Origin of the sequence: Bradyrhizobium sp. I1.14.4, from assembly GCF_050435825.1 — a bacterium.
GTDB lineage: Bacteria > Pseudomonadota > Alphaproteobacteria > Rhizobiales > Xanthobacteraceae > Bradyrhizobium.
The window spans coordinates 1-57,671 of the sequence record NZ_JBNDLA010000023.1 but is presented as its reverse complement, the minus strand read 5'-3'; the positions used below and the strand labels follow the sequence as shown (position 1 = coordinate 57,671).

Genomic DNA, 57,671 nt, shown 5'->3' with positions numbered 1-57,671 from the left:
TGCGGATACTCAGCGCACATTGCCCATTTCACCAACACACCGATCCTGCTCAGTTTTCGTCACCTTGCGAAGCGCGCGATGAGCGGTAACAAGGAGTTCCGTGTCCGTCCAGGCCGCATCCGTTCGACGCGCGGGCCCCGGACAAAACCGTTTCTGGGCCAAGCACTCAGAGCCGCACAGAAGGCCGGCGGTCTTTCGCGCGGCGGCCGCGGTTACGGCTCCAGGTTCGGACGCGGTCGCGCGGCGAGCCTTGCCGCGACGCGGCTCTTCAACAACCGCGCACGAAGCGCCATGGTCAAGGCGCGGGTCGTGCGCCGGATGCGTTCGCCGGGCGCGCTGCGAGCGCATATCGGTTATCTCCAGCGCGACGGTGTCACCCGCGATGGGACGCCGGGCAAGCTCTTTGACCCGGCGGGCAATGATGCCGACGGCCGCGCGTTCGCCGAGCGCTGCGAGGGCGACCGGCATCACTTCCGGTTCATCGTCTCGCCCGATGATGCTGGCGAACTGGCTAACTTGCGCACCTTTACTCGCGAGCTGATGGATCAGGCCGCCCGCGACCTTGGCACCCGGCTCGATTGGGTCGCCGTGGATCATTGGAACACCGAGCACCCGCATGTCCACATCCTCGTGCGCGGTCGCGCCGACGACGGAACAGACCTCGTCATCAGTCGTGACTATATCTCGACGGGCTTGCGCGCCCGGGCCGGCGATCTCGTCACGCGCGAGCTCGGTCCGCGGTCAGAGCTCCAGATCCGCCAAACCCTTGAAGCGGAAGTGGCGGCCGAACGCTTCACGAGGCTCGACCGGGCGCTTGGCCGGGAAGCGGGCGCGGCGGACGGGGTGATCGATCTGAGGTCCGACCGCGATGCCGGGCGCGATCCGTTACGGGAGATCCGGATAGGGCGGATGCGGACGCTCGAGCGGCTCGGCTTGGCCGAGCCCGCCGGTCCTGCGCGCTGGGTGCTGGCCGCCGACGCCGAGCCGCGGCTGCGTGCGCTCGGTGAGCGCGGCGACATCATCAAGCGGTTACACAACACAATTGCGAAGGAGGGCACGTCACGTGCACCCTCGTCCTGGGCACTCGAAGGCGAACGCCATGGTGAACCGGTCATCGGTCGTCTCGTTGCGCGCGGGCTCGATGACGAACTCAAGGGTACGGCCTTTGCCATTGTCGACGGGGTTGATGGGCGCGTGCATCATCTCAAAATTCCCGATATCGAGGCGGCCGGCGATGGCCCGATCGGTGGAATCGTGGAGCTCCGGCGCTTCGAGGATGCGCGCGGCCGAACACGGATCGCGCTTGCGGTCCGCTCGGACCTGGCGCTCGAGCAGCAGGTCTCGGCGGAAGGGGCGACCTGGCTCGACCGACGGCTCGTGGCACGCGAGCCTACCGATCTCTCACGCGCCGGCTTTGGCGCCGAGGTGCGCGCCGCGCTCGAGCGGCGGATCGACGTCCTGGCAGAGCAGGGACTTGCCCGCCGCAATGGCGACAAGATCACGCTCGGCCGCAACCTGACCGAGACCCTGCGCCGTCGCGAGCTCGACGCAGTCGGACGAGGGCTTGCCGATAAAACGGGGCTTGCGCATTTGTCCGCTGAGGCAGGTGAGCAGATTTCGGGGATCTATCGCCAGCGGCTGTCACTGGCCTCGGGGCGCTTCGCCATGATCGACAATGGTCTCGGTTTCCAGCTCGTGCCTTGGGCGCCCTCGCTCGAGCGCGAATTGGGCAAACAGGTGGGCGGCATCGCCGGTCCCGGCAGCGTCGAGTGGAGCTTTGGGCGCAAACGCGGGCTGTCGCTCTGACCCGCCGATCTCTCCGCTCGGACGCGCGCGACTGCGATCCGCGAGGGCTGTGGTTGTGCTCGCACGTGGATGGTGTCCACATCTCAAACCCATGTCCGCGACAAAAATCATCTGGCATCAGATCATCCTGGTCTGTCTCGTCGCGCTCGCTTTCCTGTGGGCGGCGACCGAATGGACCGCCTGGCGGCTTGCCTTCCAGCCGCAGCTTGGACCCGCCTGGTTCAGCCTCGGGCGGTGGCCGGTTTACCAGCCGGCTGCCTTCTTCGCCTGGTGGTTCAAATTCGATGCTTACGCGCCTGTGATCTTCCTTGAGGGCGGCGCCATCGCCGCAAGCGGCGGAATTGCGGCAATCGCGCTGGCAATGATGCTCTCGGTGTTCCGGGCCCATGAGGCGAGGGACGTCACCACCTACGGCTCAGCGCGTTGGGCCGATTCGCGCGAGGTCAGGCGCGCGGGGCTCTTGGGGCCTGATGGCGTCGTGCTCGGACGTTTTGAGGGGCGTTATCTACGGCATGACGGACCGGAGCATGTGCTCTGCTTTGCTCCGACGCGCTCGGGCAAGGGCGTGGGCCTCGTCATACCGACCCTTCTGACCTGGCCGGCCTCCACGATCATTCATGATATCAAGGGCGAGAACTTCCAGTTGACCTCCGGCTGGCGCGCCCGATTTGGGCCAGTGCTCATATTCGATCCGACCAATCCGGCCAGCGCCGCCTATAACCCGCTTCTCGAGATCCGTCGTGGTGATTGCGAGGTGCGAGATGCCCAAAACATCGCCGACATACTTGTCGACCCGGAAGGGGCACTCGAACGCCGCAACCACTGGGAAAAGACCAGCCACTCTCTCCTTGTCGGCGCAATCCTGCATGTCCTGTACGCCGAAGCCGACAAGACCCTCGCCGGCGTCGCCAATTTCCTGTCTGATCCCTCCCGCCCGATCGACGCTACGCTCAACGCAATGCTCGCAACCCCGCATCTTGGAGGTAGCGTTCATCCCGTTGTCGCTTCGGCCGCGCGCGAGCTTCTCAACAAGAGCGAGAACGAGCGCTCCGGCGTGCTCTCAACCGCGATGAGCTTCCTGGGGCTCTACCGCGATCCGGTCGTTGCCAAGATCACCGCGCGAAGCGATTGGCGCATCCGCGATCTCGTCAACGGCGCGGAGCCCGTCTCACTCTATCTCGTGGTGCCTCCATCCGACATCGTTCGCACCAAACCCTTGATGCGACTCATTCTCAACCAGATCGGGCGGCGATTGACCGAAAGCCTCGATGCAAACCGGCGCCGGCAAAAACTTCTTCTGATGCTCGATGAGTTTGCAGCGCTCGGCCGGCTCGATTTCTTCGAGAGCCAGCTCGCCTTTATGGCGGGCTACGGCATCCGCAGCTTTCTGATCACCCAGAGCCTCAATCAGCTCGAACGCGCCTATGGGCCGAACCATGCCATCCTCGACAATTGTCACGTGCGGATCGCCTTCTCGACCAATGATGAGCGTACGGCCAGGCGCGTATCCGACGCACTCGGAACTGCGACCGAGTTACGCGCCATGAAGAACTATGCCGGGCACCGATTGAGCCCCTGGCTTGGACATCTCATGGTGAGCCGTCAGGAGACCTCGCGGCCGCTGCTGACGCCAGGCGAGGTCATGCAACTCTCGCCTAAAGACGCAATCGTGATGATTTCCGGGGTGCACCCGGTGCGTGCCACGAAAGTCCGCTACTATGAGGATCCGCAGTTTCAGCGACGTGTGTTGAAGCCGCCCCGCTTCGAGCCGCGCACCTTGTCCGCAGGACCGGATGACTGGTCGGCCGGCGCTCCAATTCCACCATCAGTCGAGCTACTGACCAGACGCAAGCGCAGGAGCGACGGGGCGAACGGTGGTTTGCGTCGCGAGCCGGAATTGCCAGAACATGAGGAGATCGAGATCAAGGCACCGCTCGGCGAACACGAATTCGACGCGGACCTCGACGAGGGTGATGCCGATGCCGTCCAGGCACGAGCTCTGAGCCGCTCGATGCAGGGCGTCGCGCGGACCGTCAGCCTCGACGCGGACGATGGGATGGATCTGTGATGGAGGCAGCGTGAAAAAGATCCAGCTCAGTATCTATCTCGATCCGGAAACCTTCAAAACCCTCGAGGCCTTTGCGAAACGCCGGGGGCAGCCCAAGTCGCTGGTCGCCGAGGCCGCGATAGCCGCGTTCCTTTCCCCCGATGATTCCGATCGGCGCGAGGCGGCGATCGCCAAGCGGCTGGACCGGATCGCACGCGTGCTCGAACGCCAGGAGCGCAATGATGGCATCACGCTTGAGACCATCGCGCTCTTCATCCGTTTCTGGTTGATCTCGACGCCGGCGCTCCCCGAACATTCGACTCCCGCCGCGCGCGCCAAGGGCGCAGAACGTTACGATCGCTTTGTGGAGGCGCTCGGACGGCGGCTTGCAAGCGGATCCACCGTCCTGAAAGAGGTGAGTATCGATATGCACGCCTCTGAGAAGCACGAGTAATCAGTACGCGCGCCCCAAATGCGCCTTGGCAGCTCCTGGCAATAGATGCGGCGCTTGGTCAGATAAGCCGACCCGCAGATCGGCAGCACGCCACGAAGCACGCAAGGCATGGGCGTGTCACTCAAGGTTCCGGGGCCGCCGTAACAGGCCGTTAGCTTCCCGCGAACGATATAGGCTGACAAATCCGTCTCTTCTTGAGACCGCCTTGTCTTTCTTTGGCTACGCCAGACTACGACGCAGATGTCGGTGCGGTTGAAGCGAGGTTCGGATTGGCCCTTCTCTCAAGTCCATCATCGCTGGGGGCAATTCAGCCGTTTCGATCGGAACGCCGCGCGTGCCCCGGTGCGCGGGCAGGTCGCGGTCGAACATTGGGGAGTGAACAAGCAATGCAAGTCGATGGAGAGCTTGGAGGCCAGCCCAGCTCGATTGTGAATCAAGCCGACAGCGATGCGCAGTCGAGCCCGAACGAAGGACCGCGAACCAAGAAGGTCACCGTTCAGCTCTCCGAGAGCATGTTTCAGCGGCTTGAAGTTGCCACCGAGCGCCCGGGCCTCGGCAAAAGCATGGTCGTCGAGATGGCCCTTGAACGATTCCTGAATCCTGCACCGCCCATCGAGGGGCTCGTTCATGAGGCTCTGGACCGGACAAGTGGCCAGATCGCCAGGCTCGAGCGCGAGATCGCGATCGTTGCCGAGACGGTGGCCCTGCATGCGCGCTATCACCTCACCGTGACGCCGCCCATGCCGCCATCGGGGCAACGGGAGGCGTGCCTGCTCGGCCAGCAGCGTTTCAAGGTATTGGCGGAACAGGTCGAACGGCGGGTACGGCTCGGTCAGCCATTGATCCGGGAGACGATCGATCGGCTGGGCAGGGGCAGTCGACCTGCCGGTGAAGCCCATGGCGGCGCGTCACAGAGCGCGGCAGAAGAACAGTCGAGTCAGGAAGGTCTGTCCGCAGTCGCGGCGGATGGAAACTCCGAGCCGAGCGCTGCCGCCGAGGAGGGCGGCAGCAATCTGAACTTTCGAAACCTGCCTAACTCCTTTTTTTGAGGCGACTGAGCGGGCCGGCAGAAGCGCGCCGAAGCAAGTTAGGGCGCAATCATCGCCCGCAAAGCGCGTTGAGCCCTGTAATGTGTGGCGGCTCGTCGCGTGCGTGTTTCTTCCCTTCGCGGCCGGGTACTACCTTTCGTACCTGTTCCGGACGATCAATACGCTCATTGCTGGACGCCTCGCCTCTGATCTCGGGCTTGGCGCTGCCGATGTCGGGCTGCTCACGTCAATCTATTTTCTGGTCGTTATGGCGGCCCAGATTCCGATCGGCATGTTACTTGATCGCTTTGGGCCGCGCCGGGTCCAGAGCGTGCTCTTGGCTGTTGCTGCAGGAGGTGCCGCGCTCTTTGGACTATCGACGGGCTTCCTGTCGCTTCTTCTTGCTCGCGCGATGGTCGGACTTGGGAGTGCAGCAGCCCTGATGTCCGGGCTAAAAATCATCGTCCTCTGGTTTCCAAGAGAACGTATGGCGCTCATCAATGGCTGCATGATCATGCTGGGCTCATTGGGCGCCGTCACTGCAACAGCACCTGCCGAGGCGCTCCTGGACTGGATCGGATGGCGGGGTCTATTCGGCGTGCTGGCCGCCGCAAGCGCGGCTGCTGCCATTTTGATCTATCTCGTGGTTCCCGAACGAACCACTCGGCCACAGGGCAGCAGGACGCCCGCCACTCTGAAAACAGTCTATTCCGATGCCCGGTTCTGGAGAATTGCGCCCTTATCGGCGACCTGCGTCGGGTCCGCTTGGGCACTGCAATCCTTATGGGCGGCGCCCTGGCTTTCCGATGTGGAGCGGCTGGATCGAACGAGACTGGTCAACGAATTGTTCGTGATGGCGGTCGCTCTGAGTCTCGGGGCTCTGGTCCTGGGCGTCCTTGCCAACTGGGTGCGCCGCCGGGCTAAGAAGACCGAGGCTCTGTCTGGTTTGGTCGCGGCGATGTTGATTGTGGCGGAGCTTGTGCTGATCCTGCATTCGCCCTGGCCATCACTCCTGCCGTGGTGCGTGGTGTCGTTGGCCGGATCAGCCACTGCTCTGACCTACGCCATCATAGCGGATTATTGCCCGGCCGAGCTGGTTGCGCGCGCCAATGGGGGTCTGAACGTCCTGCAATGTGGCTGGGCGTTCGTCGTGCAGTACGGGATGGGACTGATTCTGGAGCAATGGCCTCTAGAGGCTGGGCATTATCCTTTGACGGCCTATCAGACCGCGTTCGGTGTGAACGTTTTTCTGCAGCTGGCAGCGCTGGTCTGGTTCGCCGTCCCGTGGCTCGAGCGCCGGAAACGGACGGCTGGCGTTTCGGTCACACATCAACCGGCGAGCGGCTGGAACTCGGTTGAGGCCGTTATTCCACCAGCCGAGCTCGCCATCCTGGAGGCGGACGACCATGCTGAGTGGTGAAGCCAGCCTGTCGCCGGGCTGATGTCCGGGGTCATGATTTTCGGCGCGTCCAAAGCGTTCGTCCCGAATCTTTCTTCTTCTACGCCAGACTACGATCAATTTGGTCCCATTGTTGCTAAAGCGCAGGTTCTGCTTTTTCTAGTTGTCCTCACGTGGGGCCGGTGAACGCTAGCTGCCTCAGTTAACTGGGGGCAGTCGTGGCGATCCATTCATTTCATTCGGAAGCCGAGTTGCGGGGTGCGCGCATGCTGCGCACGGCGCTGGGGCCTGCCATCGCAGGCTTTCTGGAAGATCCGTCGATCGTTGAGGTTATGCTGAACCCTGATGGCCGGCTGTGGATCGATCGGCTGTCGAGCGGCCTTACCGATACCGGCGACGGTCTATCGGCTGCCGACGGCGAGCGAATTGTCCGGCTGGTCGCGCACTATGTGGGCACTGAGGTTCATGCCGGCTCGCCCCGCATCTCGGCTGAGCTGCCGGAAACGGGAGAACGTTTTGAAGGCCTGTTGCCGCCGGTCGTCGCCGCGCCGGCCTTCGCAATCCGTAAACCCGCGGTCGCTGTCTTCGGCCTGGACGACTATGTCGCTGCCGGCATCCTGAACTCGGCGCAGGCGAACGCGCTGCGTGATGCGGTTGTCGCGCGCAAGAACATCCTGGTCGCCGGCGGCACCTCGACAGGTAAGACGACGCTGACGAATGCGCTTCTGGCGGAAGTGGCCAAAGGTTCGGATCGCGTCGTTCTGATTGAAGATACGCGGGAGCTTCAGTGCGCAGCGCCGAACCTTGTGGCGCTGCGGACCAAGGATGGCGTGGTCTCGCTGTCCGATCTTGTGCGCTCGTCGCTTCGTCTGCGCCCTGATCGTATCCCGATTGGCGAGGTGCGCGGGGCCGAGGCTCTCGATCTGCTCAAAGCCTGGGGCACCGGGCATCCCGGTGGAATCGGCACGATCCACGCCGGCACCGCGCTTGGCGCGCTACGCCGGCTCGAGCAGCTGATCCAGGAGGCCGTCGTCACGGTCCCGCGCGCACTGATCGCAGAGACCATCAACGTCATCGCCGTGCTCTCTGGCCGTGGTGCCGAACGGCGTTTGAGCGAGCTCGCTTGCGTCACTGGGCTCGGGACATCAGGCGACTACAGCCTTTCAAAAATCGGAGATCAGTCATGAACGCACGATCGTCTCTCGGACGAGGTTTCACGTCAGTTGCGGCATTCGCTTGTCTGTACCTGGCTAGCCTACCGGCCTGGGCCGCCGGCTCCAACATGCCCTGGGAGCAGCCCCTCAACCAGATCCTGCAATCGGTCGAAGGGCCGGTCGCCAAGATCATCGCGGTCATCATCATCATCGTGACCGGTCTCTCGCTCGCGTTCGGCGACACGTCGGGTGGCTTCCGGCGGCTGATCCAGATCGTGTTTGGTCTGTCGATCGCATTTGCCGCCTCGAGCTTCTTCCTGTCGTTCTTCTCGTTTGGCGGCGGGGTGATGATCTGATGGATGAGCCAGTCCCGGGTTTTGTCGCCCCTGTCCACCGTGCGCTGACCGAGCCGATCCTGCTGGGCGGGGCACCACGTCCGGTCGCCATCCTCAATGGCACATTGGCCGCCGCACTCAGCCTCGGCCTGCGCTTGTGGCTAGCCGGCCTTCTGCTGGCACTCATCGGCCACATGGCCGCGGTCTGGGCCGCAAAACGCGATCCGGAATTCGTGGAAGTCGTGCGCCGGCATGTTCGCGTTCCCGGTCACCTCAGCACTTGAGAATAGTCCCATGATGAATCTTGCCGAATACCGCCGTTCAAATACGCGCCTTGCCGACTTCCTGCCCTGGGCCGCACTCGTCGACGAGGGAATTGTATTGAACAAGGACGGCTCGGTTCAGCGGACGGCGCGGTTTAGAGGGCCGGATCTCGACAGTTCCGTGCCGGCCGAGCTCGTTGCGGTCGCAAGCCGGCTGAACAACGCGCTCCGGCGTCTCGGATCGGGGTGGGCCGTCTTCGTCGAGGCGCAACGGCATTCGGCAGGGCGTTATCCGCCCGACACATTCCCGGATGTCGCATCCGCCCTGGTGGATGCGGAGCGCAAAGCGCAATTCGAGGAGGCCGGCAGCCATTATGAATCGAGCTACTACCTGACCTTCCTTTATCTGCCGCCAGCAGAGAGTGCAGCTGTGGCCGAGCGTCTCCTGTACGAGGGCAGCCATCGCGGCGCGGGAGCTGATGCGCGCGAGGTGCTGAGTGGCTTCGTCGACCGGACCAACCGCGTGCTGCAGCTCGTTGAGGGCTTTATGCCGGAATGCGGCTGGCTCGATGACGAGGCAACGCTCACCTACCTGCACTCGACGGTCTCGACCAAGCGGCATCGCGTTCGGGTGCCGGAAATCCCGATGTATCTCGATGCGCTCCTTGCCGATCAGCCGCTGACAGGCGGGCTTGAGCCGGTGCTGGGTGAGGCGCATGTGCGCGTTCTGACCGCCGTGGGATTTCCGAGCGCGACCACGCCCGGAATTCTCGACGATCTGAACCGGCTGGCGTTCCCGTACCGCTGGTCGACGCGCGCGATCATGCTCGACAAGACGGATGCAACCAAACTCCTGACCAAGATCAGGCGGCAATGGTTTGCCAAGCGCAAGTCGATTGCCGCGATTCTGAAGGAGGTGATGACCAACGAGGCGTCCGCGCTTCTGGATACCGATGCCCACAACAAGGCGATGGATGCAGATAGTGCGCTCCAGGAGCTGGGCTCGGATCAGATCGGTGAAGCCTTCGTGACGGCAACCGTCACGGTCTGGGACAGGGATCCGCACGCGGCGGACGAAAAGCTCCGCTTGGTCGAAAAGGTGATCCAGGGCCGGGACTTTACCTCCATGACCGAGACAGTGAATGCCGTTGAGGCCTGGCTCGGCAGCCTGCCGGGACAGGTCTATGCAAATGTCCGCCAGCCGCCGGTCTCGACGTTGAACCTCGCCCACATGATCCCGCTCTCCGCAGTCTGGGCCGGAGAGGTGAGGGACGCTCACTTCAAAGCGCCTCCGCTCTTCTTCGCCAAGACGGAAGGGTCGACCCCTTTCCGCTTCTCGCTCCATGTCGGGGATGTCGGACACACCTTGGTGATCGGACCGACCGGTGCCGGGAAATCGGTGCTGCTCGCGCTGATGGCCCTGCAGTTCCGGCGCTATCCGGAAGCGCAGATCTTTGCCTTCGATTTCGGTGGGTCGATCCGTGCGTCGGCGATCGCCATGGGTGGCGACTGGCATGATCTCGGCGGCGCGGTTGGTGGAGACTCGGCAGAATTCGTGGCGCTTCAGCCGCTTGCGCGGATCGAGGATATTGGTGAGCGCGGCTGGGCAGCCGATTGGATCGTATCGATCCTTGCGCGCGAGCGTATCGAGGTCACGCCCGAGACCAAGGATCATGTCTGGTCGGCATTGACCTCGCTCGCCTCGGCGCCTGTTGGAGAGCGGACGCTGACTGGCTTGTCCGTTCTTCTGCAATCCAATGCGCTGAAGCGCGCGCTGCAGCCCTATTGCCTCGGCGGGCCGTTTGAGCGGTTGCTGGATGCGGAAGGTGAGCGGCTCGGAGAGGGCTCGGTCCAGGTGTTCGAGACCGATGGCTTGATCGGGACCGGTGTCGCGCCGGTGGTTCTCTCCTATTTGTTCCACCGGATTGAGGATCGCTTGGATGGTCGTCCAACGCTTCTCATCATCGATGAGGGCTGGCTTGCGCTCGACGATGCCGATTTTGCCGGCAAGCTCCGCGAATGGCTGAAGACGCTGCGCAAGAAGAACGCCTCCGTCGTGTTTGCGACCCAATCGCTGGCCGATATCGATGGTTCGGCAATTGCGCCGGCCATCATCGAGAGCTGCCCGACCCGGATCCTTCTTCCCAACGACCGCGCCATCGAGCCGCAGATCACGGCGATCTACCGGCGGTTTGGGCTGAACGACCGTCAGATCGAGATCCTCGCTCGTGCGACGCCAAAGCGCGACTACTATTGCCAGTCGCGCCGGGGCAACCGGCTGTTCGAGCTCGGCCTTGGCGAAATCGCGCTGGCTTTTGCGGCCGCGTCTTCCAAAACCGACCAGGCTCTCGTCGAGCCGGTGCTCGAGGAGCACGGAAGGGATGACTTCGTCACCGGTTGGCTCAAGGCGCGAGACCTCGCCTGGGCCTGCAATCTCATTCCGCAGCTTGCCAAGGAAGGAGGCTTGTCATGAGCCGTCTCCGTCCGCTTCTGGCAGCAAGTGTCATCGCAATTAGCCTGGCCCAGGTGCCCCGGGAAGGAAAGGCACAGTGGATCGTGTTCGATCCCAACAACTACGTGCAGAATGTGATGACGGCCGCGCGCGAGCTGCAGCAGATCAACAACCAGATCACCTCGTTGCAAAACGAAGCGCAGATGTTGATCAATCAGGCGAAGAACCTCGCCAGCCTGCCATATTCGTCGTTGCAGCAGCTCGAGCAATCGATTCAGCGCACCCAGCAGCTGCTCTCCCAGGCGCAGCGGATCGCTTACGACGTCCAGCAGATCGATCGTGCGTACTCCACCACTTACGCGCCCACATCCGCGAGCATGTCCAATGAGCTCCTCGTCGCCAACGCCCAGACACGCTGGCAGAATGCGGTTGCCGGCCTGCAGGACGCCATGCGGATGCAGGCAACCGTCGTCGGCAATCTCGACACCAACCGCACCCAGATGTCGGCTTTGGTCACTGCGAGCCAGGGCGCCTCAGGTGCACTCCAGGCGAACCAGGCCGGCAACCAGCTGCTTGCGCTTCAAGCCCAGCAGCTTGCTGATCTCACCGCGACCGTGGCCGCGCAGGGGCGCGCACAAACGCTCGAAGCCGCGCAAAGAGCAAGTGCCCAGGATCAGGGGAGGGAGCAGCTTCGGCGCTTTCTGACCCGGGGTCAGGGCTACCAACCGACAACCGTACAGATGTTCCACTGATGATGAAGAATAGATTTGAACGGCTGCCGACGGCGGTGGCAGTTAGCCTTGCTGTCCTGGTCGTCGCCGCCTGCGCCATCCGCCTGCGCGAGGACGAGAGCGCGACCCAATCGTCCGCTTCGTTTGCTGCAAAGCCCGATCCGACGGCGGCAAAGCTCGAGCAATGCCGCACCGTCACCTACGAGCAGAGAGAGGTTCTTCTCGAATGCCAAAAGATCTGGGCGGAACAGCGCAGGCGGTTCTTGGGGAAAAGCGGCTCGGTAGACGGTTTGAATAGCGGGGCGGGCACGGCGCCATTTTCCTCCCCGCTGCCGCGTAAGGACGAAAGCCGCGTCCCGTCCCTCCCACCCTCCATTCGAAGCCAAAGCGAGTGAGCAATGAGCGGCACCTCCGTCATCGACCAGTTCCTGGAAACCTTCACCCGCTATATCGATTCCGGATTCGGCCTGGTCGGGGGCGAAGTCGGCTATCTCGCGACCACCTTGGCCGCAATCGACCTCACACTCGCGGGGCTGTTCTGGTCCTGGGGGACTGATGAAGATATTGTTGCCCGCCTCGTCAAGAAGACTTTGTTTGTCGGCGTCTTTGCCTACCTTATCGGGAATTGGAATAGCCTTGCCCGCATCGTCTTCGAGAGCTTTGCAGGACTTGGCCTCAAGGCCTCGGGCACGAGCCTGTCATCGGCAGATTTCTTGCGGCCAGGTCGGATCGCGCAAGTGGGGCTCGATGCCGGCCGTCCGATCCTGGACTCGATCTCGGGGCTGTTGGGGTATGTCAGCTTCTTCGAGAATTTCGTTCAGATCGCTGTCCTCCTGTTCGCCTGGATCGTGGTGCTTCTGGCCTTCTTTATTCTCGCTATCCAGCTCTTCGTCACGCTGATCGAGTTCAAGCTGACGACGCTCGCAGGTTTCGCGCTGATCCCCTTCGGTCTGTTCGGCAAGACCGCCTTTGCGGCCGAACGGGTGCTGGGCAACGTCATCTCCTCCGGCGTCAAGGTTTTGGTCCTTGCCGTCATTGTCGGCATCGGATCGACCTTGTTCTCGCAGTTCACGGCAGGCTTCGGCGGCAATCAGCCGACCATCGAGAACGCGATGGCGCTTGTCCTGGGCGCTCTCGCCTTGTTGGGCCTCGGCATTTTCGGACCCGGCATTGCCAACGGCATCGTCTCCGGAGGCCCGCAGCTCGGCGCGGGTAGCGTCGTTGGGACGGGACTTGCCGCCGGTGGAGTCGTCGCGGCTGGCGCTGGCCTTGCGGCCGGCGCTGCCGGTCTCGCCGGCGGCGCGATTGCAGGCGCCGTAAGAGGTGGAAGCGCGATTGCAAGCGGCACCATGAGCGTGTTTCGGGCGGGGAGTCAGTCCGGCTCCGAGGCGAGCGCTTCGCCTGCTGCAAGTCCATTGCGCTCGGTCGCAGCTGGTCGTGGCGGACCGGCGAGCAATGCCGGTAAGGGGGGAGGGGGCCCCTCGAGAGCGTCCGACAGTGTGCCCGCCTGGGTTCGGCGCATGAAGCGAGCGCAGACGATCAGCCATGGCACATCAGCGGCAACCCACGCGATCCGTTCGGGTGATCACGGAGGCGGCGGCGGATCTGTCGACCTCTCGCAGGATCACTGACGACTCCTTTCTTTCGAATTCGGTTCCCTACCATCTCTTGAGGTCAAGCAATGTTCAAACGATCGGCTGTTCACTATGGCCGCACGCCAGAAGCCGTCACTCCCTATCAACGCGCCGCCCAGGTCTGGGATGACCGCATTGGGTCTGCGCGCGTGCAGGCCAAGAACTGGCGCCTGATGGCCTTTGGCTCCCTCTTCTTATCCGCTGGTTTCGCCGGCGCCCTGGTCTGGCAATCGGCGCACGGGACGATCACGCCTTGGGTGGTCGAGGTCGATCAACTGGGCGAAGCGAAAGCCGTTGCTCCGGCAAATGCCAGCTATCAACCGACCGATCCTCAAGTAGCCTTTCATCTGGCCCGCTTCATCGAGCATGTGCGTGGCCTGCCGATGGACGCCATCGTCCTTCGCGAAAACTGGCTGCGTGCCTACGACTTCACGACCGACCGCGGCGCCGCCGCGCTCAATGATTACGCCCGCAATAACGATCCATTCGCCAAGCTCGGCAAGATGCAAATTGCGATCGAGGTCTCGAGCGTCATCCGGGCATCCGCTGAGAGCTTTCGCTTGGCCTGGATCGAGCGGCGCTACGACAACGGTCAGCTTGCCGCAACCGAGCGGTGGAGCGCCATCCTCACCATCGTCGTAGAAATGCCCCGCGATCTGGATCGGCTGCGGAAGAATCCACTTGGCATCTACGTCAACGCCATCAACTGGTCGAAGGAGCTGGGCTAGTCATGCCGTCAGGTCTCGTTATTGCGTCACAGAGGGTCCGCCCGAGCCTGGCTCTGGCTCTCGTTATTGGTGTGTCCACCCTTGGCGGGTGCACCACGTTCAAGCCGCCGAAGATCAGTTACGATAGCGATGTCCCGCCAGCTCCAGATCTGCCGGCGCTTGCCGACGATCGGCCGCGCCCGCTGCATGTGCCACCGGCCTGGAAGGCGGCGCGCGGCGGCAAGAACGCGGAAGCCAAAGAGCCCGTCGAGCGGATTGAGACCGCGAATGACGCGGCACGCGTGCAGCCTCGGAAAGCCGGCTACTTCAATGCGGTGCAGGTATTTTCGTATAGTCCGGGCGCTCTCTATCAGATCTATGCCGCGCCGGGGCAGATCACCGACATCGCCTTGGAGCCCGGCGAGCAGCTGATCGGGTCGGGACCAGTTGCCGCGGGTGATACCGTGCGTTGGGTGGTCGGCGACACCGAGAGCGGCAGCGGCGAAACGCGCCGCGTACATATCATGGTCAAGCCAACCCGGCCCTCGATCGAGACCAATCTGGTCATCAACACGGATCGGCGCACCTACCTGATCGAGCTGCGCTCCCGCGAAAAGCCCTACATGCCACAGGTCTCGTGGTTCTATCCGGAGGATCGGACCGCGCGTGGTCGAACTCTGCCGCCCACACCGGTCATCCCGGATCAGGCGCAGCGCCGTTACCTCTACGCCATCGAGGGAGACAGCCCACCCTGGCGTCCTGTCAATGCCTATGACGATGGGCGCAAGGTCTACATCGAGTTTTCGCCCGGCATCGGCCAAGGCGAGATGCCGCCGCTCTTCGTGATCGGGCCTGATGGCAAGACCGAGCTCGTCAACTACCGCACTTACGGCAATGTGCTGATCGTCGACCGGCTGTTCGCGGCTGCGGAACTGAGGCTGGGCGAGGATCACCAGCAGAAGGTCAGGATCGTCCGAGCCGACGGGAGGTCCTTGTGACCGATTCCGATCAGGTAAATGGCGGACCCCATGATGCTCCTCGGCCGCAGCAGTCGGGAGAGATCGTCGAAACCCTGCGACTGCGGCCGGAGCGGCCGGAAGTTGCGCGCCTGTCGCGCAAGGTCCTTGCGGGCGGCAGCGCCGTTGTACTGGTACTCATCTCTGGCGCGGTGTTCTGGGCTCTGCAGGAGAAGCGATCGGCACGGCCTGCCCCCGAGGAGCTTTACGCGACCGACCACCACAATGTCGCCGATCAGCTTGCGACCTTACCGAAGGATTACACCGAGATCCCGAAGGATGTGCCGCGCTTGGGACCGCCTTTGCCGGGCGATCTTGGCCGTCCGATCGTTGCAGCACAGGGCGCTTCGACGGCAAGTCCACTTGGGGTTGATGCTGAACAGCAGCGCGTCAACCAAGAGGGCGAGGCGGCACGTACCAGCAAGCTGTTTGCGAGCACCAACGTCCGGCCACAGGCCCCTGCCAGCTCGTCGAGCGAAGCCCGTTCAAACACAGCGCCATCATCCGACGAAGCGTTTGCCCAGAATGGCCAGGACCGAAAGCTTGCGTTCGTCAATGAAACCGTCGATCGCCGGACGACCAGTCCCGATCGCCTGGTGAGGCCGGCTTCGCCTTTTGTAGTCCAGGCCGGAACGGTCATTCCGGCCGCTCTCATCACAGGAATCCGCTCCGACGTGCCTGGCCAGATCACGGCGCAAGTAACAGAGGCGGTATACGATTCTCCTACCGGGCGAGCACGCCTTATCCCCCAGGGAGCAAGGCTGATTGGGACCTACGATAGCCAGGTCGCATTTGGGCAGTCGCGCGTGCTCCTGGTCTGGACGCGCCTTATCATGCCGAATGGGAGGTCGATCGTTTTGGAGCGGCAGCCCGGTGCAGATGCGGCAGGCTACTCTGGTCTTGAGGACGAGGTCGACAATCATTGGAAAGAGTTGTTAGCGGCAGCCGCGCTTTCGACGCTGCTCGCCGTCGGCACAGAGGTGAATTCGGGGGCAGATACGGGTAACACCAATAGCGACATCATTCAGGCGCTACGCCGTGGGGCGGGGGATTCCCTCAATCAAACCGGCCAGCAGGTGGTCCGCCGCAATCTCAACATCCAGCCGACGTTGACGATCCGCCCGGGATTTCCGGTGCGGGTGATCGTCAATCGCGACCTGGTGCTCGAACCGTACAGAGGGTGAGGTACGATGGCAAAGCTTAAACTTGGAGCGATCGAAGACGATAAGCCGATCAAGATTACGCATGAACTCCCGGCGAGCGTGCACAGGGATCTCGTGGCATATGCGGAAATCCTTGCACAAGAGAGCGGACAGCCGATCGGGGAGGCGGCCAAGCTTATCGCTCCCATGTTGGCGCGGTTCATGGCAGCGGATAGAAATTTCCGGAAGGCTCGACGGGCGCGTCAGCGTCCGAGCGGAGATGAGGGATAGCGCTCTGAGAGCAACTTCGGGAAGCCAGCCAGGACAGGGTTTTCGTTGTCGTCTCGCCAGTATGCCGAAAAGTCGAATCGGCTCGGACCGGCTCCGTCGCGCAATTCGCGGTAGACGAGGCCTGCATAGTTGATGCCCATGTCGGATTCCAGCACCAGGCTGATTCCTGTGTTCATCCTGATCAGGCTCTTGATGATACCGCGGCTGACGTCGTGGCGCTCGAGTTTAGGATGGTCCTCAGGCGACACGAGCTTGGAAATCAGAAGATCTTCAAACTCCTTTCCCGGATCGTAATGGCTCAGCAGGACCGTCTCGCCGCGTAGGTCAGTCCAGTAGACTTTGTCGCGCGCGGTGATGGGATGATCATGGGGTAAGGCGACAACACGTTCGCTCCACAGCGGCATCACTCTGTTGTCGAGTAACGGCAGGTTCCCTGTGACGATCAGGATATCGAGAACGCCGTTGCGAAGTGCCGTCGCCAGGCGTGTTCGTGATTTCTCGATCGTCACAAGCTCGATTTGAGGGAATCGCTGCTTGAAATCCAGCAAGGACGTCTGCAGGTTGCCAATGGAAAGTGGGGTGCAGAGCCCGACACTCAGCCGGCCAGCCTCGCTGTTCCGAACGGCCCTCGCGGTCGCGATGAGAGCATCGAACTCCGCAAGAATTGTCCTTGCCACGCGAAGAACACTGCGGCCTGCCTGCGTCGGGCGCACACCACCGCTGAAGCGCTCAAAAATCGCAATTCCCCAGGTGATATTCGATCTCGCTGATTCTTCGGCTGAGACTCGATTGTTGGGTTCTCAGCAATTCCGCCGCTTGACGGAGGGCGAGGAGCGGCAGCGCACCACAGTATGTTCGTCGAGATCGAGATCGGCGAGCGGGATAGCGTTGCCTATGGCGAATTCCCGGCAAAGCTCAATCGGAGAAAATTCCAGGCTGCCGAGTACAAGTGGGTCGGAAAGGGCGGGAAAGAAGTCTGGATCCAGGCGTCGTACAATCCGGTGCTCGATGTCCGAGGCAAGTCCGTTAAAGGTCATCAAATTCGCTACCGATGTATCGGCCCGAAAAATCATGGGCATGGAGAATGAAGGACAGCTTGTTGCAATAGGGCGATCGCAGGCCGTCATTGCGTTCGGTGTGAACTGCACCATCCTCGATGCGAATGAGAACTTTCTCAGGATGGTAGGTTATTCTCTCTCGGAAAATTCAAGGCAAGCACGACAGTATGTTCGTTGCACCGGGCGAACGCGACAGCGACGGCTGGAGCAGGTTGAGCCGAGGGGAATTTCAGTCGAGCGAATACAAGCGTATCGGAAGGGACGGCAGAGAGATCTGGTTCCTGGCGTCCTACAACCCGATCCTCGGTGCCGGCGGGATCAAGCGCGACGTACAGCGGTCGAAGATGCCGACGGATACGCTCGGCCAGGCCGTCCACCGCCTGCCAATGCAAAGCCAGTTTTCTCACCGGCTTCACGCTCATGCGCAGTGCCGTGGCTTGCAGCGTATCGCGGGGCATGATCTTGTAGGCGCGCTGGCATACATCGCCGAACGGCGTGAGATCGGGCACGCTGTCGTCGATGTAAAGCGACAGCAGGCGACCGACCTGTGGCGTGTCTTGCTGACGGCGCACCTGCTCCGCGACATCGAATGGTTTTGTGTTCATTGAGCCAGCCAATCAACTCGGTGGCGACGAATCCTTGCGTCACGTCGCGCCGAACGATTTGCGCGGCTTGCTGCGCGAGCTGCGGCAGGAAGTCGGCCGCCCACGGCCGGTAGCAGAACAGCGCAGCGATTCGCTCGCGCTGGGTGCAGTGTTCGTGCTTGGTGATCAGCTTGCGCTCGAACGCATCGCCGTGGAAATAGCGACTGAGCACGAAGGCGCAATCCTCCTCGACCTCGTTCTAGTCAAAGCGAAAGAAGGTATGCTTGGCTTTTGAAGTAGCCGGTCTGCAAGATGCAATAAACCCGAGCGGTGAGGCTGGGACGGCTGCTGGCAAGCGCCAGTTCGGTTTCGGTCAAGGCCAGGTATTCCACCCGCTGGGTGTCGTCGAAATCCGGCAGGCCGTACAGGCTTCCTGCTCGGCGTCCGATAGGACGGTCAAGCGTTCGCTCTTGGTCGTCATCGCGATGACGCTCCGCGGGAGCCCATCCAACCGACCCGTGTCAGGCTCTCGATCAGCGTGGTTCGCTTGACGCAGAAGTTGCGACATACCGCCGCTTTGGACATGCCGCCGTCCAGCGCGGCGATGATGGCGTCCAGCTTCTCGCCGGTGATCGCCTGCGGCCGGCCGCCGATCCGGCCGCGTTTGCGTGCGGCGGCCAGGCCGGCGACGACACGCTCCTGGATCAAAGCGCGCTCATACTGCGCGAGCGCGCCGAACAGCACCTGGAACAGGAATTCGCCCGAGGGCGTCGTGGTGTCCAGATTCTCGGTCAGCGAGCGGAACGCCACCCGATTGTCCTTCAGCGAGGTCACGATGACGCGCCGGTGCGACAGCGAGCGGCCGAGCCGGTCGAGTTTCCACACGACCAGCACGTCGCCGGGCCGGACGAATTCGAGCGCCCGCGCCAAGCCGGTGCGGTCATCCTTCGCGCCCGAGGCATGATCCTCGAACAGGTGACGCGGATCAACGCCGGCGGCGAGCAGTGCATCGCGCTGCAAGTCCGTGCTCCGGCGCTCGGAGTCCGACGACATGCGCACGTAGCCAACCAACATAGGCGGATACCCATCGGAAATAGGTTTCCGTATGGCAGCGCGTGGCGACAGAGTTTTCCGCATATTTTTTGCGCCACCAGAGGCGTTTAGCTTAGGGGGCTACTACAAGATTCGGTAGTTGGCTAAAGCCAACTTGAGGCTCTAGGGTCCGGCCGCCTTCCCCGCCGGTCATCATCGACGAACAGAAGTGAACGCAAGCGCACGTGAAGCCGCTGCCCGCAGTGCCTGCCGGTCACCTTCCGCCCTTCCATCGCTTAAAGAGTGAAGTGCCACCATGTCCGAACAACCCTTGCCGACGCTGCCGATGTGGCGCGTCGATCACATCGAGCCCTCGCCCGAGATGTTGGCGCTACGCGCCAACGGTCCGATCCACCGCGTGCGCTTCCCGTCCGGGCACGAAGGCTGGTGGGTGACAGGCTACGACGAGGCCAAGGCGGTGCTGTCCGACGCGGCGTTCCGGCCCGCGGGAATGCCGCCGGCGGCATTCACCCCGGATTCGGTGATTCTCGGTTCGCCGGGGTGGCTGGTCTCGCACGAGGGGGGCGAGCATGCCCGGTTACGCACGATCGTGGCGCTGGCCTTCAGCGACCGCAGGGTGAAGCTGCTCGCGCAGCAGGTCGAGGCGATCGCCGCGAAGTTGTTCGAGACGCTGGCGGCCCAGCCCCAGCCCGCCGACCTGCGGCGCCACCTCTCCTTTCCGCTTCCGGCCATGGTCATCAGCGCGCTGATGGGCGTGCTCTACGAGGATCACGCATTTTTCGCCGGGCTGTCCGACGAGGTGATGACGCACCAGCATGAAAGCGGCCCGCGCAGCGCGTCGCGCCTGGCCTGGGAAGAACTGCGCGCCTACATTCGCGGCAAGATGTGGGACAAGCGCCAGGATCCGGGCGATAACCTGCTGGCGGATCTGCTCGCGGCGGTCGACCAGGGCAACGCGACCGAGGAAGAGGCGATCGGCCTGGCGGCGGGCATGTTGGTGGCGGGGCACGAGAGCACCGTCGCGCAGATCGAATTCGGCCTGCTGGCCATGTTCCGCCATCCGCAACAGCGCGAACGCGTGGTCGGCGATCCGTCCCTGGTGGACAAGGCGGTGGAGGAAACCCTGCGCATGTACCCGCCGGGCGCGGGCTGGGACGGCATCATGCGCTATCCGAGGACCGACGTGACCATCGCGGGCGTGCATATTCCCGCGGAGAGCAAGGTGCTGGTCGGCCTGCCGGCGACGTCGTTCGATCCGCGCCATTTCGACGACCCGGAAAGCTTCGACATCGGACGCGACGAAAATCCGCACCTGGCGTTCTCCTACGGACCGCACTACTGCATCGGCGTGGCGCTGGCCAGGCTGGAGCTCAAGGTGGTGTTCGGTTCGATCTTCCAGCGCTTTCCCGCGCTGCGCCTGGCCGTGGCGCCCGAAGAACTGAAGTTGCGCAAGGAGATCATCACTGGCGGGTTCGAGGAGTTCCCGGTGCTCTGGTGATGCGCGGACGCCGCCGGGAATCGCGATCTTCTCCGCAATTTGCCGGCGCGCCTGGCGCGCGCCGGTCAAACCAGCCAGCCAACAGTTAACCAAGATGGACGTGCAAGAAACCACGGCAGCATGCCGGGACGCCTTCGCCGAACTGGCGTCGCCAGCGTGCATCCACGACCCGTATCCGTTCATGCGGTGGTTGCGTGAGCACGATCCGGTGCATCGCGCGGCGTCGGGCCTCTTTCTGTTGAGCCGCCACGCCGACATCTACTGGGCGCTCAAGGCCACGGGCGATGCGTTTCGAGGACCGGCGCCGGGCGAACTGGCGCGCTATTTCCCGCGTGCGGAGACCAGCCTGTCGCTCAATCTGCTGGCGTCCACGCTAGCGATGAAGGAACCACCGACGCATACGCGTCTGCGCCGGCTGATCTCGCGCGATTTCACCATGCGCCAGATCGACAACCTGCGGCCGAGCATCGCGCGCATCGTCGCAGCGCGCCTGGACGGCATGGCGCCCGCGCTGGAGCGGGGGGAGGCGGTGGACCTGCATCGGGAATTCGCGCTGGCCTTGCCCATGCTGGTCTTCGCCGAACTGTTCGGCATGCCCCAGGACGACATGTTCGGGCTCGCCGCCGGCACCGGCGCCATTCTGGAAGGCCTGAGCCCGCACGCCAGCGATCCCCAACTCGCCGCGGCGGACGCGGCCAGCGCCAGGGTGCAGGCCTACTTCGGCGACCTCATACAGCGCAAGCGCACCGATCCCCGCCACGACATCGTGTCGATGCTGGTCGGCGCACACGAGGACGATGCTGACACGCTGTCGGATGCGGAGTTGATCAGCATGCTGTGGGGCATGCTGCTGGGCGGCTTCGCCACCACTGCTGCGACCATCGACCATGCGGTCCTGGCGATGCTGGCGTATCCCGAACGGCGGCACTGGCTGCAGGGAGACGCCGTGGGGGTGAAGGCATTCGTCGAAGAAGTCCTGCGTTGCGACGCGCCCGCCATGTTCAGCTCCATTCCGCGTATCGCCCAGCGCGACATCGAACTGGGCGGTGTGGTGATCCCGAAGAACGCGGACGTGCGCGTGCTGATCGCGGCCGGCAATCGCGACCCCGACGCCTTCGCCGATCCCGACCGCTTCGATCCCGCGCGGTTCTACGGCACCAGTCCTGGCATGTCGACCGACGGGAAGATCATGCTGAGCTTCGGCCACGGCATCCACTTCTGCCTCGGTGCGCAACTGGCCCGGGTGCAGTTGGCCGAGAGCCTGCCGCGGATCCAGGCGCGCTTCCCCACGCTGGCATTGGCCGAGCAGCCGACCCGGGAGCCCTCCGCGTTCCTTAGGACGTTCCGCGCGCTGCCGGTGCGGCTGCAGGCGCAGGGGGCTGAGATGCGCGTCGTGGTCGACCAGGATCTGTGCGGAACCACCGGGCAATGCGTGTTGACGCTGCCGGGCACCTTTCGCCAGCGCGAACCGGACGGCGTGGCCGAAGTGTGCGTGGCGACGGTCCCGCAGGCGCTGCACGCCGCCGTGCGGCTCGCGGCCAGCCAGTGTCCGGTCGCCGCCATTCGGATCATCGAAAGCGACGCTGGCGATGACGAGCGTGCCAGCGCCGACCCTGCGCCTTCTCCGGCGGAGGCCGAGCGCCATGCCGCGAAAGACCAACGCAATCCAGGAGGACACGATGGGACGGTTTGAAGGCAAGGTGGCCGTGGTGACCGGCGCCGGCGCCGGCATCGGCAAGGCATGCGCCCTCGCCATCGCGCGCGAGGGCGGCAGAGTGGTGGTGGCCGACATTGATGGCTCGGCGGCCATCGCCTGCACCGCGCAGATCGCGGCCGAAGCGGGCCACGCGCTGGCCCTGGCCATGGACATCGCCGATGCGCAGGAAGTGGCAGCGCTGTTCGAGACGGCGGAGCGGCACTTCGGTGGGGTCGACCTGCTGGTGAACAACGCGAGCGCCATGCATCTGACCCCGTGCGACCGCGCGATCCTCGACCTGGACCTGGCGGTCTGGGATCAGACCATGGCGACCAATCTGCGCGGCACGCTGCTCTGCTGCCGGCAGGCCATCCCACGGATGATCGCCCGCGGCGGTGGCGCGATCGTCAACATGTCGTCGTGCCAGGGGCTCAGCGGTGACACCGCGCAGACATCCTACGCCGCGTCGAAGGCGGCGATGAACATGCTGTCGGCCTCGCTCGCCACCCAGTACGGTCATGCGCAGATCCGCTGCAACGCGGTTGCGCCGGGTCTCATCATGACCGAGCGGCTCCTCGCCAAGCTGGACGAGTGCATGCAACGGCATCTGCGCCGGCACCAGCTCCTGCCGCGCGTCGGGCGCCCCGAGGACGTGGCCGCGCTGGCGGCGTTCCTGCTCTCCGACGATGCTGCGTTCATCACCGGCCAGGTCGTGTGCATCGACGGCGGCATGCTGGCGCATGTGCCGACGTACGCCGACGGTGGCAACAGCCGCGCCGCGCGGCGTGCCGGCGACACTGCCGAAGCGGCCGCGGCGCGGCGCTGCTGATGGACATGCTGCTCAACCCGCTGGAGCGTCGGCACCGGCTGCGGTGCGACATCCCGATCGTGCCCGGCGCTTTCCCCCTGGTCGGGCATCTCCCCGCCATCGTCTGCAACCTGCCGCGCCTGCTGCGGCGCGCGGAACGAACGCTGGGCAGCCACTTCTGGCTGGATTTCGGCCCTGCCGGACACCTGATGACCTGCGTGGATCCGGATGCGTTCGCACTGCTCCGGCACAAGGACGTGTCCTCGGCGCTGATCGAAGAGATCGCGCCCGAATTGCTTGGCGGAACGTTGGTCGCCCAGGACGGCGGCGCGCACCGGCAGGCGCGCGATGCGATCAAGGCGGCGTTCCTGCCCAAGGGGCTGACCCAGGCCGGCATTGGCGACCTGTTCGCTCCCGTCATCCGGGCGCGGGTGCAGGCGTGGCGCGACCGCGGCGACGTAACCATCCTGCGCGAAACCGGCGACCTGATGCTCAAGCTCATCTTCAGCTTCATGGGAATCCCCGCGCAGGACCTGCCGGGATGGCATCGCAAGTACCGGCAACTGCTGCAGTTGATCGTCGCGCCCCCGGTCGAGCTGCCCGGACTGCCCTTGCGGCGCGGCCGCGCCGCCCGCGACTGGATCGACGCGCAGTTGCGCCAGTTCGTCCGCGACGCGCGCGCGCATGCCGCGCGCACCGGGTTGATCAACGACATGGTGAGCGCCTTCGATCGCAGCGACGATGCGCTCTCCGATGATGTCCTGGTCGCCAATATCCGCTTGCTGCTGCTTGGCGGTCACGACACCACCGCCTCGACGATGGCCTGGATGGTGATCGAGCTGGCGCGGCAGCCTGTGCTGTGGGACGCCCTGGTCGAGGAGGCGCAACGCGTGGGCGCGGTGCCGACTCGGCACGCGGACCTGGCGCAGTGTCCGATCGCCGAGGCGCTGTTCCGCGAGACGCTGCGCGTGCATCCGCCGACCACGCTCCTGCCGCGTCGCGCGCTGCAGGAATTGCAACTCGGCCAACGGCGCATTCCCGCGGGCACCGATCTGTGCATCCCGCTGCTGCATTTCTCGACCTCGGCGCTGCTGCACGAGGCGCCTGATCAGTTCCGCCTGGCGCGGTGGCTGCAACGCACGGAGCCGATCCGGCCGGTGGACATGCTGCAGTTCGGTACCGGCCCACACGTCTGCATCGGCTACCACCTGGTATGGCTAGAACTGGTGCAGTTCTGCATCGCCTTGGCGCTGACCATGCACAAGGCCGGGGTTCGGCCGCGGTTGCTGAGCGGCGTCGAAAAAGGCCGGCGCTATTACCCGACCGCACATCCGTCCATGACAATCCGCATCGGATTCTCATGAGCTGGCATCGCACGCCCCGTGTGGCGAGGCAGCGGCGCCGGCGACGCGCGGCATTGCTGCACTCGGCGCGCGCGCTCGGTGCTACGCCGGCAACACCGCGGCGGCTCGCCGCTCGCCGTGGCCGTCTCCTGTCAGGTACAAGGACATGAACAACATGCAGACCGGTTCCACGCTACACGACGACCGAAGTGGCGTTTCCGCGCTCGGCGGATTGGGCGCGCAGGCGCGCGACGCATCCGGCAGGCTGCTGCCGGAGATCTGGATGCAGGACGGCGCAAAGCGGGTCGAACAGGCGCTGGCGCGTCTTCTCTGCGCCGAAGACGACGGTGAGACCGAGCTGATGGCGGCGATGCGCTACGCCACCTTGCATGGCGGGAAGCGCACCCGCGCCTTGCTCTGTCTGGCTGCCGGCGCACTGGCCGACACGCCGGCGCACATGCTCGACGACGTCGGCGCCGCCATCGAGATGATGCACGCCTGTACCCTGGTCCACGATGACCTGCCCGCGATGGACGACGACGTGCTTCGCCGCGGCCTTCCGACCGTGCACGTCAAGTTCGGCGAAGCCACTGCGATCCTGGTCGGCGATGCGCTGCAGGCGCACGCCTTCCTGACCCTGGCGAACCTGGATGCGCCGGGCGACAACCGTATCGCGCTCGTGCGCGAACTGGCGCAGGCGGTGTCCGCCGAGGGTGCCGCAGGCGGGCAGGCCATGGATCTGTCGCTGGTTGGAAAGCACGTCGAGCTGGACAGGATCGTGGCGATGCACCGGATGAAGAGCGGAGCGCTAGTGCGCGCGTCCGTTCGCATGGGCGCGCTATGCACCATCGCGGAGGATGCCGCGCACGCTGCGCTGTACTGTGCGCTCGATCGCTACAGCGCCTGTTTCGGCCTGGCGTTGCAGGTGGTCGACGACATTCTCGACGTGACAGCGGATACCGCGACGCTGGGCAAGACCCCCGGCAAGGACGCGGCGGCGCAGAAGCCGACCTGCGCGTCGATCATGGGGCTGCAGGCAGCGCGCCAGTTCGCGCCGGATCTGTTGCGCGACGCCGGGGAGGCCATCGCCCCGCTGGGGCCGCGTGCGGAAGGGTTGGCGCAGATGCTGCAGCGGGCCAACGCGTATCTGTTCAAGCACGCGCCATGCGCATGAGCGCGCCCGTCCGCATGGAGTCGCCCCTGTGCCGCTGCGATCGGCCGGCGGCAGCGGTGCATGCTGCACTGTGTCCGAGTCCGCGGCGCCGATCGCAGCGGTTGCCCAGCACGGCCGCGGCGCACGCGGCGCGCTGCGCGCAAGCCTATGCGGCGGACCGGCGCCAGCATCGGGGCGCGTCGCCGCGCCGGAGCAGGGCGGCCGTCCGGCGCGGCCCATGCGCTGGGCGGCGACGGGCCTGCGGCGACATGCGCGGCGTCTGCCCGATCCTGGTTCTCGTCAACCGTCTGCAGAAGGAACATCCCGCGTGAAGGCGCTGTCCGAACATATCCTTTCCGAATTGCGCCACCTGCTGAGCGAGATGAGCGATGGCGGCAGCGTCGGTCCGTCCGTCTACGACACGGCGCGAACTCTGCAGTTCCACGGCAACGTCACCGGTCGGCAGGACGCGTACGCGTGGCTGATCGCGCAGCAACAGGCGGATGGCGGATGGGGAAGCGCGGACTTCCCGCTGTTCCGCCATGCACCCACGTGGGCGGCGTTGCTGGCATTGCAGCGTGCCGATCCTCTTCCCGGCGCTGCCGACGCAGTCCACGCAGCAACCCGGTTCCTCGAGCGCCAGCCCGATCCCTACGCGCATGCGGTGCCGGAAGACGCGCCGATCGGCGCGGAGCTGATCCTGCCGCAGTTTTGCGGCGAGGCCGCATCCTTTCTCGGCGACGCGGCGTTTCCGCGCCACCCGGCGCTGTTGCCGTTGCGGCAAGCGCGCCTGGTCAAGCTGGGGGCGGTGGTGACGTTGCCGAGCGGCCATCCGTTGCTGCACTCCTGGGAAGCCTGGGGGACGTCGCCGACCACCGCATGCCCGGATGACGACGGCAGCATCGGCATCAGTCCGGCGGCCACCGCCGCGTGGCGTGCGCACGCCGTGACACAGGGGAGCACGCCGCAGGTCGGGCGCGCCGACGCGTATTTGCAGGCGGCATCGCGGGCGACGCGCAGCGGCATCGAAGGTGTCGTTCCCAACGTCTGGCCGATCAATGTGTTCGAGCCATGCTGGTCGCTGTACACCCTGCATCTGGCCGGGCTGTTCGCTCATCCCGCGCTCGCCGAGGCGGTGCGCGTGATCGTCGCGCAGCTCGACGCCCGCCTGGGGGGGCGCGGTCTGGGCCCGGCCTTGCACTTCGCGGCCGATGCGGACGACACCGCCGTTGCGTTGTGCGTCCTGCGCCTTGCAGGCCGCGACCCGGCGGTCGATGCGTTGCGCCATTTCGAAATCGGCGAGCTGTTCGTCACCTTCCCCGGCGAGCGCAACGCCTCGGTGTCGACCAACATCCATGCCCTGCATGCGTTGCGACTGTTGGGAAAGCCCGCCGTCGGCACCAGCGCCTACGTCGAGGCCAATCGCAACCCGCACGGTCTATGGGACAACGAAAAATGGCATGTTTCGTGGCTGTATCCCACCGCGCATGCGGTCGCTGCGCTGGCGCAAGGCAAGCCCCAGTGGCGCGACGAGCGCGCGCTGGCGGCGCTGCTGCAGGCGCAGCGCGACGACGGCGGCTGGGGCGCCGGTCGCGCGTCCACATTCGAGGAAACCGCCTATGCGCTGTTCGCGTTGCACGTGATGGACGGGAGCGAAGAGCCGACAGGGCGCCGGCGCATCGCGCAGGCGGTGGCGCGTGCGCGGGAGTGGATGCTCGCCCGCCATGCGGCGCATGCATTGCCGCAGACGCCACTGTGGATCGGCAAGGAACTGTATTGCCCCACCCGGGTCGTGCGCGTGGCCGAACTCGCCGGGTTGTGGCTGGCGCTTCGTTGGGGGCGGCGCGTCCTGGCCGAGGGAGCAGGAGCGGCGCCATGATCCAGACCGAACGCGCGCTGCAGCAGGTGCTGGAGTGGGGGCGTTCCCTGACCGGGTTCGCCGACGAGCATGCCGTGGAAGCGGTCAGGGGCGGCCAGTACATCCTGCAGCGCATCCACCCGAGCCTGCGCGACACCAGCGCCCGCACCGGCCGCGATCCGCAGGACGAAACGCTGATCGTGGCATTCTATCGCGAACTGGCGTTGCTGTTCTGGCTCGACGATTGCAACGACCTTGGCCTGATCGCGCCGGAGCAGCTCGCCGCGGTGGAGCAGGCGCTGGGGCAGGGCGTGCCGTGCGCGCTCCCCGGATTCGAGGGCTGCGCTGTGCTGCGCGCTTCGCTGGCCGCGCTCGCCTACGATCGTCGCGACTATGCTCAGCTTCTCGACGATACCCGGTGCTACTGCGCGGCGCTGCGCGCTGGACACGCGCAGGCGGCAGGGGCGGAACGCTGGTCTTACGCCGAGTACCTGCACAACGGCATCGATTCGATCGGCTACGCGAACGTGTTCTGTTGCCTGTCGTTGCTGTGGGGGCTGGACATGGCGACCTTGCGCGCGCGTCCGGCGTTTCGCCAGGTCTTGCGGCTCATCTCCGCGATAGGGCGCCTGCAGAACGATCTGCATGGACGCGACAAGGACAGGTCGGCCGGCGAGGCCGACAACGCGGCGATCCTGCTGCTGCAGCGCTATCCGGCGATGCCTGTGGCAGAGTTCCTCAACGACGAGCTGGCCGGCCATACGCGCATGCTGCACCGGGTGATGGCGGAAGAACGCTTTCCCGCGCCGTGGGGAGCGTTGATCGAGGCCATGGCGGCCATCCGCGCGCAGTACTACCAGACCTCGACTAGCCGCTACCGCGGCGACGCTGCGGGGTGAGGCCAGCGTGCGCCGGCCTGAACGCGCGGGAGGCGGCGGCGTGCGCGCGCTGCCGTCGGTCCGATCCGACGCAACGCCGTCGGCCGATGCGACTGGATGGAGCGAGCATAAGCGACACTGCTCTGAGCCGGCGCAAGGACGACGATCTGGACATCGTGCTGGATCGGCGAACGGCGCCGGCCACGGTCGCCCCGGCTGAGAGTACATCCGTTTCGAACACTGCGCATTGCCCGAGTTGGACCTGACGCAGATCGACCTGCGCGCCTCGCTGCTGGGCAAGACCATGCGCGCGCCGCTGCTGATCAGCTCCATGACCGGCGGCATGCCACGCGCCGAGGCCATCAACCGGCATCTGAGCGAGGCAGCGCAAGCCTTGGGGATCGCCCTGTGCGTCGGTTCGCAGCGCGTGAGCCTGCAATCCCGCAACGCCCAAGGGTTGACGCGCGCGCTGCGCTGCCTAGCCCCAGACATTCCCTTGCTGGCCAATATCGGCGCCGCGCAACTGCGCGAGGCCGACGGCCTGGACCTGGCGCGCCGGGCGGTGGATGCGCTGGAGGCCGATGGACTCATCGTCCATCTCAATCCGCTGCAGGAAGCGGTACAGCCGGAGGGCGACCGCGACTGGCGCGGCGTCTTGGGGCAGATCGCTCGCGCCGCGCGCAGCGTGGGCGTGGCGGTGATCGATGTCGCCGACGCCGGCGGCACCAGTTGGGCCGCGGTGGAGGGCGAGCGCGCCCGCGATGCCGCCGACCGTGCAGTGGCGATTGCGTTCGCCGATTGGGGGATTCCGACCCCGGCCAGCGTGCAGGCGGTACGTCGGGCGCTGCCAACGGTGAAGCTGATCGCGTCGGGCGGGATCCGCGACGGCGTCAACGTGGCCAAGGCCATCCGCCTGGGCGCGGACATCGCCGGGCAGGCGGCCGGCGTGCTGCGCGCGGCGACGGTGCCCACCGAGGCGGTTGTCGCGCATTTCGAGATCGTCATCCGCCAGTTGGCCGTCGCCTGCTTCTGCACCGGCTCGGCTGATCTGGCGGCGGGGCTTGTTGTCGGGCGAACATTTCAGTGTGGATGGCACGTTGATCCAGGCCTGGGCCGGGCACAGGAGCTTCATGCGCAAGGACGGCGATGACGAGGACAGCGGCGACTTCCGCGGACAATCGCGCAGCAACCACACGCACGTGTCCACGAGCGATCCGGATGCGCGGCTGTTTCGCAAAGGCAGCACGGCCAGCGAGCTGCGCTACGTCGAACACACGCTGAGCGACAACCGGCATGGACTGATCGCCAATGCGCGGGTGACGCAGGCCGACGGCTACGCCGAACGCGAGGCGGCCAAGGCGATGATTGCCGATGCCCGGCAGGCGGCCGAGCCGGAGGCGGTGCTGACGCTGGGGACGGACAAGCGCTATGACGCGGCCGAGTTCATTCGAGCGCTGGAAGAACCGAAGGTGGTTGCACATGTGGCGCAAAACACCTGAGGTCGACGTTCGGCTGTCGCCGATGCGGTGGCGGCCAGCGAGGGTTACGCGGTTTCTCAACGCAAGCGCAAGTTGATCGAGCAGGGCTTCGGTTGGGCCAAGACGGTCGGACGCATCCGGCGGGCGATGGTGCGCGGGCTGGAGAAGGTGGACCAGATGTTCGTGCTGAACATGACCGGCTACAACCTTGTGCGCGTGCGAACGTTGGGAAAGCTGTATCCGCAGTGAGGAAAGTGGCATGAATCTGCAACCGGTAGTGCCCCACGTGGCAATCTGCAGGCAGCGACACGTCGATTCCACTGCCTGATAATCGATTCCGACGATTCCGCGCTCACCCGTTCGTGCATCGCCAGATGCTTGACTTGTGGCGGTTGGTATTTCGTCCGCGAATTCAACTCTGCAACACCATCAGTTGTGAAGCGGCGCAGGCGACCTGACCTGTGCCACTTCACCGCCAAGTGGAGTTGCCCATGTCATCCAGCCGCCTGGACCTGTGCGAACGATACCGTCTGCATGCGCTTTACGAAACCGGTCTGTCGCTACGCGCCATCGCCGCTGTCTTGGAGCGCGCACTGAGCACGATCAGCCGCGAACTGCGTCGTCATCGTCAGGATAAAGGCTATGCGCCGGAGCAAGCGCATCGTTTGAGCGGGCATCGGCGCACGCAGGCCAGTCAGCGCCCGCGCATTGATGCCGAGCGTATTGCACAGATCGAGGTCTTGTTGGCTGAGGACCTCAGCCCGGAACAGATCGCCGGTCGCACCGGCTTGGCCAGTCACGAATGGATCTATCAGTACATCTACGCCGACCAGAAGCGTGGTGGTTGTTCACGCACTTGCGCAAACGCCGTCGTAAGCGCCGTCGACGGCGCATGCGCGATGGCCGCGGACAGCTGACGCACCGACGTAGTTGGACAGAACGCCCCGCTGTGGTTGAGCAACGCAGCCGCATCGGCGACTGGGAGTTGGACACCATCGACAACTCGCACTGCAAGGCCGTGGTGGTCACCATGACCGAACGTCGCAGTGGTCTGCACCTGCTTGCCCATTCGCCCGATGGCACGGCCCAGAACGTGCGCAACGCCATTGTCCACCGCCTGGGCAAGCTGGGTCATGTGATGCATACGCTGACAGCAGAGAACGGCAAAGAATTTGCCGATCATCGGCTCATTGCCACGGCCCTGCAGGCCGATCTCTACTTTGCCGATCCAGACTCTGCTTGGCAACGCGGCAGCAACGAAAACGCAAATGGACTGACACGCCAGTACTTGCCACGGCACACCGACTTCAGCACCATCACCGAAGAGCGCCTGCGATGGATCGAGCAACGCCTCTACGACCGACCACGCAAGAGGCTCGGATTCACAACGTCCCTCGAAGTTTTCTTAGAGGAACTCATCAACAGCGTCGCGAATCAGAGTTGGATCCACCACTGGATTATCCGGTCTCACAACCCTCATTTGCTCATGTTGGGTCATCCTGCCCAGTCAGCCGCTTCTCGTAAAAGATCATTGCATATCCGTGCAATATACCTTCGCTGCCGCGAACATAGCCAGCGGTCTCATAAAGTCTTTGAGCCCCTACTTGGATCGTTGTTGTGTCAAGCATTATAGGCCGCGTCCCGGCGCGCGACGGATATGCAAATGAATTCGTCACTTTGTTGCGGCGGGGTGGCCAGGGAGAAATTCCGCCTGCTACCGTCTCAGAAAACGAGCGTAGCCTCCGTAGGCTAATCGATGACGAGTTTGATCGAGAGCACTTGCTCCAAGTCTGTTCCCGGCTCATCGATGATTGTTTGGCCGAGACATCCCGGGAGGTGGAGCCCATATGGATCTTCGGCCTAGAAGTGCTATGGCAGGTCAGAAAGCGGTTACGGTGATCCGGATTGGCGCCTTGATATCGAGATCGAAGAAATCGCGGTCGTCAGCAAAAATGTAGGACCTGGGATTGAGACACAGCTCGATCGCGTCCAGCACGGTGGTCTTGGTCGAATCCCCTGGGCCAATGAGACAATTTACGCCGGGGATAGTGCCCATTTCAACCTTTTGATGCCGCGGAAATTTTCCACTTCCAACCAGACGATGCGCATTGATTCCCTCAGGCCGTGCGGCACGCCGGCTAGGAGCCTGTCCGGGTATTCGGAGTTTTCTCGACGAGGAACAAGCGTCGCGATTCAAAGGCGGATGAGCAAGACATTTCGTAAGTGGCAAGCTGAGGCCGTTCAGGCTGCGTGTTTCCATGGCATAATCGCGTCGATCTCGCTGCTCGGCCAGCCGTTGGCAATGCGCTGAAGCGTTAGGGTAAGCCAGGCGAACGGATCGACGTTGTTCATCTTCGCTGTCTGCAGCAGTGTCGCGATGGTCGCCCAGGTTCGTCCGCCGTCGCCGAAGCTGCCGCGGCGCTCCCTCAAGACGGTCGGCGACCGCTTCGATCATATGGAAGGTTCTAGTTCCAGAACTAGGCGCAGACATAGAAGCTCACATCGGCTCACAAACTCAGTAGCCGATAGCCGATCGCTCACCCACTCCGCCAGACGGGGTCTCTTTGCCGCTTACGACATTTCGTCCTTGGGACGTTGATCAGGTTTGGCTGCTGCCGCCCTCGATCCAGGATTTGGTGCCTTCCGGGCACATGGCTCACTTTGTTCGCGACACGGTTCGCACGGGCTTGGACCTGTCGCGGATCATGGATGTCTACGACGAGGAGCGCGGCTTGCTTGATGCAGCAAGCGTGGCCTCCCGGAATGCATAAGACCGTGGGTGCCTCCTGTACAGCAGACCAACAGGTCCATGAAAGCCCCGGCCCATGGGCCGGGGCTTTTGATCCGCCATTTGAACGATAGATCAATATTTGAGAAGAATCGGAGCGCCGAACTTATAGTTGAGCCGTGCAGTCATAAGATCCAAATCCTGGCGGATGCGATCGGTCCCACCAGCCGGTGCGGCGAAGTTCACCGTGCCGGGCCGCATGAATAAATGATCGTACTCGAGGCCAACCGACCAGTTCGGTGCGAAGCCGTACTCGATCCCGGCTCCCAACGCGCTGCCCCAAAGAACGTGCTCGCTGTTTCCAAGCTGCGCGCCCGTGAGGGACGAGCTGATCTGATAGGTGTTGCTCGTGACTGCAGCGCCGCCCTTGGCATAAATCAGTACGTTGTCGAAGCTATAGCCGATCTGCCCCGTTACCAGGCCGAACGCATCAATCTTGGTCTGGTTGACATCCGAAAACGCGACACTGACATTCGAGCCGGTCAGATCAGCCCAGTTCCCCTGGCCTTCAACGCCAATCACGATCTGACCCATCTGCCATCGATAGCCGATCTGGCCACCCACGGTACCGCCCGTCGCATCATGGCAGCCCTCAGGCGTGCCGCCATTGAAATCCCAGCAATTCGAGCTTGAGCCCAAGCCGCCGTTCATACCGAGATAGTAGCCGCTCCAGTCGTAGATTGCAGCCGCGACAGGCCGCGGAGCTCCGGTGTAGAGAGGTTGGACGGGCTGCACAGCCAGATCTGCACCTAATGCGGATGACACTGCGCCAAACGCCACGATGCTCACAGTCGCAAGCAAGAAGTTCTTCATTTCTACTCTCATGTCTTGAGTGCCCCCGAGCTTCGTGGGTCTTAACAACGTCCGCGCGAATTGCTGTAACCGCATCGCAACATTCGCACCGAAAGGAATGCTTGAACCGAACGCTGCGTCAGGTTGCGGTGTTGCAGATCATATCCCACGGCGTCGCAATGCTCCTCCTTCGCGTGCGCACATAATTTGCGTAGGCGTGGCCGAAAAGCGAACTGCTGACCTCAGCGGATTAAGCGCACCGCAAGCCAGATGATGCCAAGCCACACCGCAACCGAAGAGAGCAAAGCGCTTTGCAACGTCCTTGCTGTTATCCTGTGATGCCATCGAAGGAGCTGCGATGAGCAACCAGTGAAGCGCTGACCCCGTATGACAGCTCTCACGTCATCGTAATCTGTGAACCGGAAGTGAGAGCGATGCTTGCGAATATACGCCAGCCGCTCAGCGGGTGAGAGGCACCGTGCCCACACCTCCCATGCCTCATCATCAAAACACGCGCTATTCTCAAGGACTTCGGCGAGGCGATCGTCACGCTTCATGATGCATCCGCCGTACTGACTATCGCGGATCGAGTTCTACGAAGGAAGCCTCGCCTTCGAAACCTCTCAGTTTAGGTGGGCTAGTTCAGCGAATCGAATTCGGCCAGGAAACATTGGTCACAATCAACGCGGCGTTGATCCTGGCGCGCGATGAAATTCGAAGTCGTGCGAGGGCTCTGGATCTCCCTTCTGCCGAGCGCAGATCGCGACGGGCATCGAAGCGCTGTAAATGCTGCAGGAGAGTGAAAGGTGCTCCTTATCGACGCTGTCGCAATCGTGCTCGTGTCGAATTCAGTTCAAGCGCTAACTCGCGTGCCGGAAATATCGTCTCCGCATTTGACACCAGCGCTGATTGGAATTCGGTCTGCCAATGCTTCCGCACATGCTAAGATCATACAGATGTACGTTGTCGGGCCGAGGCCGATTGCGAATCAACCGTCGCCGCCCCGATGATCCGTGAAGCGCCGACTCGTAGTCTTCACCGCTCAGTGTCTCGGGTCAAATCGGCGATCAGTCACACGTTACACCGTGGTCGGGACTGACTCCACGCGAGCATGCGCGTGACCTCCAGTCTGTCTTGCGAATCTGTGCTCGACGAACTGGCGGCGGAGGGTGTTCGCCCCTAGCGTGGCGGATCGGCAACTTCCTTGTTTGAGGAAGGCCGAATGCAGCGTTAGGAACCGCCGCGTGCGGGAACTCGGAGCGGCGGCGGAGCAGAAGTGCCGGAATGAAAGAAAGCACCATAGAGCCGAGCGCGCTCACGTCGTTTGCGGGAACGCCAGCTGCGCACACGGTATCCTAGTCCAAAGCCGCACAAGATCATAGTAGAAAATGGAGTGCTGTCGTCATCTCGACGTCTAACTGGAGGATTGCTTTGATGTGTTACGTCACACGCCCACCATCGGTGGTGGACCTGTTGTCGGCGTGAGGTGGCGGATGCCTGATCCTACAACGTGATGCTAGGTACGATTCAAGTCCCATCCGAGAGAGCACGGCTTCCGAGCTTATGTGGTTCATCACTGCGAACCGCTGAACAGTGAGGTAGTCCTCATCGAAAGGTCGCGGGGTGCTAATGCCGTGCGCGGCCAGTAGAATGCGCGGCGAGGCCAACTCCGCCAGTACGATCCCGAGCTTACGCGCGATCTCTTTGGTCTGAGCGGAGCGCTGCCGAGATCGCGTCGCGACAGGCCCGCTCGGGCAATAAGCCACAGCTTGGATCCGTGCGGAATGCGATCGACGAACCGGCGCGCCAAAGCGGGATGCAGCTGGGCCGACTTACCTGCCCAAGCAAACCACTGCTCGGGCTGTGTCAACATCCGCAAAGTGAAGGACAAGCCATTCATTGCGTTACGCCTCCTGTTCGGTGATTAGTCGAAAGGGTCGCATGCGCATAAAAGTCATGTGGATCGCAAGAGCGGCCTTATAGATGCATTGGCCTTCGGTATTCTTCGGCCTCGGTGTTGCCACTTGCTTCTGGGGCAAAGGCGGATTTATTGGAACTCGCTGTTGACTCACCGTCAGCGGTCGGCCGCTATGAGCTCGGAGTGAATCGCAGTTGCCGTATTGACGCATGCATCCAGTGTCAGAGATCCGAAGGCGAGCTGGCAAAGGAGATAGTTGGCGCCTGCCTCTTCCACATGATCGAGAAGAGTTTGGCGCACCGAAGCGCGCGTTCCGACAACGCACAGTTCACTCTCAATTGCCGCGTCCAAGGTGAGGGGCAGGTTGGATGGAGGCAGGATGTCATTGAGCTCGTACAGGAACTTAAAGCTCTTGAGCCATGCTTCGTAGGCGGGTACGGCGAGAGAACGGGCCGCTGCTTCAGAGCTGGCAACTACGATCATGCGGAGCAATGCAAGAAATGGTGCTGAACCGTTGGCGTCATGCTCGGCGTTTCGGTGAGCGCGATAGCCATCTGTTACCTTGCGAACGGCGGAAGAGGGCCCCATGCACGCCAGATTAGCGCCATTCGCCGCCGCCCAATGCGCGGACTCTGGCCGATTTGTGGCAATCCATGTCGGGGGACATGGACGCTGGTGAGGTGAAAGCGTCAAAGGAACATCGCTCAGCGCAAAATGTCGTCCTCGGTACGACAGCGGGCCGCCATTCATCGCGCTAACGAAGATTTGGGAGGCTTCCTCGTAACGGCTTGAGGCAACGTCGGCTCCAACCCCAAAATAACTCAGTTCGATCGGTAGGGAGCCGCGACCAAGGCCGACCTCGACCCTGCCACTGCTCAGGTGATCCAACATGCAGATCTCCTCGAATGCCCGCAGCGGGTGATAGAGGTTGAGCAGCATGACCAATGGACCGACGCGAAGTCGCCGTGTGCGTTGTATAACGCTCGATAGAAACAAGTTCGGCGATGGACCCCGTCCATGGGGAGTGCAATGATGCTCCGCCAGATGATAGGCATAGAAACCGAGCCGGTCGTAAGCCTCGGCCAGCGCGAGGCGGTCAGCGTATTGCTGGGCGATATCGCGGCCGTCCTCGTCAAGATGATCAAAGATGCCGCAGGTCAGATTTGAGGGAACAACGTTTCTCAATCAGTTATCTCCTATATAGAAAGGACCGGAGTCCGCCGGGTTTCGGGAATGCAAGAGGCGCTCGCTGGCAATGCGCTGCATATGCTGCGAAGCCGTTCTCAACAGCTCGTAATGCGCCGACCGCATAGAAACTGACTCCGGTTGCATCATGTGTGAGTTCGGATCGATTACGAACTGGGATCTGTGACATGAGTGAAAGGGGCCACTAGCCACGGCATCCCACTCTCTTAAGAATGGTGCCGACAGCCGCGAGAAAAGTATCCATCTGGGGCTTTGTACCGATGCTAACCCGAATGCACTCATGCAGGCCGGCATCCGGAAAGCAGGCAACAAGGACGCTCTGGTCTTGCAACGCCGCCTGCCACCATCTGCCACCCTGGCCTACCGGTACACGGGCGAGGAGGAAATTCGCGTGCGAAGGCGTTACGGAGAACCCAAATTCTGAGAGTGCGGCCGCTACGCGCTGTCGCTCAAGCCTGACGTGGCGATGGTTCTCCTGGTACGCGTCGCGATGCGCAAGCACGCTCATGCCCACGGCATGAGCGACCACATTCATGTTGAAAACATTCTGGATGTTGCGAAGCCGCCCAATCAGCTCGGGATGGCCGAAACCGAAGCCGACGCGAATGCCAGCGGCGGAATAACTCTTGGAAAACGTGCGCAGCACCAGAAGATTCGAATGGCGCTCAACGAGGCGTAGGCCGTCCTCAGGTGCGAAATCGACATAAGCTTCGTCCAATACGATCAATCGGTCAGATCGTACAACGAGGCGCTCGATCTCAGCGAGCGGAACAAAGGTTCCGGTTGGATTGTTCGGATTGGCCAGCAGAATGAACTTAGCATGTTTAGCCGGACCGAAAAGCAGCTCGTCCATCGGCAAGCAGTCAGGTTCAGACCATGGAATTTCAATGAACCGGGCCCCTTGCAACATGGCAAGCTTGCGATTGAATGAGAAGCCGGGCGACATCATTGCGATGCCATCGCCCGGGGCAAGAAAGGCTCTGTAAATGAGACTGAGGAGTTCAGACGATCCATTGCCAGCCATCACGCGATCAGTTGCAATGCCATAGGCGGCTGCGGCCGCTTGCCTCAAGCTGACATTGTCGCCTTCTGGATACATGTATTGCAGCTCAAGAGCTGCAATTGCGCTTCGCATCACGATCGCTGGCAAAGGAAATGGGTTCTCATTCGTGTTCAGTTTCACGCAGCTATTGTCCGGGGTGGGGCGCCCGGACGGCAGAGCATCCAATTCGCGAGCCTGCGGCGAGAGCGAGGAAAGCATAGTTTGCAGTTTTGCATCCAATTTGGTGTTCTTCCTTTTGTCGACGAGAGCAGTTGACGGCCTTCATCGAGCCTACCTGATGCGCGCGCTGTGTTCGGAGCCGGGAAGCGCAAGGCGTGCATGAATGTGAGGGTTGGGGGGCGATGGGCGGTCTCAGATCTAAGCGCCGCACCGGATCAGAGCTCGTCTCAAAGTCCGGTAGCGATCAGCACGGATCAGGCGCCGCACGGCGCTATCCCAGCGAATACCTGTTTGTAGCGATGGAACGCCACGTCCACTCGGCCGAACAGCGCTGCTAACGCTTGGCTTGAACTCGCGTAATCCGCGGACAGACTGGGCACGACTGACATCTTGCCACAAGCTACATTCTTTCTGAACGGGCCCTGACAGCTCACTCCCGAGAGCGAGCGTTTTGACGAGCTGGAAGAACGTGCCGATGTTCGTCGACCTTACAACTGTAAAAGTTATGCTCACTGCAGTGGCACCAGGCGAATGGGAACGTACCCTTCGGGTGGCTGTTCGGTCGCGCGCGACAGCTGTGATAGCATTGCCGCGAGAACGAGAAATGCTGCGACTGTGGTGACTGCGAGGCACGTGAGCAGCGCGTAATCTCTATGTCGAGGATGGTTCATCATTCGAACGCTCCGTGCGGTGTTGCGACGGGCGATCAGTTCTGTTCGACCGCTTCCGCGGTATTGTCGCGCCAGCGGTAAACGATGAATCCGGGAGCGGCATTGTCTCCCTTGGAGTCGAATCGAATCGTGCCAACGGCCGTTTCGATTGAGTCCGAGCGTAGGGCCGCAGCGACCCGCGTGGCATCGAAGGTGCCGGCCCGTTTGACCGAGTCGGCCCATGCTTGAACCGCGGCATAAGCGTAGAGCGTGTAACCTGCCGCCGATAGGCTCGAACCCTTGAGCTTGGCGACAGCGGCTGCCCCTGCAGCATTCTTCGTCGGGTCCGGCATAAAGGTGAAGAGCGTGCCGTTTGCGGCGTCGCCGGCAATAGCCAAAAAGTCGCTTGTCATCAGCGGATCGTTGGCAATCACGGTCAGGCGTGCGCCCGCCTCCGCGGCCTGACGCACGATTAGGCCGATCTCGTTGTAATAGCCGCCGATATAGAGGATCTGGATTCCCTCTCTCTTCAGTCGCGAAACCAGAGCGGTGTAATCCTTCTCGCCGGCAACATAGCTTTGTCGAGTAATGTCCTCGCCAGCTGCACGAAGCCGCGATGCAACGATATCGGCGATGCCTTTACCTGCTGTACTCTTGTCGTCGAGGACCGCGATCTTTGCGCCTTGGTGGTGCCGCGCGATGTATTCGGCTGCAACCCTGCCTTGTTGGTCATCGCGGCCGCAAATCCGAAACGGCGTGGTTAGGCCACGCTCTGTCAGGCGGGGATTCGTCGAGCCAGGTGAAATCTGAATCACCTCCGCTTCGGCGTATATATCTGAAGCCGGAATCGAGGAAGATGAACAGAAGTGCCCGACGACAAGCTTGATCCCGTCGGTTGTCAAGCGATTGGCAACAGCGACGGCCTGCTTGGGGTCGCATGCGTCGTCGGCAATCCTCAATATGAGCTTTGTGTCAGGCAGCAGACCCGATGCATTTATCGAATCCACAGCCGCGACCGCTCCGTCGCGTATCTGTGCGCCGAGCGCCGCAGTGCTACCCGTCATTGGGCCCGCTACCGCAATGTAAACATCTTTTGCCCAGGCGCTCGAACTCAGGATCAGGGAAAGGAGCGCAGCAGTTGCAAGCCTATGAACGCGAAGAATCGACATGGTGGAGCTCCCGATATCGCGCCACGTCTTGGTCTGCTTCGCCGTTGGTATGACGCGGCGACCCAGCACTCCGGCGCAATGATGTTTGAATCGAACTTAGGTTGGTACGGATAGGCTCAAGTTGTTGCCAGGTTCATCCATAAGTATCGGACGGGCACGAACGAATGGACGTTTAGGGGACTGGTCAGGAAAGCGTCCTGTAGGTGTTGACAGCACCCATATCGAACATCCTGCCGGTATCCGGCACACTCGCCAATCTCCTGTGGTCGACTGATGTGTCCCGACGAGGCGCCTGAAAGGGGCCGGACGATCATCCACCGACTTGTTCTCGCCGAGGGCTCTCAAAAGTGATGCCGATCATTGGAGTCTCCCTCGGTCTAGCCGGCGCTCTAGTCCGCCCCGCTGCGTTAGATGGTACAATCTGACGCTACGTGCGAATCAAGTACTTTGAAGCTGCTCGTGGAGGCTGATTGCCAAGATACACAGAGCGAAAGACCCAATGAGTGGCGACAATGGACAGTCGGAGACGAACTGCTACAGGCCAACGATCTTGTCAGTCAGAACCACAGTCCGTAAATCAAGCCTGACCACGCGCGGCCACAGATTTGTCGAAGTAATTACAGCGGCCATGTGCCCGCCGCAGATTTTCTCCTAGGGCCACAATGTCGGGAAGGTCTGAGAGCCGGTTCTGCGCGGGGCTGACAGCGCCGACCAACCAGCTGACACTCACCGATACGGTGATCCGCAATGCCAGGCTGCCGCTCGCCAAGGCACAGCATTATCTCCACGACGACAAGCTGCCTGGCCTCGCCCCGCGCATGCGCGCCACCGGTGGCCGGACTTGGGTTCACCTCTTCACCAAGACGGGCGTGAGAGGCACCCAACGCAACACCCTTCGACCATGGCCCAGGTATAGTGAGAAGGCCGTGCGCAAGGCCGCCACCATCGCCGCAGGCAAGGTGGTGAAGGGCATGGACCCCAACGACGCGAAACGCGAGGCGAGGCGGCAACAGGCGGCTGAAAAGCAGCGCGCCACACTGGCGGACCTCATTGTTGAAGATGTCCCTACCAGACGTCATTGACCGGACGTCAGGTCATCAACCGGAAGCCGGCAATGTGGGCGCTGCGGCGCGGGCTCAAGGAGAACGCCGAGAGTGGCGTGGGGGATCTGACACGATGGCAAATCATGGCAGCGGTCGACAAGGTCACCGGCAAGTGGGGCGCGGCCAAGGACCTGCGCAAGCACACCCACACGTTCCTCGAATGGTGCGTTGGCGAGGGCTATGTCGACCACATTGTGCTGGCTGGTTATCGCGACCCTAAGGAAACTCGTGCGCAAAGGGTCGGACGCCGAACGAAGGGCCGTGCGCTGACCGACGAAGAAATCATCAAGGTCTGGCACGCATCCGGCAAGCTCGGCACCTTTGGGCTCCTGACGAGGATGTGCCTACTTGGTGGCCCGCGCCAGAGTGAGCCAACCATGATCGAATGGCAAAAGCACGTCATGATGATCGCATCACTTTCGATGCGGCCTGGACCAAGATGGCCTTGCACCACGATGTACCGCGCGCCCACCTCGTTGATGAGGTGCTCGCGGCCGCGAAACATTTTCAGCGTGCCACGTCCGACTGCGTCTTCCCGTCACCGAAGACCGGTGGCCAGGTGCCGGGCTTCACCAAGATAGTCAACCGCTTGGTGAAGGAGGCGGGGGTCGCAAAATTCACCATGCATGACTTGAGGCGCAGTCTGCGTACCATCGCCAACCAAGCCGCGCGGCGCGTTCGGCTAACTCGTACTGACGGGCAGTGGACTCGCGATTATGGTCGACCTGCGTCGCACTGGACTGGCGCACGTAGACGATTGCGCATCGGCGTAGGTGCTCAGCGGTGATCTTGCCCAGTTCGTTCATCGTTGTGATCTCCGGCAGTGGCGATTGCTCGGGCGATCCGTCGGGCGAGTCGCAGCACGAGATGTGCGCGCTGCTCTTTATCGAGGGTCTCCCATACGGGTACGGCCCTGCGCTGAGGTGGTGGGTCGAGAAAGCTTAGCTGCTGCATGGCTGTCCTCCGATTCCGGTGGCAGGACTGTATGCGCGGCATCCAATTGCCGCAGCAAAGCGTTGACGATCGTCCGGGCGTGCAGCAGTTCGGCGTGGCAAGCCAGGAATGCCGCTCCAGCGCATTGCGGGCTTGCACGCGGTAAATGTCGTGCGATAGGCAGATCTGTCCACGCGGCCGGTACAAGGGCGCGGGTACCATCGGGCAGTACAAGCGTCAGGTGAAGTTCGCCGCGTCGATGACACTAGCCAAGCACGTTAAGCGCAGATCCTCAAAGGGATGGCGCGACCGAACGATGGTTGCCTGATCGGGATAGTCGTCGAGATAATGAGCGCGGTGGTGGGTATTCTGTCGAGTAGTCTTTCGGGAGTCTCAATCATGATTGGGTCCTCCGGTTTGTCGAACATCGAGTAGGCGATCCGCGCCTGATCAGCTTGATCCGGCGCTGACTGAAGGCGGGTGTCTTGGAAGATGGAAAGGTTCATCCGAACGAGGAAGGAACACCGCAAGGGGGATCGATCAGCGTGCTTTTGAGCAACCTTTATCTCCATCATGTGCTCGACCTCTGGTTCGAACGCGCCGTGAAGGACCGGTTGCGGGGCGAAGCCCGGCCGGTGCGCTATATCGATGACTTTGTGATCTGCTTCAAATATCGATCGGACGCCATTCGTGTTCAGGATGCCTTACGCCTGCGGTTGGGAAAGTTCGGCCTCACTCTCGAGCCAACCAAGACCAAATTGGTCGAGTTTGGACGGTTCGCGCAGCGACACGGGGGCAAACGCGGCAGAAAGCGCCCGGAAACCATCTACTTCCTGGGACTGACGCTGTATTGCACGCGAAACCTGAAAGGCAACTTCAAGGTTGGGATGCCCACCGAGAAATCTCGGCTACGGCGCAGCCTTACGTCTCTGCAAGAGCTAATGCAGCGAATACGACATCAAACGATCAGTGAGCAGGTTGGCGAAATCAACGCCGTCCTTCGCGGCCACTATGCTTACTACGGTGTTGCCGGAAATCTCCGGAGCCTCGTAAAAGTCTATCGGGTCGTCGAGCGTTACTGGCGCAAGATGTTGTGTAGCCGCAGCTGGGCAGGTCGTTGCCTCACTTGGGACGCCTTCCACCAAATCAAAGAGCGGACACCATTGCTGAAACCAAAACTGCGCCTCCCATATGAGAGGCTGCAGGCACTAGCAGCGCTGTGAACCAACTACCGAAGAGCGTAGTGCGGTAAATCCGCGCGCTACGTTTTGTGGGAGCGCGAGGCGGGCGACCGCCTCGCGCGACCCGGTGGCGTCGAGCGATCGACGCCTCTACTCGACCCCATCAATCGATGGCCTTGTAGTCGCAGGTGACCCCGTAAAGCCAGAGTAACGCGCGTTCAGATGGCTTTGCACGCCAAACTACGATCTTCTACGATGTTGTACTCCCGACCGGTAGCGGTTCGAGCCCGCTCGCACGGATTGTCTCAGCTGCAAAAAGGGCGGCGAACCTCCTGCAAGGCAGGTAGAGGTCACAAGCGAGGCGTTGCGGGACAGCTCGCCCGAAGAGGGGGGCCGAGACCGACGGGCTCGGACGCGGGGAAAGGCTTTCGCCCTCTGCGTGTCGACGCATGTCTGGTCCTTTCAGCTTTCGCGTGGGCCATAGAAGTTCGCCGAAAAATAGTCGATTAGTTCGGCAGCCTGGGTGCCTTGTCTGAATCGCCGCTGTTCATCGAAGTCGACGGAGGGCACCATATGGATGAATTGGTGGTCGGCGTACCGCTTCGGGATCGAGCCCACTGGACCGTAGGCCCGCTATATTGTTTGCCGCTTCGATCGCGGCGCCAATCATGACGTCGGCCAGCTGCACAGCTGGGCTCGTCCTTGAATCAACCTGTGTGACTTCTGCGAGCTTAAGCGGAGATTTAAGCGATGTAATTTCGGTTTGGCGAAACTCGATTTCCTGGTCGTGATCGATGAAACGCTGCAGCAGGTCATGATAGGTGAGCAGATTTTTCGATTGGTCGTGCTCGACGCGATAGGGCCCATCTGCCATCACTTCCATTCGACTGATGAGCGACTGCAACACCACGAGGGCAGCGTCGGTGTTCACGCTGGCCGTCGCGATTACCGAGGAACATTCGGGCGCGGCGTACTGGGCAAGTGGTCCAAGGCCCTCGGGGAATTCGCGCCAGCGCGTCGCGCGCGCTGCGGCAATAAGCGCCTTAAACGCCTCCGGCGTCTTGTCCTGGACGGCGTATTGGAACGCCGCGAGCATGTTGTCGAAGGCCGCCTGTCCGAGAAAGGTAGGGCCGGACATCGTGAGCAACGACGCCATCGCGAAATTCTGCCCGTTCTCGTAGAAGTCGATGCCCCGCTCGTAGTAAAAGGGTTCCACAGCATAGTCCACGAACATGAGCACCAGCAGATAGTGCTTGTCACAGACATACGTCACGCATTTGTAGTGGGTGAGAAGGTCGCGTTGCAGCGAAAGCAGGCGCTCGTGATTGGCGGGGCGGCGCGATAGTGAACGATACTTGAGCTCCGGCGCCTGGAGTCGGGGAAAGTGTTCCCTGATGAGGCGAGCGGCATGTGGACACGTCTTTCGCGGCATTTATAAGGAATCTCCCCCAAGCTTCCTTCTAAGCTATGCCTTCAGGTGTTCGAAATCGATAGGGCCGATTGCGACAGGGCGAATATCGCGCGGCGTGAGGGGGCGGCACCGAGCGACAACCCGGCCCTGGATGCTCTGAAAAGTAAAGGCGTTCATCGCTCGTATTCGCTTCGGATCAGCAGGGACACGAGTGCACATGGTCATTTCTATTTCCGACAGCACACCTCGCATTTGCAGGCCTTGCACACAGGTTCGTTGCATTGATTGGGAACCTGAGTGATCGGATTCGAGTATCGGACGATCGTGATGACAGGCTGCCGCACATCGCCGGTTTCGTCGAAGGTGATCGATCCCCTGATCGTATCGAATTTCAGTTTCCGTATCTGCTCGACCACCCGATCGCGATCGACGCTACCTGCTGCCTTCAGTGCCTTCACCCACACCTGCACCGAAGCATAGGCGTTGATCGCGGCACCGAATGGTGGAAGGTGATGCTCCTGCTTGAGTCGATCGACGAGCTTCTCGACCGCCGCTTTATCGCCCCATGACACGCCAAAGCGTTCGTCCGGACCATAGACCGCATACACATTGTCGCTTTTCGGCGCGGAATTCATGTCTCTGCTCAGAGAATATTGATCGTAAACGATAGTTACGTCTGACGAGGGCGTGTCGTCTGAAATAGCGTCTTTTACTGCGACATTCTTGACTTTGCCGGAGGCTAGCGACTGGAAACGATCGAGCCACACCTTTTGATAGCGGCCTCCGACAAGCAAGACATTCTTGCCTGAGATGGCGTCGCTCAGAGCGACGACCGCGATTGCTGCCGCCCGGTCTTGTCGTTCGGCAATCCGAAACAGCGGGACCGACTTGCCCCGGTTGCGTTCGGTAAGTAGGGGGGCAGTCGTCACAGGGTCGATCTGGAGGACACCGACTTCTTGATACACTGCGGAAGCCGCAATGCTCGCGCCAGAGCACGAATGGCCGATTGCGAGGACTACGCGATCTTGCTGAACCGCTTGGCGTGCCATCGCGCTCGCCCGGTCAGGCTTGCATTGGTCGTCCATCTCTACGAGACGAACTTTGTGTTTGAGCTCGCCTGAAAGCCGTGAGTCCTCGAGCGCGAGTTTGACGGCGAGCGCCATGGATGGACCTGCAGCGCCCGGCATTGACATGTCTGCAATGACTGCGATCGGTAGTTCGTCTTCCACGGTGCCCAAGGTCAAGAGCAGGCCGCAAGCGGCGTAGATGCCGCGTCTCGACAAGACGCGAGACAGAACGAAGACGTGGATCATGTGGCGCGCTCCTGACATTTTGGCGGAGCCGCGCACTCCGACGGATGGTCGGGGCAACGCTTAGCGTCGAACTCCTTGTAGCAATCGCAACCGATGAACTCTCTGGCCTTGACTAGGGTTTGCTTGTAGCCCGAATTTGCCCAATCCTCCAAAAGCGGATCGAAGAAGATCAGGAAATTGTCCGCATCGTCGAACAACGAAGATGAGCAAAGTTGATCTGCGTCGCACCGCTTGCTTTGGATACAGCCATGCACATCAGCAAGGAATTTGGGCACTTCCAAGAGGGCATCGTTCCTGCTGCCATCGCTGCGCACCCATTCCGAGATCAGCTTTTTGCGGTCTTCGAGCTTGGTTTGTTGGTAGCGTTCTCGGTTTCCCGGCTGATCCCAATAGGAGTCGACGGACCTAAATCGCTGCCCGATATCGCCGCTGCTGGAGCGTTGTAACGCCTTTTCGGTCGGGGTCTGCATGTTGGGCAAGACGGTCGGCGTAAATACGTACACAAGGACGGCGAATGCAAGTCCGCCGGCTGCTCTGATCGCAAGTCCACCGACGTCGTATCTTACATTCAGGAAGCCTGGGATGGTACCTCCAAGCACGCCGCAGGCGACGGACAAGAGGATCCGCATGAAGACGACCGAGTTGGGACTGATATCCTGTTCAGGACGAGCAATGATGTACGCGCAGAATAGGACGATGAAAATGGTTAGTCCGAGGGCGACATAGCGCTCCGGCCGGTGACGTTCTGGTTGTCGCGGATCAGCCAATTTATCTTCTCCGATCAGTCATTTCCGTAGCAAACACTTGACATGGCTCTTTATCGTCCGCGCCGCCGATCGTTATGACGCTCACGGTCGAGTTGCTGCAAACAGGCTTCCATCCCGGACTCCCGGCCGGGCTTGCTCCGCTTCGCTAAGTCGTAGCTGCTCCGACTGATATTTTCGGTGCAGAGGTCCTCGCCGGTCGCATGGGGGTATAATGCCTGGTCGCGTCCGCAGCGTGGTACTGGGGCCGAGGTAGCTGTGGTGAGGCTGAAGATCGCCATTGGATCGCTACATGCTGCGCAGCTCTCTGTATGAGACTGTTCCACGAGAAAATGCCAAATGCAACTGGCGGGTGCAAATTTCTGTAGCCGCGACGGCGCAAGGATGCCGATTTTGGGTAGGGAGTGAGGTTCGAGCTATTCGGAGGAGCGTGGACGAGCCGAGCTTGTTCATTTCGGCCACGACTGCCACAAACGTTTATGAGACACACAAAGTCAACAATCCGGAGCGGCGATTTGATCTGGCGTATTGCATGACAACGCTGGGCGGAGCCTACGTATTTCGTGGGCGCCACAAGCGGTTGGAGGTTGAGATTTTCGACGCCGTTCGCCGTGCCTACCACCTGCCGGCCTTGAAGCGTGTCGATCAGTGGTTCTTGTCGCAGGTCTTCTATGAGGCGACGGCGGAATGGGATGATGCGCGGCTTTTCCGCGTTGTCGCAAGAAACGTCGTCGCCGATTCCGCCGAGCGCAATCGCTAAAATTTCCATTCATTCTCCCAAACATCGAGCACCACCGGGCAATGAGTCCGTTCTTGGAAAGTGAGCGCCGCAATTCCTCATGATCACCATCCAAGTCTTTGATAAATATAATATATACGTTTCAGTCATCAGCGCGCGTAAGCGCCCGCGCTTAACTCGCGAGCTGGGCGGCCACTAAGTCATCCACCCAAAGACTTGTGCGAAACCTTGGGCCGATCCCACTTTTCAACAGCATTTGAATCCTTGAGACGCTAGCAACGTCCGTTGAGGTGCCATATCCCGACATGTGTACCTGAGGCATGGCCGTCGGCTCGATGCGGCGGTCGGAATCTAGGAGACGGCAGATTTCGGATCGGACGCCCGGCAAGGTCCGATGAGATTGTCATGAACGAACCCACGATTGTTTGCCCAAACTGCACGACGCAGATCAAACTTACCGAATCGCTCGCGGCGCCGCTGATCCAGGCAACGCGTCAGCAGTATGAGGAAAGGATCGCGCTGAAGGATGCCGAAGTCGCCACGCGAGAGGCATCGTTGCGTGATCAGCAGGACGCGCTCGCTCGGGCCAGAGAAAACCTCGACGAACAAGTCGCCGCTCGCGTTGCGCACGAGCGGGAGCGGATCGTTTCCGATGAGAGCAAGAAGGCCCGCCTTATCGTCGCCGATGACCTTGCTCAGAAGGCCCGCGAGCTCGCTGATCTCCAGGAGGTGCTCAAGGAGCGGGACGGAAAGCTCGCCGAAGCGCAGCAGGCCCAGGTCGAACTGCTTCGCAAGCAGCGCGAGCTCGACGATGCCAAGCGCGAAATGGACCTTACGATCGAGAAACGGGTGCAGGGATCCATTGCGGCAGTTCGTGACAAGGCAAGGCAGGAGGCCGAGGAAGGGCTCAAACTGAAGGTACTCGAAAAGGAGGAGCAGATCTCTTCGATGCAGCGCCAGATCGAGGAATTGAGGCGCCGTGCTGAACAGGGATCCCAGCAGCTGCAAGGTGAGGTCCAGGAGCTCGATCTTGAAGCGATGCTGCGTGCGAAGTTTCCTCGCGACATCATCGAACCCGTGCCCAAGGGTGAGTTCGGCGGTGACGTCTTGCATCGGGTCATTGGGCCGCAGGATCAGCACTGTGGAACGATCTTGTGGGAGACGAAGCGCACAAAAAACTGGAGCGATGGCTGGCTAACAAAGCTGCGGGACGATCAGAGGGCTGCAAAAGCGGAGTGCGCTCTGCTCGTGACCCAAGCGCTCCCGAAAGAAGTAAATGCTTTCGACCTGATCGATGGCGTCTGGGTCACTGAGGCGCGTTGCGCTATCCCGGTCGCCATTGCCCTACGTCAATCTCTGCTTGGGCTGTCCAACGTTCGACAAGCGGGGGAAGGGCAGCAGACTAAGATGGAGCTCGTCTATAAGTACCTGACCGGACCGCGCTTCCGCCACCGTGTCGAGGCGATCGTGGAAAATTCTCGGATATGCAAAGTGATCTCGATCGCGAACGCAAGGCAATGACCCGTCTTTGGGCAAAGCGCGAAGCACAAATCAGAGGCGTTATCGAAGCAACCGTCGGCATGTATGGAGATCTTCAGGGCATCGCTGGCAAGACGTTGCAGGAGATCAACGGGCTCGATCTGCAGCTTCTGGATTCACCCAAGTTTGATTTCGAGGGGGCCGACAACAATGCGTAGTGTTGCGGGGGCGTCATTGGATGCGAGTATCTCTTCTGACAAGGATACAAAGCAGGCGTCACCGTCTCCGATCAAGCCTGTGCATAGTCCGTTTCGACGGACAACCGATTTGTTGCAGCGCCTTTCGCCTGGGAAAATGCGAATTGGTTTTTTCATCGGGGCAGGATGCCCGCTGTCGGTTCGGGTTACCGATGGAAACGGCACGAAGCCGCTGATACCGGACATCGCTGGATTGACCGCTCAGGTGAAGACGGTTCTGGACGGCTCTGGCGAGTTGAAGCAGGTTGCCGAGACCGCCTGGTCGCGCGTCGTGGCTCGTGGTGTGGGGACGCCGACGATCGAGGACGTATTGAGCCATATCCGCGCGCTCAAGTCGCTTTGCGGCGCTGGTGCGATCGATGGCTTCACGGGCGAACAGCTTCACAAGCTCGACCTCGCGATCTGCGAACACGTTCGCCAGATCGTCAGCGTTTCCTTGCCGAATGGCGATACGCCATATCATGTGCTCGCAAGCTGGATCCAGGCAATCGACCGCGAAAAACCGGTGGAGATATTCACCACGAACTACGATCTGCTGCTGGAGCAAGCTCTAGAGGAGCAGGGCGTCCCATATTTCGATGGCTTTGTCGGATCGGATACTGCGTTCCTCGACCATGAATCGATGGCACAGGATGATCTGCCCTCGCGCTGGGCGCGGCTATGGAAAATCCATGGTTCAGTCAATTGGTGGATGACCAAAAAGGCCAAGATACGGCGCAGCCGGGACAAGATCGATGGCGAGCAATTGCTTATTTACCCGTCCCATCTCAAATATGATCAGAGCCGGCAGATGCCCTATTACGCGATGCTTGACCGGCTCGCCACGTTCCTACGTTCAGACCAGTGCGTGCTACTGACGTGCGGCTATTCATTCGCCGACGAACATATCAACGCTTACATTGCTCAAGGCTTGAAAGGTAATCCAAACGCATCCTGCCTTGCGATGTTTTTCAACGATCGGAGCAGTGCACCGAAAGCAGTCGCTTTCGCAAAGAAGCATGCCAACCTAACTGTGCTCGCTGCAGACGGCGGGATTGTCGGAACGGTGGACCGCGGCTGGGACAGTACACATCGGGACGGCAACCCGGCCTACGCAATCGCAGTAAGCAAAGACGTCATGTCGGGTCGAACGGCCGCCCCTGCGGATCAATGCAAGTGGCTGCTTGGAGACTTCAAGGCTTTTGGCCAGCTTTTGGCTCATCAGCTCGCCAGCAGGGACATTGAACAGGAAGCCGGCGATGCGCTCTGATCCGACCCTCATCGGTACGGTACAGGATGTGGCTGGAACGGCCGTGAGTGTTGCATTGGTCCGCGAGTCCGCGACGGGTCTGAGCTTTTACAAGGGTGAGTCCTATCGCATTGGCCAGGTCGGCAGCTTTGTCCGCATTCCGCTCGGCTACACGTCGCTGTTTGGCATCGTCTCTCAGGTCGGGGCGGGCGCCGCCCCGAAGGCTGAGGGCGATGCCCGTCCCTGGGGCAACCAATGGCTTAGCATCCAGTTGGTGGGAGAGCGCGGTCGCAACGGTCAGTTCGAGCGGGGTGTCTCGCAACATCCAACGATCAACGACGCGGTCCATATCGTCACGGAGGACGACCTTCGGGAGATCTATGGTCCCGGTGATCCCGTCGATTTCGTGAGCGTTGGCCGGCTGGCGAGTGCCGAATCCATCCCAGCGCTGGTCAACATCAACAAGCTCGTGACGCGCCATTGCGCTGTAGTCGGAACGACGGGAGCCGGAAAATCAACGACGGTGGCGGGGTTGCTGGCCGCGCTTTCCGAACCGCAGCGTTATCCATCCTCTCGCATCGTGATCCTGGACATCCACGGTGAATACGCGAAGGCACTTGCTGATCGGGCAACGGTCTTTCGCATCACGCCAGATACCGAAAAGGACGAGAAGGCGCTCGTCATTCCGTTCTGGGCACTCAGTTTCGAGGAATTGGTCAAGTTATCTTTCGGAAAGCTCGATGATCGGCAGGCCGCCGTCGTCGCTGACAAGGTGGTTGAGCTGAAGGCCGAAGCTCTCAGCAAACAACCACGTGAAGGCATAGATTCGAATCGGCTGACGGTTGATACACCGGTACCTTTCTGCATCCACAAATTGTGGTTTGAATTCCATCAGAGAGAGCATCGGACCGTAATTCCGAAGCCTGGTGCTGCCGCGGATGAAATCGAGCCAGCTTATGTGCTCGGCGCCGATGGCAAGCCCTCTCAGCCGGGGGATGCGATGTCTGTGACGCCTCCGCTCTACCGGACCGTAAAAACATCGGGGCCGCCCGCGGAGCGCGTCAACTGGGGGCCCGATGCGCTCAATATCAGGCAACAGCTCGCTGTACTGGCTTCCAAGTTGCGAGATCCCCAGTTCGCATTTCTTTTCAACCCAGCGGACTGGACGCCGCAGCTCGATGGCACCGTAAAGCAGGATCTCGATGGGGTGCTGAAAGATTGGATCGGCACTTCGTCCCCGATCACCATCCTGGATCTGTCCGGAACGCCATCCACAGTTCTTAATGATCTGGTAGGGGCGTTGCTTCGCATTCTTTATGATGCGCTGTTCTGGGCAAGGAATCTTCCCGAGGGTGGTCGCGAGCGCCCTCTGATGGTCGTCCTGGAAGAGGCCCATGCTTATCTAGGCAAAGAGCACGCGGGGCCTGCTGCCTCGGCGGTTCGCCGAATAGCCAAAGAGGGCCGAAAGTATGGCGTCGGGGTTATGATCGTAAGCCAGCGGCCATCCGAAATCGATCCGACGATCCTCTCACAGTGCGGCACCATCTTTGCCATGCGATTGGCCAACGATCTCGATCGGGGGCAGGTGGCCGGCTCGGCGTCTGACAATCTGAAGGGATTGTTCGACATGCTTCCCATTCTCCGAACTGGAGAAGCAATTATTGTCGGCGAAGCGGTCAGTTTGCCGATCAGAACTCTTATTGATCCTCCCGAAAAGGGGCGGCGCCCAGACAGCACCGATCCTCGAGTGGTCGTCCGTGGTGATCCCAACAAGGACGGGTACGAGGGCGAGGGTGGATGGGCAGTCAATCGGCATGACGAAGATTATGCGATCGTCATGCGACAATGGCGGAAACAGTCCCCCCGCTACGAGCACAAAAAGGGTTCGACCAAGTCGGCATTGCCGGGAAAGAAGAAGTCATGAATTGGATTGAAACACCCGAGTCGTCGACCATTGCGCGCTTTGTCTACGATGGATCTAGGCAGGTTCTCATCGTCGAATTCAAGAACGGCGGACGTTACGAATACTACGATGTCCCCGAAGCCGCCTATGATGGGTTCGTTCGGGCAGCCTCCAAAGGCCAATTCCTGGCTCAAAACATCAAGGGATCGTATCGGTACGCACGCGCGTGATAGCCGGTCTTTGGTTTCATTTGAAGCGAGGTCAAGAAGGCTTTAGTCGTCCGTTCATTAATCGCGGGCACGGTGTCAACCCCGATAGACAAAAATGATCCGCTGCTGGGTTCATGGTTCTTTCCGCGGTCGTCTCTATGCAGGAGCGCCGCATGATGGCGTTCAAAAGGCGTGGCATCTCGAAGTGAAGAGCGCGGTGCGTAAAGCCCGCAGGGACGACTTCGAGATTGCCCACACCTTCGTCCCGGCAGGGACGCTTGTTCCGCCGAAGGCGGATCCGGGTTGGTTTAAGACTGGTTCATGCGGTGCGCATCTCTGCCTGGAATTCGGTGCCGTCGGTCCAGATAGCATGGAGGATGACAGCCATTTTGCGAGCCACGGTACCTTGGCCTTTTTGGCGCCGATGCGTTTGGCCAGCTTGCTGCCCCAGCGCTTGAACGCAGAACCTCGCCTGACAACGGTCAGCAGGACGTTCGCGGCCTCGAACAGATAAGTTCGCATCTGGTGGTTGCCGCGTTTGGAGATGCGGCCAGTACGATCCATCTCGCCGGATTGATAACGTCTTGGTGTCAGGCCTAGATAGGCACCCACGTCGGCGGAATGTCTGAAGCGAGTGGGGTTGTCGATGGTTACGACGAAGGACAGGGCAGTCAGGGGACCGATACCGGGAACGGTCATCATTCGCCGAACAGTTTGGTCGCCTTTTTGCCACTGCCAGGGGCTGTCGATCCGACCTCTCGATTCGCTCGGTCAAACAGGACTGGGCAAGGACCAGCGGTGCGAAAATATCTTGTAAATCCGGCGCTTCAGCAAGCACGGCGTCGACTTTGCGAGCCAAGTTCGTCGAGCCGGCCTTGCCGAGCACTATTCCAAACCCCTTGCACAGACCTCGCATTTGGTTGTCAATATCTCGCCGCAGATTCAGCAGCTTGGTTCGAGCCGCCAGCATCGAACGGGTTTTCCAGCTCTCCGCCCCCTTCACGGCAGCTTCCCGATACCATCCCATGCGGGCCATTTCGGCCAACCCCTTGGCGTCGTTGTGGTCCGACTTGTTGATGCGCATCGATAACGCAGCCTTGGCATGACGCGCATCAAGGCAAATGACCGGAAAGCCCAGCGCCTTGAGTTGGTGCCAAAGCCAGTTCGATAGCGAGCCTGTTTCAAAAACGATCCGCTCAGCATTGTCGGCATGACGTCGCAAGAGTTTAGCGATGGCCTCTGGATTGGTGGGCACGCAACCTTCGAATGTCACGCTGCCGGTCTGGTCCAAAACGCAAATGCTGGTTTCTTCCATAGAGATGTCCAGACCTACGTACTGCTTCATAGCGCTGCTCCCTTTCGATAATCCGCTAAGGCCGATCCTACCAACCCTCGTGTCCTCAAGAAGACGTCAGCCGCGATTACGCCATGTGAAGAACTTCTAGGCCTTCGAGCGGGAGTCGTTTTTTCTGACGAGAGGGGTTTTGAGATTGCAGGCTTTCGGGCTTTGACGGCCCAAAAGCTTGCGATTTTGCTTTTGAGGATTCCGTCGAATCGCGCGTCATGATTCCTTCGGTCGGATCGGAGGGAACGATGAAGCCGAAGGAACGACGCGACAGCGGACAAGCCGATCTCCTGCGCTCCCGGCTGGACGCGATCATCGACATGAACCATGCGCTGGTGAGGCTTCCGCCTCGTGACGCCACAAGTCTGCGCGGTTGCGACCAGCGTTCTGTTTGGACAAACCTTGGTATAGGTTTTGCAACCGATTCTATATCACCCACTTACCTTTGTAGAGTTGAGCGCCCGTCAGTTTGTTTCTACGTTCAATATCGAAGCTGGATCATTGGATCGAGCGGTCGACACGAAGCCTTGAGCCGGCTTAATTCCTTGCTGGAAGTCGTTGCGTTCCATTCAGACCTGAGGACGAGACTAAATGGAAACACGTGAGCCCACATCTTGACGCGGACCTCAGGCTGATTGCGCGCAAAAAAAACATGGGTCTTTATCTCGGGAAGGTGGTCCCCCTATTCGAGATCGCGATCAGCTGATCAGCGATCAGCATGGCAAGGCCGACGTTCATCCAAGCAACGAAGATGGAAGAAGCGGAGGATTGAGCTCTCCGCTTAGGAACAAGTGAGCCTTTAGAGCAGGCGTTTCCGTTTCCCTCATAATACGGGCCTTAGCCGCAGTCGCCGCATTGATGACCATGGCCGTAGCGCGACTTGCTAGCGAATTTGCGTCACCCCCTCTTGAATGCGAGCCGAGATGGCATTTACCGAGCTTTTCATCAAACGTCCGGTGCTGTCTGTCGTCGTCAGTCTCCTGATCCTGCTGATCGGACTTCGCGCGGCCACCGTTCTGCCGATCCGGCAGTACCCCGAGCTGTCTAATACGGTCGTCAATATCACGACCTCCTATCCTGGCGCCTCCGCCGACATGATCCAGGGGTTCATCACCGCTCCCCTGGAGCAGGCAGTCGCTTCCGCCGAGGGCGTCGACTACATCACTTCCTCGTCGGTGCTCGGCACGTCGACCATCCAAGCCTACATCAAGATCAATTTCGATCCAAATAGGGCGCTCACCGAGGTGCTCTCTAAGGTCAACTCAGTCAAATATTCAATCCCGAAGGAATCAAACGATCCGGTCGTCACTAAGTCGACCAGTCAGACCACCGCTGTCATGTATATCGCCTTCTCTAGTGACGAATTGACGGCCAGCGCGACCTCCGACTATCTCTCCCGCGTCGTGCAACCGATTATGTCGACCGTCGACGGCGTCGCAGCGGCAGACATCCTGGGCGGCCAGAGTTTTGCGATGCGGCTTTGGCTCGATGCTGCGAAAATGGCGGGGCACGGCGTGTCGCCGGCTGATGTTTCGGCTGCAATCGTCGCCAACAACTTCCAGGCGGCGGCCGGCCAGACCAAGGGCTATTTCACTATCTCCGATGTCACGGCAAATACCGATCTGCGGAGTGTCGATGACTTCAAGCGCATGATCGTCAAAGCCAACGATGGCGGTCTTGTGCGCATTGAGGACATTGCGACAGTCGAGCTTGCCGCGCAGACCACAGACGTCAGCGTCGCGATGAACGGTGAGCACGCGGTCTTCATTGGCGTGCAGGCGAGCCCGCAGGGCAATCCGCTGAACATAGTGCGAGGCGTTCGCGCACTGTTTCCAGAAATGGAGCGTAACCTGCCGCCATCGCTGAAGATGAAAGTGGCCTACGACTCCACAAAATTCATTCAATCATCGATCGATGAAGTGGAAAAGACGCTCATTGAGGCCGTCATGATCGTCGTGGTGGTTATCTTCCTATTCCTGGCCTCGCTGCGGTCGGTCATCATTCCTGTCGTCACCATCCCGTTGTCGCTTGTTGGCGTCTGCAGCATGATGCTGGCGCTGGGGTTTTCATTCAATCTCCTGACCCTCCTTGCGATCGTGCTCGCGATCGGTCTCGTGGTCGACGACGCGATTGTCGTGGTGGAGAACATTCATCGCCATCTAGAAGAGGGTGCTCCGCCCCTGCAGGCTGCTAAGAGGGGCGCGCGCGAGATCGTCGGCCCCGTTGTCTCCATGACGATTACATTGGCCGCCGTATACGCCCCAATCGGCTTTCTCGGCGGCCTCACCGGTGCGCTGTTTCGCGAGTTCGCGTTTACGCTGGCGGGGGCGGTGATCGTATCGGGCGTGATTGCTTTGACGCTGTCGCCGATGATGTGCTCGGTGTTCCTGAAGAGCGCTGAGGAGGGGCGGTTTGCAGGATTTGTGAATCGCGTGTTCGGCGCCATGACACGCTGGTACGGGCGCAAGCTAGACCGCTCGCTCGACTATCGCCCGATTACCGGGCTGTTCGCGCTGACCTTGCTGGGACTCGTCGGCTTTCTGTATATGCATACTTCCAAGGAACTCGCGCCCGAGGAGGATCAAGGCATCGTATTCGCACTAACCAAGGCGCCGAAATACGCCAATATTGACTACCTCGACTATTACGGCGCCAAGCTCGAAAAGGCGTTCCAGAAGTTTTCCGAGACCGATTTGAGCTTCGTGCTCAACGGCACTAGCGGCCCGCAGGGTGGCATGGCTGGCATGTTGCTCAAGCCATGGGACGAGCGCAAGCGGTCATCGATCGCGCTAAAGTCCTTTGTCCAGGCGGAGCTGTCCAAAATCGAGGGCATTAACGCATTTGCTTTTAGCTTGCCGCCGCTTCCGGGCGGTTCGAGCGGCCTACCAGTGCAGATGGTGATCAATTCGACGCTTGGCTTCCAATCCGTCTATGAGCAGATGTCGAAGCTGAAGGATGCCGCGCGCAAGAGCGGTCTCTTCATGGTTAGCGACTCTGACCTCGAGTTCAACCAGCCGGTGGTGCGGATCAAGGTCGATCGATCCAAGGCCAACGATCTTGGCATCACCATGCAGAACATCGGTAACGCGCTCGCCACCCTACTTGGCGGAAACTACGTCAATCGCTTCAACCTGCAGGGCCGCTCCTACCAGGTGATCCCGCAGGTGCCGCGCGAGAAGCGCCTGGCACCGGAAGCAATCGGGAGCTATTATGTGAAGACTGCGACGGGCTCGATGCTCCCGCTGTCCACCGTAGTCTCCATCGAGACTGCGACTGATCCGAACGCACTCACCCACTACAACCAGCTCAACTGCGCGACTTTTCAGGCCGTGCCGATGCCCGGTGTTACGATCGGTCAAGCAGTGGACTTCCTGGAAGCGGAGGCAAAGAAACTGCCTGCAGGCTTCAGCCACGACTTCCTCGCCGACGCCCGCCAGTATGTGCACGAGGGTAACCAACTGCCCATCACCTTTGCATTTGCACTCATCATCATATTCTTGGTGCTTGCGGCGCAGTTCGAAAGTCTGCGCGACCCCCTCATCATCATGATCAGCGTGCCGATGGCGATCGTCGGCGCCTTGATCCCGCTATTCTTTGGCTTGGCGACGATGAACATCTACACCCAGGTCGGACTGTTGACGTTGGTCGCTTTGATTTCCAAGCACGGCATCCTGATGGTTGAGTTTGCCAATAAGCTGCAGCTCAAGGAGAGACTTGACCGTCGCTCGGCGATAGAGATGGCGGCGCGCGTGCGACTTCGTCCAATCTTGATGACCACGGCGGCGATGGTCACGGGCCTCATACCCTTGTTGACCGCAACGGGAGCTGGTGCCGCGAGCCGCTTCTCGATCGGGCTCGTGATCGTCGCTGGCATGTCTGTCGGCACGCTGTTCACGCTCTTCGTGCTGCCGGCGGTCTATGTCGCGATCGCGTCCGATCACCGAGCCAATGCGAGTTCCGGCCACGCGAAGAACGCAGCCGAGCTCAACCTCACTGGCGCTGCGGATCCCCAGCTGGCCAAGCGATGACGCTAAAAATCCATCCGGATTGGCTCGATTGCTGCTCTAGCAGTCTGCTGAAGAACCCCCTCGCCACGGAGGGGGCTTGATGATTCACTTTATCATCTCGAATCGGCGGAGGCGCTCATGCGCGGCAGGTTTACGGATCAGGGCGGCCTGTTTTCGTACATTGCGCC

42 protein-coding genes and 9 pseudogenes are annotated in these 57,671 nt (G+C 61.5%); 37 read left to right on the top strand and 14 right to left on the bottom strand.

Features of this window, described 5'->3' with window-relative positions; genetic code table 11:
- The first annotated feature begins 78 nt into the window (after positions 1–78).
- From ABIB78_RS30970 to ABIB78_RS30895, 16 genes are all read left to right on the top strand, one after another.
- Positions 79–1,806, top strand: coding sequence for a relaxase/mobilization nuclease domain-containing protein (locus ABIB78_RS30970; RefSeq protein ID WP_429031580.1), 1,728 nt, complete (start codon positions 79–81; stop codon positions 1,804–1,806).
- 91 nt (positions 1,807–1,897) lie between these two features.
- Positions 1,898–3,874, top strand: coding sequence for a conjugal transfer protein TraG (locus ABIB78_RS30965; RefSeq protein WP_429031499.1), 1,977 nt, complete (start codon positions 1,898–1,900; stop codon positions 3,872–3,874).
- Positions 3,875–3,884: 10 nt separating this feature from the next.
- Entirely contained in the window at positions 3,885–4,307 is a 423-nt protein-coding gene (locus tag ABIB78_RS30960) for a CopG family transcriptional regulator (RefSeq protein ID WP_429031497.1), read from the top strand.
- A 386-nt stretch (positions 4,308–4,693) separates the two neighbouring features.
- Positions 4,694–5,356, top strand: a complete 663-nt coding sequence (locus tag ABIB78_RS30955; protein ID WP_429031495.1) for a hypothetical protein — start codon at positions 4,694–4,696, stop codon at positions 5,354–5,356.
- A gap of 82 nt (positions 5,357–5,438) precedes the next feature.
- The gene (locus ABIB78_RS30950) at positions 5,439–6,755 is read left to right on the top strand and encodes an MFS transporter (protein WP_429031493.1); all 1,317 of its coding nucleotides are present in this window, start codon (positions 5,439–5,441) and stop codon (positions 6,753–6,755) included.
- Between the two features lie 245 nt (positions 6,756–7,000).
- Positions 7,001–7,921: a P-type conjugative transfer ATPase TrbB gene (gene trbB, locus ABIB78_RS30945; RefSeq protein WP_429031491.1), complete on the top strand. Its 921-nt coding sequence runs from the start codon at positions 7,001–7,003 to the stop codon at positions 7,919–7,921.
- Positions 7,918–8,244, top strand: a complete 327-nt coding sequence (locus tag ABIB78_RS30940; RefSeq protein ID WP_429031488.1) for a TrbC/VirB2 family protein — start codon at positions 7,918–7,920, stop codon at positions 8,242–8,244. The genes trbB and ABIB78_RS30940 overlap by 4 nt, the downstream gene beginning before the upstream one ends.
- A complete protein-coding gene (locus tag ABIB78_RS30935) occupies positions 8,244–8,507 on the top strand; it encodes a VirB3 family type IV secretion system protein (protein WP_429031485.1) in 264 nt (87 codons plus the stop codon). The genes ABIB78_RS30940 and ABIB78_RS30935 overlap by 1 nt, the downstream gene beginning before the upstream one ends.
- A 10-nt stretch (positions 8,508–8,517) precedes the next feature.
- Positions 8,518–10,959: a conjugal transfer protein TrbE gene (gene trbE / locus ABIB78_RS30930; protein WP_429031482.1), complete on the top strand. Its 2,442-nt coding sequence runs from the start codon at positions 8,518–8,520 to the stop codon at positions 10,957–10,959.
- Positions 10,956–11,690 (top strand): P-type conjugative transfer protein TrbJ, encoded by a 735-nt coding sequence (gene trbJ, locus ABIB78_RS30925; protein WP_429031479.1) that lies wholly within the window; start codon positions 10,956–10,958, stop codon positions 11,688–11,690. Before trbE ends, trbJ begins: the two co-directional genes overlap by 4 nt.
- A complete protein-coding gene (gene trbK-alt, locus ABIB78_RS30920) occupies positions 11,690–12,064 on the top strand; it encodes a putative entry exclusion protein TrbK-alt (RefSeq protein ID WP_429031477.1) in 375 nt (124 codons plus the stop codon). The genes trbJ and trbK-alt overlap by 1 nt, the downstream gene beginning before the upstream one ends.
- Before the next feature lie 3 nt (positions 12,065–12,067).
- Entirely contained in the window at positions 12,068–13,300 is a 1,233-nt protein-coding gene (trbL, locus tag ABIB78_RS30915) for a P-type conjugative transfer protein TrbL (RefSeq protein WP_429031475.1), read from the top strand.
- 50 nt (positions 13,301–13,350) lie between these two features.
- The gene (gene trbF / locus ABIB78_RS30910; RefSeq protein WP_429031473.1) at positions 13,351–14,031 is read left to right on the top strand and encodes a conjugal transfer protein TrbF; all 681 of its coding nucleotides are present in this window, start codon (positions 13,351–13,353) and stop codon (positions 14,029–14,031) included.
- A gap of 2 nt (positions 14,032–14,033) precedes the next feature.
- Positions 14,034–15,008: a P-type conjugative transfer protein TrbG gene (trbG, locus tag ABIB78_RS30905; RefSeq protein ID WP_429031470.1), complete on the top strand. Its 975-nt coding sequence runs from the start codon at positions 14,034–14,036 to the stop codon at positions 15,006–15,008.
- 62 nt (positions 15,009–15,070) lie between these two features.
- The gene (locus ABIB78_RS30900; protein WP_429031578.1) at positions 15,071–16,210 is read left to right on the top strand and encodes a TrbI/VirB10 family protein; all 1,140 of its coding nucleotides are present in this window, start codon (positions 15,071–15,073) and stop codon (positions 16,208–16,210) included.
- Positions 16,211–16,216: 6 nt separating this feature from the next.
- Complete coding sequence (locus ABIB78_RS30895; protein WP_429031467.1) at positions 16,217–16,459, top strand: DUF2274 domain-containing protein; 243 nt, start codon at positions 16,217–16,219, stop codon at positions 16,457–16,459.
- On the opposite strand, the gene ABIB78_RS30890 is transcribed toward ABIB78_RS30895, so the two are convergent.
- Positions 16,432–17,136: a LysR family substrate-binding domain-containing protein gene (locus ABIB78_RS30890; protein ID WP_429031465.1), complete on the bottom strand. Its 705-nt coding sequence runs from the start codon at positions 17,134–17,136 to the stop codon at positions 16,432–16,434. The genes ABIB78_RS30895 and ABIB78_RS30890 overlap by 28 nt on opposite strands.
- Positions 17,137–17,412: 276 nt before the next feature.
- Here ABIB78_RS30890 and ABIB78_RS30885 point away from each other — a divergent pair.
- Positions 17,413–17,662: pseudogene (locus ABIB78_RS30885) on the top strand (hypothetical protein); the annotation flags it as partial.
- Between the two features lie 160 nt (positions 17,663–17,822).
- Here ABIB78_RS30885 and ABIB78_RS30880 read toward each other — a convergent pair.
- Both ABIB78_RS30880 and ABIB78_RS30875 read right to left on the bottom strand, forming a co-directional pair.
- A pseudogene (locus tag ABIB78_RS30880) lies at positions 17,823–18,582 on the bottom strand (DUF4158 domain-containing protein); the annotation flags it as partial.
- Positions 18,579–19,175, bottom strand: a complete 597-nt coding sequence (locus tag ABIB78_RS30875; RefSeq protein ID WP_429031462.1) for a recombinase family protein — start codon at positions 19,173–19,175, stop codon at positions 18,579–18,581. The gene ABIB78_RS30875 and the pseudogene ABIB78_RS30880, both read right to left, overlap by 4 nt.
- A 274-nt stretch (positions 19,176–19,449) precedes the next feature.
- Between ABIB78_RS30875 and ABIB78_RS30870 the strand changes: the two genes are divergently transcribed.
- The 10 genes and pseudogenes from ABIB78_RS30870 to ABIB78_RS30825 all read left to right on the top strand — a co-directional run.
- Positions 19,450–20,652: a cytochrome P450 gene (locus ABIB78_RS30870; RefSeq protein WP_429031459.1), complete on the top strand. Its 1,203-nt coding sequence runs from the start codon at positions 19,450–19,452 to the stop codon at positions 20,650–20,652.
- Between the two features lie 94 nt (positions 20,653–20,746).
- Positions 20,747–22,345 (top strand): cytochrome P450, encoded by a 1,599-nt coding sequence (locus ABIB78_RS30865; RefSeq protein WP_429031456.1) that lies wholly within the window; start codon positions 20,747–20,749, stop codon positions 22,343–22,345.
- The gene (locus tag ABIB78_RS30860; RefSeq protein WP_429031455.1) at positions 22,332–23,177 is read left to right on the top strand and encodes an SDR family oxidoreductase; all 846 of its coding nucleotides are present in this window, start codon (positions 22,332–22,334) and stop codon (positions 23,175–23,177) included. The genes ABIB78_RS30865 and ABIB78_RS30860 overlap by 14 nt, the downstream gene beginning before the upstream one ends.
- Positions 23,177–24,520 carry a cytochrome P450 gene (locus ABIB78_RS30855; RefSeq protein ID WP_429031452.1) on the top strand — a complete coding sequence of 448 codons (1,344 nt, stop codon included), beginning with the start codon at positions 23,177–23,179 and terminating at the stop codon, positions 24,518–24,520. Before ABIB78_RS30860 ends, ABIB78_RS30855 begins: the two co-directional genes overlap by 1 nt.
- A gap of 154 nt (positions 24,521–24,674) precedes the next feature.
- Positions 24,675–25,673, top strand: coding sequence for a polyprenyl synthetase family protein (locus tag ABIB78_RS30850; RefSeq protein ID WP_429031576.1), 999 nt, complete (start codon positions 24,675–24,677; stop codon positions 25,671–25,673).
- A 307-nt stretch (positions 25,674–25,980) separates the two neighbouring features.
- On the top strand, positions 25,981–27,531 hold the full coding sequence (locus ABIB78_RS30845) for a hypothetical protein (protein ID WP_429031449.1): 1,551 nt from the start codon (positions 25,981–25,983) through the stop codon (positions 27,529–27,531).
- Complete coding sequence (locus ABIB78_RS30840; protein WP_429031447.1) at positions 27,528–28,409, top strand: terpene synthase family protein; 882 nt, start codon at positions 27,528–27,530, stop codon at positions 28,407–28,409. Before ABIB78_RS30845 ends, ABIB78_RS30840 begins: the two co-directional genes overlap by 4 nt.
- A 49-nt stretch (positions 28,410–28,458) precedes the next feature.
- A pseudogene (locus tag ABIB78_RS30835) lies at positions 28,459–29,538 on the top strand (isopentenyl-diphosphate delta-isomerase).
- Positions 29,441–30,115: pseudogene (locus ABIB78_RS30830) on the top strand (transposase); the annotation flags it as partial. The pseudogenes ABIB78_RS30835 and ABIB78_RS30830, both read left to right, overlap by 98 nt.
- A 242-nt stretch (positions 30,116–30,357) precedes the next feature.
- Positions 30,358–31,307 (top strand): annotated as a pseudogene (locus ABIB78_RS30825) (IS30 family transposase); the annotation flags it as partial.
- Between the two features lie 438 nt (positions 31,308–31,745).
- On the opposite strand, the gene ABIB78_RS30820 reads toward ABIB78_RS30825, so the two are convergent.
- Both ABIB78_RS30820 and ABIB78_RS30815 read right to left on the bottom strand, forming a co-directional pair.
- A complete protein-coding gene (locus ABIB78_RS30820; protein ID WP_429031445.1) occupies positions 31,746–32,126 on the bottom strand; it encodes a hypothetical protein in 381 nt (126 codons plus the stop codon).
- Positions 32,108–32,281: pseudogene (locus ABIB78_RS30815) on the bottom strand (transposase domain-containing protein); the annotation flags it as partial. The gene ABIB78_RS30820 and the pseudogene ABIB78_RS30815, both read right to left, overlap by 19 nt.
- Positions 32,282–32,430: 149 nt before the next feature.
- Here ABIB78_RS30815 and ABIB78_RS30810 point away from each other — a divergent pair.
- Positions 32,431–32,598, top strand: a pseudogene (locus ABIB78_RS30810) (IS5/IS1182 family transposase); the annotation flags it as partial.
- Between the two features lie 131 nt (positions 32,599–32,729).
- Here ABIB78_RS30810 and ABIB78_RS30805 read toward each other — a convergent pair.
- From ABIB78_RS30805 to ABIB78_RS30790, 4 genes are all read right to left on the bottom strand, one after another.
- On the bottom strand, positions 32,730–33,467 hold the full coding sequence (locus tag ABIB78_RS30805) for an outer membrane protein (protein ID WP_429031442.1): 738 nt from the start codon (positions 33,465–33,467) through the stop codon (positions 32,730–32,732).
- 2,053 nt (positions 33,468–35,520) lie between these two features.
- Entirely contained in the window at positions 35,521–36,549 is a 1,029-nt protein-coding gene (locus ABIB78_RS30800) for an LLM class flavin-dependent oxidoreductase (protein ID WP_429031440.1), read from the bottom strand.
- Between the two features lie 205 nt (positions 36,550–36,754).
- Positions 36,755–37,831 carry a histidinol-phosphate transaminase gene (gene hisC, locus ABIB78_RS30795; protein WP_429031574.1) on the bottom strand — a complete coding sequence of 359 codons (1,077 nt, stop codon included), beginning with the start codon at positions 37,829–37,831 and terminating at the stop codon, positions 36,755–36,757.
- A 667-nt stretch (positions 37,832–38,498) separates the two neighbouring features.
- The gene (locus tag ABIB78_RS30790) at positions 38,499–39,611 is read right to left on the bottom strand and encodes a branched-chain amino acid ABC transporter substrate-binding protein (protein ID WP_429031437.1); all 1,113 of its coding nucleotides are present in this window, start codon (positions 39,609–39,611) and stop codon (positions 38,499–38,501) included.
- Positions 39,612–40,273: 662 nt separating this feature from the next.
- On the opposite strand from ABIB78_RS30790, the gene ABIB78_RS30785 reads away from it, so the two are divergent.
- The 3 genes from ABIB78_RS30785 to ABIB78_RS30775 all read left to right on the top strand — a co-directional run bounded on the left by ABIB78_RS30785 (position 40,274) and on the right by ABIB78_RS30775 (position 42,870).
- Positions 40,274–40,693: an Arm DNA-binding domain-containing protein gene (locus tag ABIB78_RS30785; protein ID WP_429031434.1), complete on the top strand. Its 420-nt coding sequence runs from the start codon at positions 40,274–40,276 to the stop codon at positions 40,691–40,693.
- Positions 40,690–41,295 carry a hypothetical protein gene (locus ABIB78_RS30780; protein ID WP_429031432.1) on the top strand — a complete coding sequence of 202 codons (606 nt, stop codon included), beginning with the start codon at positions 40,690–40,692 and terminating at the stop codon, positions 41,293–41,295. The genes ABIB78_RS30785 and ABIB78_RS30780 overlap by 4 nt, the downstream gene beginning before the upstream one ends.
- An 837-nt stretch (positions 41,296–42,132) precedes the next feature.
- Positions 42,133–42,870 (top strand): reverse transcriptase domain-containing protein, encoded by a 738-nt coding sequence (locus tag ABIB78_RS30775; RefSeq protein WP_429031430.1) that lies wholly within the window; start codon positions 42,133–42,135, stop codon positions 42,868–42,870.
- Positions 42,871–43,375: 505 nt separating this feature from the next.
- On the opposite strand, the gene ABIB78_RS30770 is transcribed toward ABIB78_RS30775, so the two are convergent.
- From ABIB78_RS30770 to ABIB78_RS30760, 3 genes are all read right to left on the bottom strand, one after another.
- Positions 43,376–44,260, bottom strand: coding sequence for a hypothetical protein (locus ABIB78_RS30770; protein ID WP_429031427.1), 885 nt, complete (start codon positions 44,258–44,260; stop codon positions 43,376–43,378).
- Positions 44,261–44,466: 206 nt separating this feature from the next.
- Positions 44,467–45,552, bottom strand: a complete 1,086-nt coding sequence (locus ABIB78_RS30765; protein WP_429031425.1) for a branched-chain amino acid ABC transporter substrate-binding protein — start codon at positions 45,550–45,552, stop codon at positions 44,467–44,469.
- Entirely contained in the window at positions 45,549–46,319 is a 771-nt protein-coding gene (locus tag ABIB78_RS30760) for a hypothetical protein (protein WP_429031422.1), read from the bottom strand. The genes ABIB78_RS30765 and ABIB78_RS30760 overlap by 4 nt, the downstream gene beginning before the upstream one ends.
- Positions 46,320–46,761: 442 nt before the next feature.
- Here ABIB78_RS30760 and ABIB78_RS30755 point away from each other — a divergent pair, with 442 nt between their 5' ends.
- The 5 genes and pseudogenes from ABIB78_RS30755 (at position 46,762) to ABIB78_RS30735 (ending at position 52,152) form a co-directional block, all read left to right on the top strand.
- The gene (locus ABIB78_RS30755) at positions 46,762–47,076 is read left to right on the top strand and encodes a hypothetical protein (RefSeq protein WP_429031420.1); all 315 of its coding nucleotides are present in this window, start codon (positions 46,762–46,764) and stop codon (positions 47,074–47,076) included.
- A gap of 384 nt (positions 47,077–47,460) precedes the next feature.
- Positions 47,461–48,752 (top strand): annotated as a pseudogene (locus tag ABIB78_RS30750) (DUF2130 domain-containing protein).
- A 109-nt stretch (positions 48,753–48,861) separates the two neighbouring features.
- Positions 48,862–50,040, top strand: a complete 1,179-nt coding sequence (locus ABIB78_RS30745) for an SIR2 family NAD-dependent protein deacylase (protein ID WP_429031417.1) — start codon at positions 48,862–48,864, stop codon at positions 50,038–50,040.
- A complete protein-coding gene (locus ABIB78_RS30740; RefSeq protein WP_429031414.1) occupies positions 50,030–51,943 on the top strand; it encodes an ATP-binding protein in 1,914 nt (637 codons plus the stop codon). Before ABIB78_RS30745 ends, ABIB78_RS30740 begins: the two co-directional genes overlap by 11 nt.
- Positions 51,940–52,152 carry a KTSC domain-containing protein gene (locus ABIB78_RS30735; protein ID WP_429031412.1) on the top strand — a complete coding sequence of 71 codons (213 nt, stop codon included), beginning with the start codon at positions 51,940–51,942 and terminating at the stop codon, positions 52,150–52,152. The genes ABIB78_RS30740 and ABIB78_RS30735 overlap by 4 nt, the downstream gene beginning before the upstream one ends.
- Before the next feature lie 298 nt (positions 52,153–52,450).
- Here the strand turns inward: ABIB78_RS30735 and ABIB78_RS30730 are convergent.
- Together ABIB78_RS30730 and ABIB78_RS30725 are read right to left on the bottom strand one after the other, a co-directional pair.
- A pseudogene (locus ABIB78_RS30730) lies at positions 52,451–53,476 on the bottom strand (IS110 family transposase).
- Positions 53,477–53,552: 76 nt separating this feature from the next.
- Positions 53,553–53,798, bottom strand: coding sequence for a hypothetical protein (locus tag ABIB78_RS30725; RefSeq protein ID WP_429031586.1), 246 nt, complete (start codon positions 53,796–53,798; stop codon positions 53,553–53,555).
- Between the two features lie 601 nt (positions 53,799–54,399).
- Here ABIB78_RS30725 and ABIB78_RS30720 point away from each other — a divergent pair.
- Positions 54,400–57,504, top strand: coding sequence for an efflux RND transporter permease subunit (locus ABIB78_RS30720; protein WP_429031410.1), 3,105 nt, complete (start codon positions 54,400–54,402; stop codon positions 57,502–57,504).
- Positions 57,505–57,671: the final 167 nt, after the last annotated feature.

What these genes read in the sequence shown, in the direction of transcription:
- ABIB78_RS30970 (WP_429031580.1), top strand. Translation starts at nt 79, where the DNA reads ATGAGCGGTAACAAGGAGTTCCGTGTCCGTCCAGGCCGCATCCGTTCG.
- ABIB78_RS30965 (WP_429031499.1), top strand. Translation starts at nt 1,898, where the DNA reads ATGTCCGCGACAAAAATCATCTGGCATCAGATCATCCTGGTCTGTCTC.
- ABIB78_RS30955 (WP_429031495.1), top strand. Translation starts at nt 4,694, where the DNA reads ATGCAAGTCGATGGAGAGCTTGGAGGCCAGCCCAGCTCGATTGTGAAT.
- trbB (WP_429031491.1), top strand. Translation starts at nt 7,001, where the DNA reads ATGCTGCGCACGGCGCTGGGGCCTGCCATCGCAGGCTTTCTGGAAGAT.
- ABIB78_RS30940 (WP_429031488.1), top strand. Translation starts at nt 7,918, where the DNA reads ATGAACGCACGATCGTCTCTCGGACGAGGTTTCACGTCAGTTGCGGCA.
- ABIB78_RS30935 (WP_429031485.1), top strand. Translation starts at nt 8,244, where the DNA reads ATGGATGAGCCAGTCCCGGGTTTTGTCGCCCCTGTCCACCGTGCGCTG.
- trbE (WP_429031482.1), top strand. Translation starts at nt 8,518, where the DNA reads ATGATGAATCTTGCCGAATACCGCCGTTCAAATACGCGCCTTGCCGAC.
- trbJ (WP_429031479.1), top strand. Translation starts at nt 10,956, where the DNA reads ATGAGCCGTCTCCGTCCGCTTCTGGCAGCAAGTGTCATCGCAATTAGC.
- trbK-alt (WP_429031477.1), top strand. Translation starts at nt 11,690, where the DNA reads ATGATGAAGAATAGATTTGAACGGCTGCCGACGGCGGTGGCAGTTAGC.
- trbL (WP_429031475.1), top strand. Translation starts at nt 12,068, where the DNA reads ATGAGCGGCACCTCCGTCATCGACCAGTTCCTGGAAACCTTCACCCGC.
- trbF (WP_429031473.1), top strand. Translation starts at nt 13,351, where the DNA reads ATGTTCAAACGATCGGCTGTTCACTATGGCCGCACGCCAGAAGCCGTC.
- trbG (WP_429031470.1), top strand. Translation starts at nt 14,034, where the DNA reads ATGCCGTCAGGTCTCGTTATTGCGTCACAGAGGGTCCGCCCGAGCCTG.
- ABIB78_RS30895 (WP_429031467.1), top strand. Translation starts at nt 16,217, where the DNA reads ATGGCAAAGCTTAAACTTGGAGCGATCGAAGACGATAAGCCGATCAAG.
- ABIB78_RS30875 (WP_429031462.1), bottom strand. Translation starts at nt 19,175, where the DNA reads ATGTTGGTTGGCTACGTGCGCATGTCGTCGGACTCCGAGCGCCGGAGC.
- ABIB78_RS30870 (WP_429031459.1), top strand. Translation starts at nt 19,450, where the DNA reads ATGTCCGAACAACCCTTGCCGACGCTGCCGATGTGGCGCGTCGATCAC.
- ABIB78_RS30865 (WP_429031456.1), top strand. Translation starts at nt 20,747, where the DNA reads ATGGACGTGCAAGAAACCACGGCAGCATGCCGGGACGCCTTCGCCGAA.
- ABIB78_RS30860 (WP_429031455.1), top strand. Translation starts at nt 22,332, where the DNA reads ATGGGACGGTTTGAAGGCAAGGTGGCCGTGGTGACCGGCGCCGGCGCC.
- ABIB78_RS30855 (WP_429031452.1), top strand. Translation starts at nt 23,177, where the DNA reads ATGGACATGCTGCTCAACCCGCTGGAGCGTCGGCACCGGCTGCGGTGC.
- ABIB78_RS30850 (WP_429031576.1), top strand. Translation starts at nt 24,675, where the DNA reads ATGCAGACCGGTTCCACGCTACACGACGACCGAAGTGGCGTTTCCGCG.
- ABIB78_RS30840 (WP_429031447.1), top strand. Translation starts at nt 27,528, where the DNA reads ATGATCCAGACCGAACGCGCGCTGCAGCAGGTGCTGGAGTGGGGGCGT.
- ABIB78_RS30820 (WP_429031445.1), bottom strand. Translation starts at nt 32,126, where the DNA reads ATGGAAACACGCAGCCTGAACGGCCTCAGCTTGCCACTTACGAAATGT.
- ABIB78_RS30805 (WP_429031442.1), bottom strand. Translation starts at nt 33,467, where the DNA reads ATGAAGAACTTCTTGCTTGCGACTGTGAGCATCGTGGCGTTTGGCGCA.
- hisC (WP_429031574.1), bottom strand. Translation starts at nt 37,831, where the DNA reads ATGCTTTCCTCGCTCTCGCCGCAGGCTCGCGAATTGGATGCTCTGCCG.
- ABIB78_RS30790 (WP_429031437.1), bottom strand. Translation starts at nt 39,611, where the DNA reads ATGTCGATTCTTCGCGTTCATAGGCTTGCAACTGCTGCGCTCCTTTCC.
- ABIB78_RS30785 (WP_429031434.1), top strand. Translation starts at nt 40,274, where the DNA reads ATGTCGGGAAGGTCTGAGAGCCGGTTCTGCGCGGGGCTGACAGCGCCG.
- ABIB78_RS30770 (WP_429031427.1), bottom strand. Translation starts at nt 44,260, where the DNA reads ATGCCGCGAAAGACGTGTCCACATGCCGCTCGCCTCATCAGGGAACAC.
- ABIB78_RS30765 (WP_429031425.1), bottom strand. Translation starts at nt 45,552, where the DNA reads ATGATCCACGTCTTCGTTCTGTCTCGCGTCTTGTCGAGACGCGGCATC.
- ABIB78_RS30740 (WP_429031414.1), top strand. Translation starts at nt 50,030, where the DNA reads ATGCGCTCTGATCCGACCCTCATCGGTACGGTACAGGATGTGGCTGGA.
- ABIB78_RS30735 (WP_429031412.1), top strand. Translation starts at nt 51,940, where the DNA reads ATGAATTGGATTGAAACACCCGAGTCGTCGACCATTGCGCGCTTTGTC.
- ABIB78_RS30725 (WP_429031586.1), bottom strand. Translation starts at nt 53,798, where the DNA reads ATGTCGATGATCGCGTCCAGCCGGGAGCGCAGGAGATCGGCTTGTCCG.
- ABIB78_RS30720 (WP_429031410.1), top strand. Translation starts at nt 54,400, where the DNA reads ATGGCATTTACCGAGCTTTTCATCAAACGTCCGGTGCTGTCTGTCGTC.